The 56,678-nt window shown below is 63.3% G+C and carries 51 protein-coding genes and 1 tRNA gene (1 of these 52 cut by a window edge); 25 read left to right on the top strand and 27 right to left on the bottom strand.

Features of this window, described 5'->3' with window-relative positions; translation table 11 throughout:
* Positions 1-264 precede the first annotated feature (264 nt).
* The gene (locus tag BGP85_RS14565; protein ID WP_027917624.1) at positions 265-903 is read right to left on the bottom strand and encodes a peroxiredoxin; all 639 of its coding nucleotides are present in this window, start codon (positions 901-903) and stop codon (positions 265-267) included.
* 163 nt (positions 904-1,066) lie between these two features.
* Entirely contained in the window at positions 1,067-2,398 is a 1,332-nt protein-coding gene (locus BGP85_RS14560; RefSeq protein ID WP_103448581.1) for an OprD family porin, read from the bottom strand.
* A 500-nt stretch (positions 2,399-2,898) separates the two neighbouring features.
* Between BGP85_RS14560 and tauA the strand changes: the two genes are divergently transcribed.
* From tauA to tauD, 4 genes are read left to right on the top strand one after another with little or no spacing between them, the layout of a single operon-like run.
* A complete protein-coding gene (gene tauA / locus BGP85_RS14555; RefSeq protein WP_103448580.1) occupies positions 2,899-3,870 on the top strand; it encodes a taurine ABC transporter substrate-binding protein in 972 nt (323 codons plus the stop codon).
* Between the two features lie 24 nt (positions 3,871-3,894).
* Positions 3,895-4,683 carry a taurine ABC transporter ATP-binding subunit gene (gene tauB / locus BGP85_RS14550; RefSeq protein ID WP_103448579.1) on the top strand — a complete coding sequence of 263 codons (789 nt, stop codon included), beginning with the start codon at positions 3,895-3,897 and terminating at the stop codon, positions 4,681-4,683.
* On the top strand, positions 4,680-5,519 hold the full coding sequence (gene tauC / locus BGP85_RS14545; protein ID WP_103448578.1) for a taurine ABC transporter permease TauC: 840 nt from the start codon (positions 4,680-4,682) through the stop codon (positions 5,517-5,519). The genes tauB and tauC overlap by 4 nt, the downstream gene beginning before the upstream one ends.
* A gap of 49 nt (positions 5,520-5,568) precedes the next feature.
* On the top strand, positions 5,569-6,402 hold the full coding sequence (gene tauD, locus BGP85_RS14540) for a taurine dioxygenase (protein ID WP_103449861.1): 834 nt from the start codon (positions 5,569-5,571) through the stop codon (positions 6,400-6,402).
* Positions 6,403-6,507: 105 nt separating this feature from the next.
* Here the strand turns inward: tauD and betT are convergent, their stop codons facing one another.
* The gene (betT, locus tag BGP85_RS14535; protein WP_181004555.1) at positions 6,508-8,469 is read right to left on the bottom strand and encodes a choline transporter BetT; all 1,962 of its coding nucleotides are present in this window, start codon (positions 8,467-8,469) and stop codon (positions 6,508-6,510) included.
* A gap of 213 nt (positions 8,470-8,682) precedes the next feature.
* Positions 8,683-9,615, bottom strand: a complete 933-nt coding sequence (gene epsC / locus BGP85_RS14530) for a serine O-acetyltransferase EpsC (protein WP_103448576.1) — start codon at positions 9,613-9,615, stop codon at positions 8,683-8,685.
* 273 nt (positions 9,616-9,888) lie between these two features.
* Between epsC and tcyJ the strand changes: the two genes are divergently transcribed.
* From tcyJ to BGP85_RS14485, 9 genes are all read left to right on the top strand, one after another.
* Entirely contained in the window at positions 9,889-10,683 is a 795-nt protein-coding gene (gene tcyJ, locus BGP85_RS14525; protein WP_103448575.1) for a cystine ABC transporter substrate-binding protein, read from the top strand.
* Positions 10,680-11,348 (top strand): cystine ABC transporter permease, encoded by a 669-nt coding sequence (gene tcyL / locus BGP85_RS14520; protein WP_027917633.1) that lies wholly within the window; start codon positions 10,680-10,682, stop codon positions 11,346-11,348. The genes tcyJ and tcyL overlap by 4 nt, the downstream gene beginning before the upstream one ends.
* 1 nt (position 11,349) lies before the next feature.
* Positions 11,350-12,108: an L-cystine ABC transporter ATP-binding protein TcyN gene (gene tcyN, locus BGP85_RS14515; protein WP_103448574.1), complete on the top strand. Its 759-nt coding sequence runs from the start codon at positions 11,350-11,352 to the stop codon at positions 12,106-12,108.
* A 244-nt stretch (positions 12,109-12,352) separates the two neighbouring features.
* Positions 12,353-13,594, top strand: a complete 1,242-nt coding sequence (locus tag BGP85_RS14510; protein WP_103448573.1) for an SfnB family sulfur acquisition oxidoreductase — start codon at positions 12,353-12,355, stop codon at positions 13,592-13,594.
* Positions 13,595-13,645: 51 nt separating this feature from the next.
* A complete protein-coding gene (locus BGP85_RS14505) occupies positions 13,646-14,827 on the top strand; it encodes an SfnB family sulfur acquisition oxidoreductase (RefSeq protein WP_103449860.1) in 1,182 nt (393 codons plus the stop codon).
* Complete coding sequence (locus BGP85_RS14500; RefSeq protein ID WP_103448572.1) at positions 14,827-16,218, top strand: LLM class flavin-dependent oxidoreductase; 1,392 nt, start codon at positions 14,827-14,829, stop codon at positions 16,216-16,218. The genes BGP85_RS14505 and BGP85_RS14500 overlap by 1 nt, the downstream gene beginning before the upstream one ends.
* Positions 16,211-17,011 carry a MetQ/NlpA family ABC transporter substrate-binding protein gene (locus BGP85_RS14495; RefSeq protein ID WP_103448571.1) on the top strand — a complete coding sequence of 267 codons (801 nt, stop codon included), beginning with the start codon at positions 16,211-16,213 and terminating at the stop codon, positions 17,009-17,011. The genes BGP85_RS14500 and BGP85_RS14495 overlap by 8 nt, the downstream gene beginning before the upstream one ends.
* 1 nt (position 17,012) lies before the next feature.
* Positions 17,013-18,122, top strand: a complete 1,110-nt coding sequence (locus BGP85_RS14490) for a methionine ABC transporter ATP-binding protein (RefSeq protein WP_103448570.1) — start codon at positions 17,013-17,015, stop codon at positions 18,120-18,122.
* The gene (locus tag BGP85_RS14485; protein WP_103448569.1) at positions 18,112-18,756 is read left to right on the top strand and encodes a methionine ABC transporter permease; all 645 of its coding nucleotides are present in this window, start codon (positions 18,112-18,114) and stop codon (positions 18,754-18,756) included. Before BGP85_RS14490 ends, BGP85_RS14485 begins: the two co-directional genes overlap by 11 nt.
* Positions 18,757-19,044: 288 nt before the next feature.
* Here BGP85_RS14485 and dibA read toward each other — a convergent pair whose 3' ends face one another.
* Positions 19,045-20,940 (bottom strand): phosphodiesterase DibA, encoded by a 1,896-nt coding sequence (gene dibA, locus BGP85_RS14480; RefSeq protein WP_103448568.1) that lies wholly within the window; start codon positions 20,938-20,940, stop codon positions 19,045-19,047.
* Between the two features lie 147 nt (positions 20,941-21,087).
* On the opposite strand from dibA, the gene desA reads away from it, so the two are divergent.
* Together desA and BGP85_RS14470 are read left to right on the top strand one after the other, a co-directional pair.
* Positions 21,088-22,269: a delta-9 fatty acid desaturase DesA gene (gene desA, locus BGP85_RS14475; RefSeq protein WP_103448567.1), complete on the top strand. Its 1,182-nt coding sequence runs from the start codon at positions 21,088-21,090 to the stop codon at positions 22,267-22,269.
* A 141-nt stretch (positions 22,270-22,410) separates the two neighbouring features.
* Entirely contained in the window at positions 22,411-23,397 is a 987-nt protein-coding gene (locus BGP85_RS14470; protein WP_103448566.1) for a GGDEF domain-containing protein, read from the top strand.
* 43 nt (positions 23,398-23,440) lie between these two features.
* Here the strand turns inward: BGP85_RS14470 and BGP85_RS14465 are convergent, their stop codons facing one another.
* From BGP85_RS14465 to BGP85_RS14445, 5 genes are all read right to left on the bottom strand, one after another.
* Positions 23,441-24,736: a response regulator gene (locus BGP85_RS14465; protein ID WP_103448565.1), complete on the bottom strand. Its 1,296-nt coding sequence runs from the start codon at positions 24,734-24,736 to the stop codon at positions 23,441-23,443.
* A 136-nt stretch (positions 24,737-24,872) separates the two neighbouring features.
* Positions 24,873-26,150, bottom strand: coding sequence for a 4-aminobutyrate--2-oxoglutarate transaminase (gabT, locus tag BGP85_RS14460; protein ID WP_054887246.1), 1,278 nt, complete (start codon positions 26,148-26,150; stop codon positions 24,873-24,875).
* A gap of 182 nt (positions 26,151-26,332) precedes the next feature.
* Complete coding sequence (gene gabD, locus BGP85_RS14455) at positions 26,333-27,775, bottom strand: NADP-dependent succinate-semialdehyde dehydrogenase (RefSeq protein WP_103448564.1); 1,443 nt, start codon at positions 27,773-27,775, stop codon at positions 26,333-26,335.
* Between the two features lie 297 nt (positions 27,776-28,072).
* Complete coding sequence (locus tag BGP85_RS14450; protein WP_103448563.1) at positions 28,073-29,749, bottom strand: aryl-sulfate sulfotransferase; 1,677 nt, start codon at positions 29,747-29,749, stop codon at positions 28,073-28,075.
* Positions 29,750-29,767: 18 nt separating this feature from the next.
* Entirely contained in the window at positions 29,768-32,104 is a 2,337-nt protein-coding gene (locus tag BGP85_RS14445) for a TonB-dependent receptor (RefSeq protein ID WP_103448562.1), read from the bottom strand.
* A 193-nt stretch (positions 32,105-32,297) separates the two neighbouring features.
* Here BGP85_RS14445 and BGP85_RS14440 point away from each other — a divergent pair, with 193 nt between their 5' ends.
* A complete protein-coding gene (locus tag BGP85_RS14440) occupies positions 32,298-33,212 on the top strand; it encodes a LysR family transcriptional regulator (protein WP_103448561.1) in 915 nt (304 codons plus the stop codon).
* 63 nt (positions 33,213-33,275) lie between these two features.
* On the opposite strand, the gene BGP85_RS14435 is transcribed toward BGP85_RS14440, so the two are convergent.
* Together BGP85_RS14435 and BGP85_RS14430 are read right to left on the bottom strand one after the other, a co-directional pair.
* Positions 33,276-34,181 carry a TauD/TfdA dioxygenase family protein gene (locus BGP85_RS14435; RefSeq protein ID WP_103448560.1) on the bottom strand — a complete coding sequence of 302 codons (906 nt, stop codon included), beginning with the start codon at positions 34,179-34,181 and terminating at the stop codon, positions 33,276-33,278.
* A gap of 35 nt (positions 34,182-34,216) precedes the next feature.
* Positions 34,217-35,254, bottom strand: coding sequence for an ABC transporter substrate-binding protein (locus tag BGP85_RS14430; RefSeq protein ID WP_103448559.1), 1,038 nt, complete (start codon positions 35,252-35,254; stop codon positions 34,217-34,219).
* A gap of 295 nt (positions 35,255-35,549) precedes the next feature.
* Between BGP85_RS14430 and BGP85_RS14425 the strand changes: the two genes are divergently transcribed.
* Both BGP85_RS14425 and BGP85_RS14420 read left to right on the top strand, forming a co-directional pair.
* Positions 35,550-37,154, top strand: a complete 1,605-nt coding sequence (locus BGP85_RS14425; RefSeq protein WP_258035892.1) for an ABC transporter permease — start codon at positions 35,550-35,552, stop codon at positions 37,152-37,154.
* Positions 37,151-38,011: an ABC transporter ATP-binding protein gene (locus BGP85_RS14420; RefSeq protein WP_103448557.1), complete on the top strand. Its 861-nt coding sequence runs from the start codon at positions 37,151-37,153 to the stop codon at positions 38,009-38,011. The genes BGP85_RS14425 and BGP85_RS14420 overlap by 4 nt, the downstream gene beginning before the upstream one ends.
* Positions 38,012-38,049: 38 nt before the next feature.
* On the opposite strand, the gene BGP85_RS14415 is transcribed toward BGP85_RS14420, so the two are convergent.
* From BGP85_RS14415 to BGP85_RS14395, 5 genes are read right to left on the bottom strand one after another with little or no spacing between them, the layout of a single operon-like run.
* Positions 38,050-38,325, bottom strand: a complete 276-nt coding sequence (locus tag BGP85_RS14415; protein ID WP_103448556.1) for a DUF971 domain-containing protein — start codon at positions 38,323-38,325, stop codon at positions 38,050-38,052.
* Positions 38,325-39,290, bottom strand: coding sequence for a HEAT repeat domain-containing protein (locus tag BGP85_RS14410; RefSeq protein WP_103448555.1), 966 nt, complete (start codon positions 39,288-39,290; stop codon positions 38,325-38,327). The genes BGP85_RS14415 and BGP85_RS14410 overlap by 1 nt, the downstream gene beginning before the upstream one ends.
* Before the next feature lie 34 nt (positions 39,291-39,324).
* Complete coding sequence (locus tag BGP85_RS14405) at positions 39,325-39,570, bottom strand: 4Fe-4S dicluster domain-containing protein (RefSeq protein WP_008096634.1); 246 nt, start codon at positions 39,568-39,570, stop codon at positions 39,325-39,327.
* A gap of 38 nt (positions 39,571-39,608) precedes the next feature.
* Positions 39,609-41,333, bottom strand: a complete 1,725-nt coding sequence (locus BGP85_RS14400) for a fumarate reductase/succinate dehydrogenase flavoprotein subunit (protein WP_103448554.1) — start codon at positions 41,331-41,333, stop codon at positions 39,609-39,611.
* Positions 41,330-42,079 carry a GntR family transcriptional regulator gene (locus BGP85_RS14395; RefSeq protein ID WP_103448553.1) on the bottom strand — a complete coding sequence of 250 codons (750 nt, stop codon included), beginning with the start codon at positions 42,077-42,079 and terminating at the stop codon, positions 41,330-41,332. The genes BGP85_RS14400 and BGP85_RS14395 overlap by 4 nt, the downstream gene beginning before the upstream one ends.
* A 198-nt stretch (positions 42,080-42,277) precedes the next feature.
* Here BGP85_RS14395 and BGP85_RS14390 point away from each other — a divergent pair.
* The 3 genes from BGP85_RS14390 to BGP85_RS14380 all read left to right on the top strand — a co-directional run bounded on the left by BGP85_RS14390 (position 42,278) and on the right by BGP85_RS14380 (position 44,851).
* A tRNA-Arg gene (locus tag BGP85_RS14390) sits at positions 42,278-42,354 on the top strand.
* A gap of 158 nt (positions 42,355-42,512) precedes the next feature.
* A complete protein-coding gene (locus BGP85_RS14385; RefSeq protein ID WP_103448552.1) occupies positions 42,513-44,243 on the top strand; it encodes a dipeptidase in 1,731 nt (576 codons plus the stop codon).
* 170 nt (positions 44,244-44,413) lie between these two features.
* Complete coding sequence (locus tag BGP85_RS14380) at positions 44,414-44,851, top strand: CBS domain-containing protein (RefSeq protein WP_103448551.1); 438 nt, start codon at positions 44,414-44,416, stop codon at positions 44,849-44,851.
* A gap of 7 nt (positions 44,852-44,858) precedes the next feature.
* Here BGP85_RS14380 and BGP85_RS14375 read toward each other — a convergent pair whose 3' ends face one another.
* From BGP85_RS14375 to BGP85_RS14365, 3 genes are all read right to left on the bottom strand, one after another.
* Positions 44,859-45,497, bottom strand: a complete 639-nt coding sequence (locus BGP85_RS14375; RefSeq protein ID WP_103448550.1) for an NADH:ubiquinone oxidoreductase subunit N — start codon at positions 45,495-45,497, stop codon at positions 44,859-44,861.
* Positions 45,498-45,565: 68 nt separating this feature from the next.
* Complete coding sequence (locus BGP85_RS14370; protein WP_103448549.1) at positions 45,566-45,808, bottom strand: DUF2789 domain-containing protein; 243 nt, start codon at positions 45,806-45,808, stop codon at positions 45,566-45,568.
* A gap of 61 nt (positions 45,809-45,869) precedes the next feature.
* The gene (locus tag BGP85_RS14365) at positions 45,870-46,328 is read right to left on the bottom strand and encodes an aminoacyl-tRNA deacylase (RefSeq protein WP_027916942.1); all 459 of its coding nucleotides are present in this window, start codon (positions 46,326-46,328) and stop codon (positions 45,870-45,872) included.
* A 98-nt stretch (positions 46,329-46,426) separates the two neighbouring features.
* Here BGP85_RS14365 and BGP85_RS14360 point away from each other — a divergent pair, with 98 nt between their 5' ends.
* On the top strand, positions 46,427-47,776 hold the full coding sequence (locus tag BGP85_RS14360; protein ID WP_103448548.1) for an NfeD family protein: 1,350 nt from the start codon (positions 46,427-46,429) through the stop codon (positions 47,774-47,776).
* A gap of 2 nt (positions 47,777-47,778) precedes the next feature.
* A complete protein-coding gene (locus BGP85_RS14355; RefSeq protein ID WP_060507606.1) occupies positions 47,779-48,531 on the top strand; it encodes a slipin family protein in 753 nt (250 codons plus the stop codon).
* 30 nt (positions 48,532-48,561) lie between these two features.
* Here the strand turns inward: BGP85_RS14355 and BGP85_RS14350 are convergent, their stop codons facing one another.
* Positions 48,562-49,194 carry a LysE family transporter gene (locus BGP85_RS14350; RefSeq protein ID WP_103448547.1) on the bottom strand — a complete coding sequence of 211 codons (633 nt, stop codon included), beginning with the start codon at positions 49,192-49,194 and terminating at the stop codon, positions 48,562-48,564.
* A 126-nt stretch (positions 49,195-49,320) separates the two neighbouring features.
* Positions 49,321-51,231, bottom strand: coding sequence for an ATP-binding cassette domain-containing protein (locus tag BGP85_RS14345; protein ID WP_103448546.1), 1,911 nt, complete (start codon positions 51,229-51,231; stop codon positions 49,321-49,323).
* Between the two features lie 50 nt (positions 51,232-51,281).
* On the opposite strand from BGP85_RS14345, the gene BGP85_RS14340 reads away from it, so the two are divergent.
* Positions 51,282-51,764 carry a TIGR02444 family protein gene (locus BGP85_RS14340; RefSeq protein ID WP_103448545.1) on the top strand — a complete coding sequence of 161 codons (483 nt, stop codon included), beginning with the start codon at positions 51,282-51,284 and terminating at the stop codon, positions 51,762-51,764.
* Here BGP85_RS14340 and BGP85_RS14335 read toward each other — a convergent pair.
* Positions 51,740-52,759, bottom strand: a complete 1,020-nt coding sequence (locus BGP85_RS14335; RefSeq protein ID WP_103448544.1) for an AlgP family protein — start codon at positions 52,757-52,759, stop codon at positions 51,740-51,742. The two genes, BGP85_RS14340 and BGP85_RS14335, sit on opposite strands and share 25 nt — an antisense overlap.
* 224 nt (positions 52,760-52,983) lie before the next feature.
* Between BGP85_RS14335 and BGP85_RS14330 the strand changes: the two genes are divergently transcribed.
* Positions 52,984-53,649: an FKBP-type peptidyl-prolyl cis-trans isomerase gene (locus tag BGP85_RS14330; RefSeq protein ID WP_103448543.1), complete on the top strand. Its 666-nt coding sequence runs from the start codon at positions 52,984-52,986 to the stop codon at positions 53,647-53,649.
* A gap of 9 nt (positions 53,650-53,658) precedes the next feature.
* Here BGP85_RS14330 and rsd read toward each other — a convergent pair whose 3' ends face one another.
* The 4 genes from rsd to BGP85_RS14310 all read right to left on the bottom strand — a co-directional run.
* On the bottom strand, positions 53,659-54,129 hold the full coding sequence (gene rsd, locus BGP85_RS14325; RefSeq protein ID WP_103448542.1) for a sigma D regulator: 471 nt from the start codon (positions 54,127-54,129) through the stop codon (positions 53,659-53,661).
* 232 nt (positions 54,130-54,361) lie between these two features.
* Positions 54,362-54,868, bottom strand: coding sequence for a disulfide bond formation protein B (locus BGP85_RS14320; protein ID WP_103448541.1), 507 nt, complete (start codon positions 54,866-54,868; stop codon positions 54,362-54,364).
* A 219-nt stretch (positions 54,869-55,087) separates the two neighbouring features.
* Positions 55,088-56,326 carry a heme biosynthesis HemY N-terminal domain-containing protein gene (locus BGP85_RS14315; protein ID WP_103448540.1) on the bottom strand — a complete coding sequence of 413 codons (1,239 nt, stop codon included), beginning with the start codon at positions 56,324-56,326 and terminating at the stop codon, positions 55,088-55,090.
* Positions 56,323-56,678, bottom strand: the 3' end of a protein-coding gene (locus BGP85_RS14310; protein WP_103448539.1) for a uroporphyrinogen-III C-methyltransferase. 745 nt of this gene lie beyond the right edge of the window; the window shows 356 of its 1,101 coding nt (coding positions 746-1,101); the start codon falls outside the window, past its right edge; its stop codon occupies positions 56,323-56,325. Before BGP85_RS14310 ends, BGP85_RS14315 begins: the two co-directional genes overlap by 4 nt.

Genomic DNA, 56,678 nt, shown 5'->3' with positions numbered 1-56,678 from the left:
TGAGGTTCGGGTTGCACCTGCTTGCCTCGTTGGCGGGCGAGTAAGGTGGTGGAGCAATGGCTCGGCCGGTCAGTAGTTTCGGCGTTGCCTGGTGTTCTGTTGGAGTGACATTACCAGCCCGTTCATATATCTAGAAATCATATTTTTTCATTTGTTTATTCCATTTTAATTTGAGTCATTCAGGTTTTTACAGCCATAAAAAAGGGCCGTCGAAACGGCCCGAAAATCCCTGCTATGGCTAAGAGCAATGCAACGAGAAATTCATCAGCGATTAGGCTGCGGGGTCAGCCGCAGATAGGGTTTCACCGCCCGATAACCTTTCGGGAAGCGCTGCTTGATCTCGTCTTCGTCCTTCAGCGAAGGCACGATCACAACCTCGTCGCCGTCCTGCCAGTTACCTGGCGTGGCGACCTTGTGGTTGTCGGTGAGCTGCAGCGAGTCGATCACCCGCAGGATTTCGTTGAAGTTGCGCCCGGTACTGGCCGGATAGGTAATGGTCAGGCGCACCTTCTTGTTCGGGTCGATGACGAACAGCGAACGCACGGTGAGGGTGTCGCTGGCATTGGGGTGAATCAAGTCGTACAGGTCGGACACCTTGCGGTCGGCGTCGGCGATGATCGGGAAGTTGACCACGGTGTTCTGGGTCTCATTGATATCCTCGATCCACTTGTGGTGCGAATCGACCGGGTCGACCGACAGAGCGATGGCCTTCACGCCGCGCTTGGCGAAGTCTTCCTTGAGCTTTGCAGTCAGGCCCAGTTCGGTGGTGCATACCGGGGTAAAGTCTGCCGGGTGGGAAAACAGCACACCCCAGCTGCTGCCCAGCCATTCGTGGAAGCGGATCTTGCCTTCACTGGATTCCTGCTCGAAGTCCGGGGCGATGTCGCCGAGTTTGAGGCTCATGGGGTGCGGCTCCTGTGCTGTGTTCTGGCGTGTGGGTTCAATGTGCCTGCATTCGATGAGAAACAAAAAGAATAAATAACGATTTATTTATAACTTTTACGCATACGAAATCGCGGCCATAAAAAAGCCTCGCACTAGGCGAGGCTTTTGGTGTGGCTACGACTTACAGGAAGCTGTAAGTGTAGTTCACGATGAAGCGAGTCTGATCCTGGTCGGCGCTGGCTTCGTTGCTGCCACCACGGTAGACGCCCTGACGCAGGCTGAAGCCCAAGCCTTTGAGGGTGCCTTGCTGAATGGTGTAGTCGACGCGTGCGTCACGTTCCCATTCGTTGTAGGTGCCGTGGCCGCTCTTGTAGCGAATGTCGTCACCACGCAGGTAGGCAACCGAAGCCTTCAGGCCTGGAACGCCCAGCGAGGCGAAGTCATAGGAGTACTGACCGAAGTTGGTGTTCTCGCCAGCACGGGCGAACTGGTTGATCATGCTGTCGGTGAACAGGTAGAAGCTGGAACCACCAGCACCTTCGTTGCGGCCGTTGCCGTCAACCACACTGCCTTGGTTCAGCCAGACGAAACCGCCGTCATCGCTGACTTGCTGACGACCGAGCATCAGCGCATGGCCACCGAGGGTGTAGGTGAACATGGCAGACCAGGTCTTGTTGTCGACCTTGCCAGTGTTCTTGGCATAGCCACCGTTGTTGTTGAAGTTGTAGCCGCCGCCGTGACCGTTGTTGCCGTCGCTGCTGCTGTCGAAGTAGCGCAGGTCGGTTTTGAACGACTGGTCGTCAGCGATCTTGAAGACGTGGGTCGCGCCCAGGAAGTGCTGCTTGTAGAAGTCTTCCAGGTTCGAGTAGTAGTACTGCAGGGTCAGGTCTGGAGTGAGCTTGTAGTCCAGGCCGCCGAAGCGGAACTTGTTGCTGTCGGCAGTGGCGCCGGCGACCGACAGGCCGGTGCGGTTGCTCGAAGCACGACCCATGGCGTGGGTCAGCTGACCGGCGTTGACGGTCAGGTTATCGATTTCCTTCGACTGGATGGTGCCACCCTCGAAGGTCTGCGGCAGCAGACGACCGTCGTTGGACACCAGGATCGGCAGGTTTGGCGCCAGGGCGCTACCGAAGTGAACCTCGGTCTTCGAGAAGCGGGCCTTGGCGTTGGCGCCGAAGCGTGCCCACTGGTCTACAGCCGAACCGTCGCTGTCGCTTGGGAAGAAGCTGCTGTTATCCGGGTGCTTGCCGCGACCGCCATCCAGGTGAATCCCCCACAGGGCCTGGGCGTCGACACCGAAACCAACGGTGCCTGGGGTGAAACCGGAGATGTAGTCGAGCTTGAAGCCCTGACCTGATTCACGGTTGTCGTTACCGCCATCGCGGTTATCGTTGTTGAAGTACATGGTGCGCGAGCTCAGCGACAGTTTGCTGTCTTCAACGAAACCGGCAGCGCCTGCTGTTTGGGCGAAAACCCCCAGTGCCACGGCCACGGCCAGGCTGGACTTGTACATGTTTTGCTCCTCTACGTTCTAATTCTTGTGTATCTCTGGCGGCAGGATCTGTTGCCCCGCTCAACCGTGGATGGGCGATTAGCCCCAAAGCGTGACCATTAAGTCAATAGTTTCTAAACGTTTCTCGACTTTGGTCTAAGACGCCCCCTGCGCTACAGGATAATGACAATCCTATAAATCCAAAATGACCGTTTTATGAATTAGTAAGATTTTTACGGAATATCGTAGGAACCTTTACTACGAAAAGTTGTATCGGCGCTGTCAATCATACCTTTAGGTTATTTGCAAACGTTTGCCGACCAGCAACCGGTCACACCCCCTTACGAAGGGAAAAAAGATTAGCAGCGGATCGCCGTTGCGCCAGGTGCCTTTTCCGGTTATGGCGAGCGTTAAAGCGTTTGGCTCCTAAGCTAATTCTAAAAAGTTATTTATTTTCTATTTCTTAGATCATTTAGCCTTCTCGTCATCCAATACATCCATTGCCTGACGAGAGGTTCACCATGATCCCGCATGCTCCGCTGCGCCTGTTCGCCGCCCTGACCCTCGCCAGCGCCAGCTGGTTGGCCCAGGCCGCCGACCTCACCGTTGCCTACCAGACCACCGTCGACCCGGCCAAGGTGGCCCAGGTCGATGGCAACTACGAAAAAGCCAGCAAGGCCAGCATCGACTGGCGCAAGTTCGATAACGGCGCGGACGTGATCACCGCCGTGGCCAGCGGCGACGTGCAGATCGGTTACCTCGGCTCCAGCCCGCTGGCTGCCGCAGCGACCCGCAAGCTGCCGGTCGAGACCTTCCTCATCGCCACCCAGATCGGTGCCGGCGAGGCCCTGGTCGCCCGCGACAGCATCAAGACCCCGCAGGACCTGATCGGCAAGAAAGTCGCCGTGCCGTTCGTTTCCACTGGCCACTACAGCCTGCTGGCCGCGCTGAAGAGCTGGAACATCGACCCATCCAAAGTACAGATCCTCAACCTCGCGCCACCGGCGATCATTGCCGCCTGGAAGCGCGGAGACATCGACGCCACCTACGTCTGGGACCCGGCCCTGGGCGTGGCCAAGGAAAACGGCAAGGTGCTGATCACCTCGGGCGAACTGGCCGAAAAAGGCGCACCGACCTTCGATGCCTGGATCGTGCGTAAGGACTTCGCCGCCAAGCACCCAGAGGTGGTCAAGGCTTTCGCCAAGGTCACCCTCGACGCCTACGCCGACTACCGCAAGGACCCTCAAGCCTGGCTGGCCAACCCGGACAACGTCGCCAAGCTGGCCAAGCTGTCCGGCGCCAAACTGGCTGATATCCCGGTGCTGCTGCAGGGCAACGTCTACCCGCTGGCCGCCGACCAAACCAGGGAACTAGGCGCACCCACCACCCAGGCGCTGACCGACACGGCCACCTTCCTCAAGCAGCAAGGCAAGGTCGACGCGGTGCTGCCGGACTACTCGCCGTACGTCAGCGCCCAGTACATCCCCAACTAAGACTGCAACCGCACGGAGCCTGCCATGGCCTTGCTCGAACTGGAGCGCATCAGCGCACAGTACCCCGGCGCCACCGCCCCGGTGCTGGCCGACATCAACCTGAGCCTGGGGCCGCGCCAACTGCTGGTGGCCCTCGGGCCATCCGGCAGTGGCAAGACCTCGCTGCTGAACCTGATCGCCGGCTTCGTCGCCCCGAGCAGCGGGCGCATCACCCTCGACGGCATGCCGGTACAGGGCCCGGGGGCCGAGCGTGGCGTGGTGTTCCAGGATGATGCCCTGCTGCCTTGGCAGAACGTGCTGGGCAATGTCGCCTTTGGCCTGGAGCTGGCCGGAGTGCCACGCGAACAGCGTGAGGCCAAGGCCCGCGAGATGCTGGCCCTGGTCGACCTCGACGGCTTCGGCGAGCGGCGCATCTGGCAACTGTCCGGTGGCCAGAAGCAGCGCGTGGGGCTGGCCCGGGCACTGGCCGCCGACCCGCGGGTGCTGCTGATGGACGAACCGTTCGGCGCCCTCGATGCCTTCACCCGTGAGCAGATGCAGGAGCTGCTGCTGCAGGTCTGGCAGCGCACCGCCAAACCGGTATTCCTGATTACCCACGACATCGAGGAAGCGGTGTTCCTCGCCAGCGAGCTGGTGCTGCTGGCCCCAAACCCCGGCCGCGTGGTCGAGCGCCTGCAGCTGGACTTCGGCCAGCGCTATGCCGCTGGCGAGTCGGCCCGGGCGATCAAGTCCGATCCACGCTTCATCGAGACCCGCGAGCATGTACTGGCCCGCGTGTTCTCCCAACGCCAAAACCTGCAGGAGCGCGCATGAGCAGCCTGGATCTGCCGGTCGCCGGCAAACGCGACAATCAAACCCGGCCCGCCCCCCGGGCCCGCCGCCCATTGTCTACCCGCTGGATCAGCGCCCTGACCTTGGCCAGCCTGCTGCTCGCCTGGTGGCTGGTGACGGCCGCAGGCTGGATCGAGCCGCTGTTCCTGCCCTCGCCCAGCGACATCCTGGCCAAGGCCTGGACCCTGCTCACCCAGGGCTACATGGACGCCAGCCTGTGGCAGCACCTGGGCGCCAGCCTGGGCCGCATAGGCCTGGCCCTGGTCGCCGCGACCTTGACTGCCATCCCGGTCGGCATCGCCATCGGCTACAACCGTGTGGCCCGTGGCATCCTCGACCCGCTGATCGAGTTCTACCGGCCGATCCCGCCGCTGGCCTACCTGCCGCTGATCGTCATCTGGTGCGGCATCGGCGAGCTGTCCAAGGTGCTGCTGATCTACCTGGCGATCTTCGCCCCGATTGCCATCGCCACCGCCACCGGCGTGCGCACCGTCGACCCGGCCAAGCTGCGCGCGGCGCAGTCGCTGGGCGCAACCAAGGTGCAGCTGATCCGCCACGTGATCCTGCCCAGCGCTCTGCCCGACATTCTGACCGGCATCCGCATCGGCCTCGGGGTCGGTTGGTCGACCCTGGTCGCCGCCGAGCTGATCGCTGCCACCAGCGGCCTGGGTTTCATGGTGCAGTCGGCGGCGCAGTTCCTGGTCACCGACGTGGTGGTGCTGGGCATCCTGCTGATCGCCTTGATCGCCTTCGCCCTGGAAATGGGCCTGCGCGCCCTGCAACGCAAGCTGGTGCCCTGGCACGGGCAGAGCCACTGAATTCCTGTTGACCACGCCAGCAGCCTGGCGCCTGATTGAAGAGACCGACATGAGCCTGACCATCACTCCCCTCAGCCCGGCGCTCGGCGCACAGATCAGCGGCGTGGACATCAGCCGCGACATCACCGCCGAACAGCGCGATGCCATCGAGCAGGCGCTGCTTCAGCACCAGGTGCTGTTCTTCCGCGACCAGCCGATCAACCCGGAGCAACAGGCGCGCTTCGCCGCCCGTTTCGGCGACCTGCACATCCACCCGATCTACCCCAACGTGCCAGAGACGCCGCAGGTGCTGATCCTCGACACGGCAGTCACCGATGTGCGCGACAACGCCGTGTGGCACACCGACGTGACGTTCCTGCCGACCCCGGCGCTGGGCGCGGTGCTCAGCGCCAAGCAGTTGCCGGCCTACGGCGGCGACACCTTGTGGGCCAGCGGTATCGCTGCGTTCGAAGCCTTGTCGGCGCCGCTGCGCGAGATGCTCGATGGCCTGACCGCCACCCACGACTTCACCAAGTCGTTCCCGCTGGAGCGCTTTGGTACCACCGCCGAGGACCTGGCGCGCTGGGAAGTGGCCCGGCGCAACAACCCGCCGTTGTCGCACCCGGTGGTGCGCACGCATCCGGTGAGCGGGCGCAAGGCGTTGTTTGTCAATGAAGGGTTCACCACGCGCATCAATGAGCTGAGCGAGCTGGAAAGCGAGGCGCTGCTGAAGCTGCTGTTCGCCCATGCGACGCGGCCGGAGTTCAGCATTCGCTGGCGTTGGCAGGAGAATGACGTGGCGTTCTGGGACAACCGCGTGACCCAGCATTTTGCGGTGGATGATTACCGGCCCAATCGGCGGGTGATGCACCGGGCCACAATCCTCGGAGATGCGCCCTTCTGAATGGTTTCCCTGCTCTGGCCTCTTCGCGGGACAAGCCCGCTCTTACAGGAATCGTATTGCCCTTGTAGGAGCGGGCTTGTCCCGCGAAGAGGCCGGTACAGACTACTACCTGACCAGATGCAGGAACTGCATGTGCCGCTCGTACTGGTCGAGGATGTCGTTGATGATCTGCTCCTTGCTGTAGCCCACCAGGTCATAGTTCTGGCTGCCTTCGCTCAGGTGCACCTCGGCCCGGTAGTACCGGCGGTTCTTCAACTCCTGCGTGCCCAGCCCACCCAACGCGAACGACGGCGTGAAGTAGCCACGCATCTGCACCTGGTAGATGAACGGCTGTTCCTCGCCATGGCCAACCTTCAGGCTGACGTTGTCATGGCTCGGATCGTCCTGGGTCACCAGCACCAGGCCCTTCTGCTCGAACACCTCACGCACTTCGGCTATCGCCGGGCGTACCACGTCGTCCATGAAGCGGTACACCTCGTCCCGCGACGGGAAATGCACGGCCTGGCTCAGGCGTTGACGCCAGCCACCACGACCACGGCGTGACTGGGCGAACGGTGCCAGCGAGTGCATCTGCGCGATCTGCCGCTGGCTCTCCAGGTAGAAGGCCTTGTGCAACCCCCACATCATGCACAGCAAGATCAGCGAGAACGGCAGCGAGGTCAGCACCACCGCGGACTTCAGCGAATCGATACTGCCCGCGAACAACAGGCCGCTGGTGATCAGCGCAGTCATCGCGCCCCGGAAGATGCGCAACCAGTTCGGCCCGTCTTCATCAGCACCGCCGCCCTTGGCGGACAGGGTCGACAGCACCACGGTGCCGGAGTCGGCCGAGGTGACGAAGAACACGAAGCTGATGAACACCGTCACGGCAATCACCGTCTTGCTCCACGGGTAAGTTTCCAGCAGCAGGTACAGGCTCATCGACGGGTTGTCCAACGCCGACTGGCCGAGCGCGGTCATGCCGTGGTTGATCACCTGGTCCAGCGCGCTGTTGCCGAAGATCGACATCCACGCCAGGGTGAAGCCCAACGGGATCAGCAGCACGCCGAAAACGAACTCACGGATGGTGCGGCCACGCGAGATGCGCGCGATGAACAAGCCCACGAACGGCGCCCAGGCAATCCACCAGGCCCAGTAGAACACCGTCCAGCCACCCAGCCAGTCACGTTGCTCGCCATAGGCGTACACGTCGAAGCTCTTGCGCGGCAAGGCACCGAGGTAATCGCCGAGGTTCTGGATCAGGGTATTGAACAGGTGCTGGGTGGGCCCGGCGAACAGCACGAACAGCAGCAATGCACAGGCCAGGAACAGGTTGATGTCGCTCATCACCCGCACGCCCTTTTCCACACCCGCCACGGCTACCGCCACCGCCGCGCCCATCATCAGCGCGATGAGGATCACCTGCACCCACTGGCTGTGGCTGATGCCGAACAGGTAGTCGAGGCCGGCGTTCAGGTGCAGCACACCAAAGCCCATGTCGGCGCCCAGGCCGAACACCGTGGCAATGATGCCGAAGCCGTCGACGGCATAGCCGATCGGGCCATTGATACGTTTGCCGATCAGCGGATACAGCGCCGAACGGAGGGCCAGCGGCAGGTTGTGCCGGTAGGCGAAGTAGGCCAGCGCCATGCCGACGAAGGCGAACACGCCCCAGCCATGCAGGCCCCAGTGCAGGAACAGGATCTCCATTGCCTGGCGCCCGGCCTCGGCCGTGCCCCCTTCACCCTGGGGCGGGGTGAGCATGTGGGTCAGCGGTTCGGACACGCAGAAGAAGAACAGCGTGATGCTGATACCGGCGGCGAACAACATGCCGGCCCAGGACAAATAGCTGAACTCGGGCTCGTCATGGTCGGCCCCGAGCTTGATCTTGCCGTAGCCAGACAAGGCCGTGACCACCACGAACACCAGATACAGGGTCATGGCCAGCATGTAGTACCAGCCGACCGTGTTGGCCGCCCAGTTCTGCGCCGCCAGCAACCACTCACCGGATGCCTGCGGGAAGGCGACGACCACCAGGCCGAAGATAAGAATGAAACTAGCCGCGAAGTAGAACACCGGCGGGTTCATGCGGATCTTGCCATTGGCAAGGGATGGGGACGGTGCACTCATGAAACAGGCACCTCGTCGATCGACGTGAGGTTCGGAATGAACGGGTTCAGCAAAGGAATCCTCCTGTTGAACACCGGCAGCGGACCAGCGTTTTTCATTGAACAAGCGTTCAAGTTAAACATGGATCGGCTTTCAAAGCGAACCGGGGCGCCGATTGGCGCCCCTTGTGAATCAGTTCTTGTCCTGGCAATCCAGTTGCAGGTTGGCCTGGGTGATGTTGCTATCGGCCGGCACACTGCGGGTCAGCCAGACGTTACCGCCAATGGTCGAGCCCTTGCCGATGGTAATGCGCCCCAGGATCGTCGCCCCGGCATAGATCACCACATCGTCCTCGACGATTGGGTGGCGTGGCAGCCCTTTGTGCAGCGTCCCAGACTCATCGCTTGGGAAGCGCTTGGCGCCCAGGGTAACCGCCTGATAGATGCGCACCCGCTCACCGATGATCGCGGTCTCGCCAATCACTACGCCGGTACCGTGGTCGATGAAGAAGCTCTGGCCGATCTGCGCGCCGGGATGAATGTCGATACCGGTGGCCGAATGCGCCAGCTCCGAGCTGATCCGCGCCAGCAGCGGCAGCCCTGCCTTGTAAAGGTGGTGAGCCAGACGGTGATGGATGATCGCCAGGATCCCCGGATAGCACAGCAGTACCTCGTCAACGCTACGCGCCGCCGGGTCGCCGTGATAGGCCGCAAGCACATCGGTATCGAGCAGCACACGCAGGCCCGGCAAGGCCGCCGCGAAGTCCTGGATCAGGCGCAAGGCCTGGGCGTCGATACCCTGCAGTTCCGTCCTGCTCTGGCGGGCGGCGTAGCGCAGTTCCAGCCGCGCCTGCGCGAGCAAGGCCGTCAGCGCCGCGTCGAGGGTATGGCCAACATAGAAGTCCTCGCTCTCTTCACGCAGGTCTACCGGGCCCAGGCGCATCGGGAACAGCGCCCCGCACAGCTGTTCGAGAATCTGCCGCATGGCCTCGCGCGAAGGCAGCTCGCGCCCGCCCTGTTCGCCACTGCTGCGGCCATTGCGGCTGCGCCATTGCTCGCGGGCACCGCGCAGGCCACTGACGATGCTGTGCAGTTGCCAGTGCCCAGATGAAGGTTGTTCGCTCACGATGTTCTCCTGCCGAAGGTGGCCAATCTGTCGTTATGCGTTCCACTCTACGGCAAATCTGTCCCTTGGAAAAAACAACGCTTTATTCCATCCTGCGCTAAGTCGGGCATAAGCCGCGATGACGGCGGCACTATCCTGGCCTACCCTCAAAGCAGCCAAAACCTGGCATAGATCAAAATGGAAATAACAAAATAAGTTTTTATTATTTCCTGGCCTATCAAGCCAACTCTATAGTCGCCACCCACTACTTCAACAACAAGCGCGGGGCCTGACATGTCGAAATTTGCCAAACCGCTTCTCAACGCCAGCCTGGCCATCCTGCTGGGTGCCGGCCTGCTCGGCCAGGCCTTCGCCGGCGAGCAACTGAAGACCATCGAGGAAAAAGGCGTGATCAACGTCGGCCTTGAGGGTACGTACCCGCCGTTCAGCTTCCAGGATGAAAACGGCAAGCTGACCGGCTTCGAGGTGGAGCTGTCCGAATTGCTGGCCAAGGAGCTGGGGGTCAAGGCCAAGATCCAGCCGACCAAATGGGACGGCATCCTCGCCGCGCTGGAATCCAAGCGCCTGGACGTGGTGGTCAACCAGGTGACCATCTCCGAGGAGCGCAAGAAGAAGTACGACTTCTCCGAGCCCTACACCATCTCCGGCATCCAGGCGCTGGTCCTGAAGAAGAAGGCCGAGCAGCTGAACATCAAGAGTGCGCAGGACCTGGCCGGCAAGAAGGTTGGCGTGGGCCTTGGCACCAACTACGAGCAATGGGTGAAGCAGGACGTGCCGAAGGCTGACGTGCGCACCTATGAGGACGACCCGAGCAAATTCGCCGACCTGCGCAACGGCCGCATCGACGCCATCCTGATCGACCGCCTGGCTGCGCTGGAATACGCCCAGAAGGCCAAGGACACCGAGCTGGCTGGCGACGCCTTCTCGCGCCTTGAAAGCGGCGTGGCCCTGCGCAAAGGTGAGCCTGAGCTGCTGGCCGCGATCAACAAGGCCATCGACAAGCTCAAGGCCGACGGCACGCTGGCCAAGCTGTCGGAGAAATACTTCGGTGCCGATGTCACCAAATGATCGCTGAAAGCCTGCAACTCGTTGCCGACTCCACGCCCTTCCTGCTGAAGGGCGCGGGCTATACGGTGCTGCTCAGTGTTGGCGGCATGTTCTTCGGCCTGGTACTGGGCTTTGCCCTGGCACTGATGCGGCTGTCGAAGATCCTGCCGCTGAACTGGCTGGCCCGGGTCTACGTGTCGTTCTTCCGCGGCACGCCGCTGCTGGTGCAGCTGTTCGTGATCTACTTCGGCATGCCGCAGATCGGTATCGAGCTCGACCCGATTCCGGCCTCGCTGATCGGCCTGTCTTTGAACATGGCGGCCTACATCTGCGAAATCCTGCGTGCGGCGATCTCCTCGATCGACCGCGGCCAGTGGGAAGCCGCAGCCAGCATCGGCATGACCCGCACCCAGGCCATGCGCCGGGCGATCCTGCCCCAGGCACTGCGCACCGCGCTGCCACCGCTGGGCAACAGCTTCATCTCGCTGGTCAAGGACACCGCCCTGGCAGCGACCATCCAGGTGCCCGAGCTGTTCCGCCAGGCGCAGCTGATTACCGCGCGCACCTTCGAAGTGTTCACCATGTACCTGGCCGTTGCCGTGATCTACTGGATCCTCTGCAGCATCCTCGCGCACTTCCAGAACCGCATGGAAGCGCGGGTCAACCAGCACGACCAGGAGCAATGAGATGATCGTCGCCAAAGGCCTGACCAAGCAGTTCAAGGGCCAGACCGTGCTCAACGGTATCGACCTGACCGTGCAACCCGGTGAAGTGGTGGCCATCATCGGCCCCAGCGGCTCGGGCAAGACCACCTTCCTGCGGTGCCTCAACCTGCTGGAAACCCCGGATGCCGGGCAGATCCAGATCGGTGACATCAGCATCGATGCCAACCGCCCGCTCGCCGGCCAACAAAGTGCGATCCGCCGCCTGCGCCAGCAGGCTGGCTTCGTGTTCCAGAACTTCAACCTGTTCCCCCACCGCACCGCGTTGGAAAACGTCATCGAAGGCCCGGTGATCGTCAAGAAGACGCCTCGCGAACAGGCCATCGACCTGGGCCGGCGGTTGCTGGCCAAGGTCGGCCTGGCCGGCAAGGAAGACGCCTACCCGCGGCGTCTTTCCGGCGGCCAGCAGCAGCGCGTGGCGATTGCCCGTGCGCTGGCCATGGAACCTGAAGTGATCCTGTTCGACGAACCCACCTCGGCCCTCGACCCGGAGCTGGTCGGCGAGGTGCTGGCGACCATCCGCGGCCTGGCCGAGGAGAAGCGCACCATGATCATCGTTACCCACGAGATGAGCTTTGCCAGGGACGTGGCCAATCGGGTGATCTTCTTCGACAAGGGTGTGATCGTGGAACAGGGCGAGGCCAAGGCGCTGTTCGCCAATCCGAAGGAGGAGCGTACCCGGCAGTTCCTGCGCAAGTTCCTCGGGACTGCTGCCTCCGAATAAACCTTCGCTGGCCCTTTCGCGGGACAAGCCTGCTCCTACAGGCGGCACGATCACCTGTAGGAGCGGGCTTGTTCCGCGAAGAGGCCGGCACATCCAATGCAAATCCCTCTTCTATAAATATTCCAAAAAGTTAGTTCATAAACCTTTAATAAGCCTTTAGGGTATATGAACCGGACCACCGGACCAGCAAATGTCTGTCGCCATCAGCTGAAGCGACGCATCCACTTTGTGAGGTTCGGTTCTGATGACCACCCAGCCAAATACCCAATTCCACAGTGACCTCGACAGCTCGCCCCTGCTGCTGCCGGCCAAGGTCCTGCGCAACGATGCCGAGGCCCTGCAAGCCGCCCGCGAACTGGCCGAAAGTGCCCGCGAGCAGGCCGCCCGTCGTGACCAGCAACGCAAGCTGCCCTGGGCAGAAATCGAACAGTTCACCCGCAGTGGCCTTGGCAGCATCAGCGTGCCCAAGGCCCATGGCGGCCCGGACGTCTCGTTTGAAACTGTCGCCGAGGTGTTCCGCCTGATCAGCGCCGCCGACCCGGCCCTGGGGCAGATCCCGCAGAACCAGTTCGGCATGCTGCAACTGCTGCGCCTGACCGCTACCGAGGCCCAGCAGGCGCTGATCTTCCGCAACGTGCTGGACGGCTGGCGCATCGGCAATGCCGGCCCCGAGCGCGGCACCAAGGACACCCTGACGCTCAAGGCCAGGATCACCCGCAGCGGTGACGGCTATCGCATCAGCGGTGAAAAGTTCTATTCCACCGGCGCGCTGTTCGCCCATTGGGTGGCGGTCAAGGCGCTGGACGACGAAGGCCGCCAGCGCCTGGCCTTCGTCCGCCGCGGCAGCCCGGGGCTACGTATCGTCGACGACTGGTCCGGCTTCGGCCAGCGCACCACTGCCAGCGGTACCGTGCTGCTCGACCAGGTACCGGTCGATGCCGAGCTGGTCATCGACAATTGGCGCCAGCGCGATCTCCCCAATATCCAGGGCGCGGCCTCGCAGCTGATTCAGGCGGCGATCGATGCCGGCATCGCCGAGGCCGCCATCGACGACGCCATCACCTTCGTCCGCGAAAAGTCCCGGCCGTGGATCGAGGCCAAGGTCGAGCGCGCCAGCGATGACCCTTACGTGATTGCCGACATCGGCCGCCTGAAGCTTGAGCTGCATGCCGCCGAGGCGCTGCTGCGCAAGGCCGCGCGCGTGCTCGACGAGGTCAATGCCGGGCCGGTCGATGCCGCTGCCGCAGCGCGGGCGTCGATTGCCGTGGCCGAGGCCAAGGTGCTGACCACCGAGATCTCGCTGCAGGCCAGCGAGAAGCTGTTCGAGCTGGCGGGCAGCCGCGCAAGCCTGGCCGAGTTCAACCTCGACCGGCACTGGCGCAATGCCCGGGTGCATACCCTGCACGACCCGGTACGCTGGAAGTACCACGCGATTGGCGCCTATCACCTCAACGGCACCCTGCCCGCCCGGCATTCCTGGATCTGACTTGAGGCCCTTGGGGGCTGCTTTGCAGCCCCAATGGCCCCGGAGAACACCATGACAACATCAGTTATAACCAGCGACGCCCAGGCACTTTCCGTCGCCGAGCACATCGCCCAGCAACTCAAACGCGACAGCGCCCTGCGCGACCGCGAACGCCGCCTGCCCCACGCCGAGCTGGAGCTGTTCACCCGCTCCGGCCTGTGGGCCATCAGCGTCCCCAAAACCTTCGGCGGCGCGGGCGTGTCCAATATCACTCTGGCCCAGGTCATCGCCCGCATCGCCCAGGCCGATGCCTCCCTCGGCCAGATTCCCCAGAATCACTTCTACGCCCTCGAAGTGCTGCGGGTAAACGGCAGTCCCGAGCAGCAGCGGCGCCTCTACGCCGAAGTGCTGGCCGGCCGCCGCTTCGGTAACGCCCTGGCCGAACTGGGCACGAAAACCGCCCACGATCGCACCACCCGCCTGACCCGCGACGGCGCCGGCTACCGCGTCAACGGCCGCAAGTTCTACGCCACCGGCGCGCTGTATGCCCAGCGCATCCCGACCTCGGTGATCGACGACCAGAGCCGCCAGCAGTTGGCTTTCGTCCCTGCCGACAGCCAGGGCCTGCTGGTGATCGACGACTGGAGCGGCTTCGGCCAGCGCACCACCGGCAGCGGCTCGGTGACCTTCGACAACGTCTGGGTCGATGCCAACGACGTGGTGCCGTTCCAGAGTGCCTTCGAGCGCCCGACACCGGTCGGCCCGTTGGCGCAGATTCTCCACGCGGCCATCGACACCGGTATCGCCCGCGCCGCGCTGGATGATGCCCTGCACTTCGTGCGCACACGCAGCCGACCGTGGGTCGACTCCGGCCTGGACAAGGCCAGCGACGACCCGCTGACCCTGAAAAGCTTCGGCCAGCTGGTGAGCCGCCTGCATGCCGCTGAAGCGTTGCTCGAACGCGCCGGCGAGTTCCTCGACCGCGCCCAGGCCTACAGCAATGCCGACACCGTCGCCGCTGCCTCCATTGCCGTTGCCGAAGCACGGGCAATCAGCACGGAAGTCTCCCTCGCCGCCGGCACCACGCTATTCGAACTGGCCGGTAGCCAGGCCACCCTGGCCGAGCACAACCTCGACCGCCACTGGCGCAACGCCCGTGTGCACACCCTGCACGACCCGGTGCGCTGGAAGTACCACGCCATCGGCAACTACTACCTGAACCAGGAAAACCCACCACGCCGGGGGACCATCTGATGGCCAGGCAGATCTTGCTCAATGCCTTCAACATGAACTGCATCGGGCACATCAACCACGGCCTGTGGACCCACCCACGGGACACCTCGACCCGGTACAAGACCCTGGAATACTGGACCGACCTGGCGCGCCTGCTCGAGCGCGGGCTGTTCGACGGCCTGTTCATCGCCGACATCGTCGGCACCTACGACATCTACGGCAACTCCGTGGACGTCACCCTGAAGGAGTCGATCCAGCTGCCGGTCAACGACCCGCTGCTGCTGGTCTCGGCCATGGCCGCCGCCACCCGCCACCTGGGCTTCGGCCTCACCGCCAACCTCACCTACGAGGCGCCATACCTATTCGCCCGGCGCCTCTCCACCCTCGACCACCTGAGCAACGGCCGGGTCGGCTGGAACATCGTCACCGGTTACCTCGATAGCGCCGCCCGCGCCATGGGCCTGGAGCAACAGCCCGAGCACGACCGCCGCTACGACCAGGCCGACGAATACCTGCAGGTGCTGTACAAGCTGCTGGAGGGCAGCTGGGCCGATGATGCCGTGGTCAACGACCGCCAACGCCGGGTGTACGCCGAGCCAAGCAAGGTGCGCAAGGTCCGCCACCAGGGCGAGTTCTACAAGGTCGAGGGCTACCACCTGTGCGAACCCTCGCCACAGCGTACGCCGGTGTTGTTCCAGGCGGGCAGTTCGCCGCGCGGCCTGGCCTTCGCTGGCAACCATGCCGAGTGCGTGTTCATCAGCGGCCAGGACAAGGCCGCCACCCGCGCCCAGGTCGACAAGGTCCGCGCGGCTGCCCGGGCCGCCGGCCGCGATCCGCAGGCGGTGAAGGTGTTCATGGGTATCACCGTGATCGTCGCCCCCACCGAGCAACAGGCCCAGGCCAAGCATGCCGAGTATCTGCAGCATGCCAGCGCGGAAGCCGGCGTGGCGCACTTCGCCGCCTCTACCGGCATCGACTTCGCCGCCTACGGGCTGGACGAGCCGATTGGCGCCAGTAAGGGCAACGCCATCCAGTCGGCCACCCGCCAGCTGCAGGAGAACGCCTGGACCCGCCGCCGTCTACTGGAGCAACACGCCCTTGGCGGGCGCTATGTAACCCTGGTCGGCGCGCCCGATCAGGTAGCCGAACAGCTGATCGCCTGGATCGACGAAACCGGCCTGGACGGCTTCAACCTGACCCGCACCGTCACCCCGGAAAGCTATGAGGACTTCATCGAGCTGGTGATCCCGCAACTGCAGCAACGTGGCCGCTACAAGACCGCCTACGCCGACGGCACCCTGCGCGAGAAGCTTTTTGCCAGCGACCACCCGCACCTGCCCGCCGACCACCCAGGTTCCACCTACCGCAACACCCCAACCCCTACCCCGACTGGATCCCTGCACCATGCTTGAAAAACTGTTCCGGCCCGTCGCGGCCATCGCCATCACCTTCGGCCTGTCCACCAGCGCCTTCGCTGCCGAGCCGCTGAAGATCGGCACCACCGCGGCCTTCGCCATCCCCCTGGAAGCGGCGGTGGAAGAAGCCCACAAGCAGGGTCTGGAGGTGAAGCTGATCGAGTTCAGCGACTGGATCGCGCCGAATGTCAGCCTCAACAGCGGCGACATCGACGTGAACTACTTCCAGCACATTCCCTTCCTGGAGAACGCCAAGGCTGCGGCCGGTTTCAATCTGGTGCCCTATGCCCCGGGCATCATCAACAACGTCGGCCTGTACTCGAAAAAGTACAAAAGCTTCGCCGACCTGCCCGAAGGCGCCAGCGTGGCCATCGCCAACGACCCGATCAACAGCGGCCGCGGCCTGCAGCTGCTGGCCAAGGCTGGCTTGATCACCCTCAAGCCGGGGGTAGGTTACAAGGCTACCGAAGATGACATCGTCGCCAACCCGAAGCAGCTGAAGATCCTTCAAGTCGAAGCCGTGCAACTGGTGCGTGCCTACGATGATGCCGACCTGGTCCAGGGCTACCCGGCCTACATCCGCCTGGCCAACAGCTTCGATGCCACTTCGGCTTTGCTGTTCGATGGCCTGGAAAACAAGGAGTACGTGATCCAGTTCGTCATCCGCCCGCAGAGCAAGGACGACCCGCGCCTGGCCAGGTTCGTCGACATCTACCAACACTCGCCTGCCGTGCGTTCGGCCTTGAACAAGGCCCATGGCAGCCTGTACCAGGCCGGTTGGGAGGGCTGACATGAGCCAGGCCAGCGCGCTCCGGGCGCTCACCACACAACCCTCTCCGACTACGGCCAGGGAGCAGGCCCTGCGCCCGGAGGCCAACGAAGCCCATGTGCGCTTCATCGGCCTGGGCAAGACCTACGCTGGCCAGCAACTGCCAGCGCTGCACGGCATCGACCTGAATATCCGCCGTGGCGAGATCTTCGGCATCATCGGCCGCAGTGGTGCGGGCAAGTCATCGCTGCTGCGCACCATCAACCGCCTCGAGCAGCCGAGCCAGGGCCGTGTACTGATCGACCAGGTGGACATCGCCCCCTTTGACGAGGATCGCCTGGTAGCCCTGCGCCGACGTATCGGCATGATCTTCCAGCACTTCAACCTCATGTCGGCCAAGACCGTGTGGCAGAACGTCGAGCTGCCGCTGAAGGTGGCCGGCGTGGCCAAGGCCGAGCGCCAGCGCAAGGTCCGAGAGCTACTGGAGCTGGTGGGTTTGCAGGAAAAATATCACGTCTACCCGGCGCAGCTGTCCGGCGGGCAGAAGCAGCGGGTCGGCATTGCCCGGGCGCTGGTGCATGACCCGGAAATTCTGCTGTGCGACGAAGCCACTTCGGCGCTGGACCCCGAAACTACTGCATCGATCCTCGAACTGCTGCGCGACATCAACCAGCGCCTGGGGCTGACCGTGGTGCTGATCACCCACGAGATGGCAGTGATCCGCGACATCTGTCACCGCGTGGTGGTGCTGGAGCGTGGCGCGATCGTCGAGCAGGGCGAAGTCTGGCGCGTGTTCGGCAGCCCACGCCATGAGGTTACCCGCACCCTGCTGGCACCGTTGCAGGCCAAGCTGCCCGCGGCTTTACAGGCAAACCTTCGCGCCAGCCCGGCGGGCCGTGACAGCGCAGTGGTGCTCAAACTCACACTGCTTGGCGAGCCGGCGCTATCCGACCTGTTCGCCGAACTGGGCGGGCGCGTGCGCCTGCTTCAGGGCGGTGTGGAGACCATCGGGGAACATGCGCTCGGGCAGCTGATCCTGTCGATTCAGGGCTCGCCGCATGACACCCATCAATTGCTCGAACGCGCCCGCCGCTGGGCCGAAGACGTAGAGGTACTGGGCCATGTGGTTTGATCGCTTGCTCGAAGGCCTGCTCGACACCCTGCTGATGGTAGGCGTGTCCTCGCTGGTCGCGCTGCTGCTGGGGGTGCCAATGGCGATACTGCTGGTCACCAGCGACAAGGGCGGGATCTTCGAGGCACCGCTGCTGAACCGGGTGCTGGGCGCCTTCGTCAACCTGTTCCGCTCGATCCCGTTCCTGATCCTGATGGTCGCGCTGATCCCCTTCACCCGGCTGGTGGTGGGCACCACCTATGGTGTGTGGGCCGCCGTGGTGCCACTGACCATCGCCGCGACGCCGTTCTTCGCACGGATTGCCGAGGTGAGCCTGCGCGAGGTCGACCACGGCTTGGTGGAGGCAGCGCAGGCCATGGGTTGCCGGCGTTGGCACATCGTCTGGCATGTGCTGCTGCCAGAAGCACTGTCGGGGATTGTGGGCGGGTTCACCATTACCCTGGTGACGCTGATCAATTCTTCGGCGATGGCCGGGGCGATTGGCGCGGGTGGGCTGGGGGATATTGCCTATCGGTACGGGTATCAGCGCTTCGACAGCCAGATCATGTTGACCGTGATTGCCATGCTGGTGGCTTTGGTCGCGCTGATCCAGCTGGGGGGGGACCGGTTGGCGAAAGGGTTGAATAAACGCTGAAGTGCCTGACAGGGGGGGGTGTGGCGCCTGTGAGATCGAGCGCCGCCCGCGCGGCGCATCGCGAGCTTTGCTCGCTCCTACGTTTATTTCGGGCCAATGCCTCCAGTGGGATTTGCGCGCGGACGCCTTGGCGCATGACGCGATATCGCGTCGTACCAACAAGGCGGTCGCGCGCACCTGCCACAGGCGTTACTGGCCAAAAACAAACGTAGGAGCGAGCAAAGCTCGCGATGCGCCGCGCGGGCGGCGCTCGGTTTCACAGGCGCACAAAATCTCTCGCCGTACCCCTCAGCCCCAGCGCAGATCCGCAGCCGGCACCGGCCGCCCGAACCAATACCCCTGCCCCAGCTGGCATTGCTGCTCCAGCAGGAAACGCGCCTGCTCTGCCTGTTCGATCCCCTCGGCATGTACCTGCATGCCCATGCTCCGTGCCAGCGCGACAATCACCCGCACGATGGCGATGTCATCGTCATCCTGCGGCAAGCCGGCCACGAAGCCTTGGTCGATCTTCAGTTTCTGCACCGGCAAGCGCTTGAGGCGCAGCAACGACGAGTACCCCGTGCCGAAGTCATCGATGGCCAGGTTCAGGCCCAGCTCGCGCAGGCGGTGCAGCTGCTCCAGCGCCACCTCCGGGTCTTCCATGACCGCGCTCTCGGTCACTTCCAGCTCCAGCAGCGACGGCTCCAACCCTGTCTGATGCAGCACATCGGCCACCTGCCGGTACAACTCGCGCTGGCCGAACAAGCGGCTGGAAATATTGACGGCAACGAACGCCAGCATGCGCCCATCCTCCCGCCACTGGACCATCTGCCGGCAGGCTTCGCGCAACACCCAGGCATCGATCTCGGCAATCAGGCCGGTGCGCTCGGCGATGGGGATGAAATCGCTCGGCGGCACCAATCCTCGCTGCGGGTGCTGCCAGCGGACCAGTGCCTCGACCCCGACCATCTTCGCTGTAGCCAGATCATGCACCGGCTGGAAGAACACCCGCAGCTCATCTTGGGCCAGCGCCCGGCGCAGCTCGCCCGCGGTTTCCACCCGGTGCTGGGCGTGGGCGGTCAGCTCCTCGGTGTACAGCGCATAGCAGGCACGGCCATTGCCCTTGGCCTTGAACAGCGCCGAATCGGCATTGCGCAACAATTGCTCGGCGCTCAGGGCGTCATTGGGGAACAGGCTGATACCTACGCTGGCACTGATGAACAGCCGGTGGCCATCAAACTCGAAGGGCTCACGCATGCGCTCGATGATGCCCTGCGCCAACTTGCCGGCCTGACCAACCTGCTGGCAGTTCTCGGCCAGCACGCCAAACTCGTCCCCGCCCAGACGCGCCAGGGTCACGTTGCTGCCCACGGTCTCACGCAGGCGTTCGCCCACCAGCTTGAGCAGCTGGTCGCCGATGGTATGGCCAAGGCCGTCGTTGATGCTCTGAAAGTGATCCAGGTCGAGCAACAGCAAAGCGCAGCCGCGCTTGTTGGCCTGTGCCGAAGCCAGCGCCTGCTCGGCGCGATCGTTGAACAGCAGGCGGTTGGGCAGGCCGGTGAGCGGGTCATGGTGCGCCAGGTAGGCCAGTTCCTGCTCGGAATGCTTGATTGCACTGATGTCGCTGAACACCGCCACGTAATGGCTCAGCTCGCCACTGTCGTCGTGGATGGCGCAGATCGTCTGCCACTGTGGGTAGATTTCACCGCTTTTACGGCGGTTCCAGATCTCGCCGCTCCACTCCCCCTTCTCGGCCAGGGCCGCAAAGATCTGCTGGTAGAACGGCGCGCCGTGGCGGCCCGACTTGAACTTGCTGGGGCGATGGCCCAGCACCTCGTCCTGTTGGTAGCCGGTGATGCGCATGAAGGCCCGATTGACATGCACGATCAGGCCTTGGCGGTCCGTGACCAACACCCCCTCCAGGGTGCTGTCGAACACCGCCGCGGCCATGCGCAGGCGCTCGCGGTCCTCGCTGCGCAAGCGCGCGCCGATACCGATGAAGTTGAGCAGACGGGCACGGGACACAAAGATCAGCAAGGCACTGACCAGTACCCACATCACCACGTTGATCTGCCGGCCCACGGTCAATGCCAGAGGGTCGTCAGACATACTGCGCAGGACCACCTCGGCCAGCACCAGCCAGAGGAACGAGAGCACCACATACAGCGCGGCCATGCGCAAGGCGTCGCGAACGGAAACAGACATGTCGGGGGGGAAAGCCCATGGAAAAGGATGGGGCATTATAAAGGCTGAAACATGCCGTGACTTCCTATCTGAAAGGGTGACTGGTTTTATTTCCCCGCCAAGGGATAATCACCCCTTTCCCCTGCATTCCCGAGGGCTTCTACACCTATGTGGTACAACGGTCTGCTCGACTTGTCGGCCTGGCAACTGGTTGGCGTCACCCTGCTGATGACCCACGTGACCATCGTCAGCGTCACCATCTACCTGCATCGCTACTCCGCCCATCGCGCTCTGGACCTCAATGGCGCGCTCAAGCACTTCTTCCGTTTCTGGCTGTGGCTGACCACGGCACAGAACACCCGCGAATGGACGGCCGTGCACCGCAAGCACCACGCCAAGTGCGAAACCCCGGACGACCCGCACAGCCCGGTGTACAAGGGCCTGGGCACGGTGCTGCGCAAGGGCGCCGAGCTCTACCGCGAAGAGGCACGCAACCCCGAGACCCTGCGCATCTACGGCAAGAACTGCCCGGAAGACTGGATCGAACGCAACCTCTATTCACGCTACAAGCTCGGCGGCATCGTGCTGATGGCGGTCATCGACCTACTGCTGTTCGGCACCATTGGCATCACCATCTGGGCGGTCCAGATGATGTGGATTCCGTTCTGGGCCGCCGGCGTGGTCAACGGCCTGGGCCATGCGGTCGGCTACCGCAATTTCGAATGCCGCGACGCTGCCACAAACCTGGTGCCGTGGGGTATCGTCATCGGTGGCGAAGAGCTGCACAACAACCACCACACCTACCCCAACTCGGCCAAGCTGTCGGTCAGGCGCTGGGAGTTCGACATGGGCTGGGCGTGGATCCGCCTGTTCTGCCTGCTGCGCCTGGCCAAGGTGCAGCGTGTTGCGCCCATCGCCCACCGCGTCGAGGGCAAGGCCAGCCTGGACATGGACACAGCCATGGCCATCCTCAACAACCGTTTCCAGATCATGGCCCAGTACCGCAAGCTGGTGATCGGCCCGCTGGTCAAGCAGGAGCTGGCCAAGGTCGACGCTTCGGTACGCCACCGCTTCCGTCGTGCCAAGCGGCTGCTGTCGCGTGAAACCAGCCTGCTGGAAGACCGCCACCACGTGCGCATCGAGAGCCTGCTGGCCCACAGCCAGGCACTGAAGACCATCTATGAGAAGCGCCTGGCCCTGCAACAGATCTGGGCCCGCACCAGCGCCAATGGCCACGATATGCTGGCGGCCATGAAGGACTGGGTACACGAGGCCGAGGCCAGCGGCATCCATGCCCTGCACGACTTCGCAGCACAGCTGAAAACCTACTCCCTGCGCCCCACCGCCTGATAGCCGCTGATCGGCACGCCCTGCAACGGGGCGTGCCTGCTGGAACTTCCCCCCTGAAAATCCACTCAAACCCGGCACATCGCCCGCGCGGCGGGCCGGTTCGTGGCCGCGCGCCTTATCAATGAGAACTGCTCCGTGCTCATGGCCAAGAACCTCCCTCCGTCGTTGTCAGGCACCTCGCCTCCCGAAGCTGCGCAAACCTTGCTGGCCCTGCTCCACGCCCAGGGCGAGGTCGCCCGCCTGAGTGAACGCGAACAGCTCTACAGCTCGTTGCTCGACAGCGTCAACGCCGTGCTCTGGGCCTTCGACTGGGAAACCCGCCAGGTGCTCTACGTCAGCCCCGCCTACGAACGCATCTTCGGTCGCCCGGCCAGCCTAGTGCTGGCCGACTACAACGAATGGCGCGACAGCATCTACCCCGATGACCTGGAATTCGCCGAACGCAGCCTGGCCCAGGTGCTGCTCAAGGGCGCAGTGGAAGACCGCGAATACCGCATCCTCAACGCCAGCGGCCAGGTGCGCTGGCTCAGCGACAAGTGCTACATCAACCAGCAGAACGACGGCGACCGAGTGATCATCGTCGGCATCGCCGAAGACATCACCGAAAAGAAGCAGCTCGAAGGCGAATTGCAGCGCCTGGCCACCACCGACGTGCTGACCCAGAGCAGCAACCGCCGGCACTTCTTCGAATGCGCCCAACAGGCCTTTGATAGTGCCCGCGAAGACGGCACGCCACTGGCCTTCCTGTTACTGGACATCGACGACTTCAAGCGCATCAACGATAGCTACGGGCACCAGGAAGGCGACCAGGTGCTACAACGCATCGCCGACAGCGGGAAGGCCGTGCTACGCCGTGGCGACCTGTTCGGGCGTATCGGCGGGGAGGAGTTCGCAGCGGTATTCCCGGGTTGCAATGCACAGGTAGCCGAGCAGATTGCCGAGCGGTTGCAACGGGAAATTCAGCGGCAGGGCTTCAGCCATGGCGATGAGGCGTACAGCGTTACGGTGAGCCAGGGGCTGACCGGGCTGACGGATGAGGACGAGTCGCTGGACAGCTTGTTCGCCCGTGCCGATGCGGCGATGTATCGGGCCAAGCGGCAGGGCAAGAACCAGATAGTCCGAGGCTGACTGGGGCCGCTTCGCGAAAAGGCTGCGAAGCGGCCCCAGTGTCTCAAGTCGAAGTTTGGTCTTCTGGGGCAGACGGTTCCTCAGCCTTGGCATCCACCACTGGTTCTTTCACTTCCTCCTGCGGCTTCACCTCAGGATTCTCCACCTTGCGCAACCGGCTCAGCTCCGGCAACCCAACCTTCAGCAAGCGCGCGGTCTTGTTGTTGGCGATCTTCTCCAGCCCCTGATCCGCCGGCAAGCGTGCCAGCTGCCCGGCCAGGTTCAAGGCCAGGATCTCTCGCGAATACACCCCGCCCCCCAGCTGGTAGATCGCCGCAATCAGCTCGCGCAGGCTCAGCGGCAAACGCCAGCGGGTACGCAGCGCCGAGCCGAACGCTGCACCGAACTCATTGAGCGATAGCTGCACCCGGTCCTCGTCCAGCTCACCACCGGCCAGCCGCCACTCCTGCAGGCAGCGCAGCACCGCCAGGTCGCCCAGGCAATGCAGCAGGCCGGCGCAATAGCAGCGCTCCTGATCCAGTTCGAGCATGCGCGCCAGCGTGCGGGCGTACTCGGCCGTGTGCAGCGAAAGATTCCAGTAACGCGTGGCATGTTGCGTCAGCAGCGGGTCGCTCAGCCGTGCACTGCGCTTGAGGGTGAGGCCGAGAATCAGGTTCATGCTCTGGGTGCTGCCGAGCTTGTTCAGCGCCTGCATCAGCGTTTGCACAGGTGCGTCACGGTGCAGGCTAGCGCTGTTGGCAGCGGCGATGAGCACCGCAGTGATCTGCGGGTCGTCGCGCACTTCCTCTTCGAGCACCCTGAAGTTCAGGCCCTGCGGGTTCAGTGCACGCTTGATCGCCACCTGCACATCGGCGAACAGCGGCCCGCCGTCGGCGGTGGCGCGGCGTTGCTCGAGATAGGCCGGCAGGTTGGCGCCAGGCTGCAACGGCGGCACCGGGCAGGCGATCTGCTCGCCCACGGCCAGCAGCAGTTCTTCCAGGCTCTTGCGCAGCTTGTCCAGGTTCAGCGGTTTGCTCAGGTAAGCCGTGGGGTGCAGCGGCAATGCTTCGCGCACGCTGGCGCTATCGCTGCGGTCGCTCATGAGGATGAACGGCAGCCCCGGACCTTTGGCGCGCACCTTGCGCAGCAGGTCGAGACCATCGAGCCCCGCCAGTTCACGGGCCGCGATGATCAGGTCAGGTTTGCTGGCCAGCGCCGTGAGCGCCTGCGAGCCATCGGCGCAGACTTGCAAGCGGGCGTCGCAACGCACGCTGAGCAGCATTTCGCTCAGCATTTCGCGCACCCAAGGGTCGCCTTCGGCGATCAATACGCAAGGTGGGGTGGGGTCTGCAGCACTCATGGTCAACTCCTGGTTATCCCTGACACACAGTCCTTCGCAGCTTCCGAGGCGAATCCTGTCACCACCATAGCTTCACCCGGCTTTTCTGGGCACAAAAAAACCCGCCTAGGCGGGTTTTTTCATGAAGCGCGTCACATCAGGCGAGTTCAGCGAAGCACTCTTCGATGATGGCCAGGCCTTTGTCCAGCAGCGCGTCTTCGGCGGTCAGCGGAACCAGGATACGCAGGACGTTGCCGTAGGTGCCGCAGGACAGCAGGATCAGACCCTTGTCGCGTGCCTTGGCTACAACTTGGGCAACGGCAGCAGCGTTCGGGGTGTGGGTGCCTTTTTCGAAGACTTCCACAGCGATCATCGAGCCCAGACCACGGACGTCGCCGATGATCGGGTGCTTTTCCTGGATCTTGCGCAGGCCAGTGGTCAGGTGCTCACCAACGGCCTTGCTGCGGTCCAGCAGTTTCTCTTCCTCGAACACCTGGATAACGGCCAGGGCCGCGGCGCAGGCGATCGGCGAACCGGCGTAGGTGCCGCCCAGGCCGCCCGGAGCGATGGCGTCCATGATTTCGGCCTTGCCGCACACACCGGCCAGCGGGAAACCGCCAGCGATGGACTTGGCGAAGGTGGTCAGGTCAGGCGCAACGCCCATCTGTTCCATGGCGAAGAAGGTGCCGGTACGGCCAGCGCCGGTCTGCACTTCGTCGGCGATCAGCAGGATGCCGTGCTTGTCGCACAGCTCGCGCAGGCGCTTCATCAGCTCTTTGGGCGCTGGCAGGAAGCCGCCTTCGCCTTGTACTGGCTCGAGGATGATTGCGGCGATGTCGCGCGGCTCGGCGTCGTTCTTGAAGATGCGCTCGACCGAAGCGATGGCGTCGTCAACGCTGACACCGTGCAGTTCGCTCGGGAACAGGGCGCGGAAGATGCCACCTGGCATCAGGCCCATGCCAGCGGAGTACGGCACTACCTTGCCGGTCAGGCCCAGGGTCATCATGGTACGGCCGTGGTAGCCGCCGGTGAAGGCGATCACGCCAGCACGGCCAGTGGCGGCGCGGGCGATCTTGACGGCGTTTTCAACGGCTTCGGAGCCGGTGGAAACCAGCAGGGTCTTCTTGTCGAAGTCGCCTGGGACCAGCTTGTTGATTTTTTCGCACAGCTCGACGTAAGGCTCGTAGGCCAGCACCTGGAAGCAGGTGTGGCTGACCTTGGTCAGCTGCTCTTGCACGGCTGCAACCACTTTCGGGTGCAGGTGACCGGTGTTCAGTACTGCGATGCCGCCAGCGAAGTCGATCAGTTCGCGGCCTTCAACGTCGATCACGGTCGAGTTCTTCGCGGATTCGACGAAGATCGGGTGGATCTGGCCAACGCCACGTGGGACGGCGGCGACACGACGTTGCATCAGGGATTCGTTGGTCTTGCTCATAATGCCCTCATTTGCGCCGATCAGCGGCGCTTTTATTCGGGGGTGGCTGGGTGTGCTCGCGAACAGTATTCGTTGATCGACTGCCGTAAACGCCCTGGCCACCAGGTACTGCGATGTCAAAAAGGCCAGCGAGACGTCGCTCTCGCGCCCCGCTGGCAGAGGTAAAACCTTTTACCCGGCGATCAGACGCTGATGCACAGGTATTTGATTTCGAGGTAGTCCTCGATACCGTATTTGGAACCTTCGCGGCCCAGGCCCGAAGCCTTGATGCCACCGAATGGCGCGACTTCGTTGGAGATCAGGCCGGTGTTGATACCCACCATGCCGTATTCCAGGGCCTCGGCGACACGGAACACACGGCTCATGTCACGGGCGTAGAAGTACGAGGCCAGGCCGAATTCGGTGTCGTTGGACATGGCGATGACTTCGGCTTCGTCTTTGAAGCGGAACAGCGGCGCCAGTGGGCCGAAGGTCTCTTCCTTGGCGACAGCAGCGGTGTTCGGCACGTCGACCAGGATGGTCGGCTCGAAGAAGTTGCCTTCGATCAGCTTGCCACCGGACAGCACCTTGGCGCCTTTGCCAACGGCGTCGTCGATGTGCTCCTGGACCTTGGCGACAGCCTTGCCGTCGATCAGCGGGCCAGTGGTGGTGCCTTCTTCCAGGCCGTTACCGATCTTCAGCTTGGCAACAGCTGCGGCCAACTTCTGGGCGAAGGCGTCGTAGACGCCGTCCTGCACGTAGATACGGTTGGCGCAGACGCAGGTCTGGCCGTTGTTGCGGTACTTGGAGATGATCGCGCCCTCGACCGCCTTGTCCAGGTCGGCGTCGTCGAACACGATGAACGGAGCGTTGCCGCCCAGCTCCAGGGAAACCTTCTTGATGTCCTTGGCGCATTCTTCCATCAGCTGGCGACCGATCTCGGTCGAGCCAGTGAAGGACAGCTTGCGTACCAGGGAGTTGCCGGTCAGCTCGCCGCCGACTTCGCCAGCGCTGCCGGTAACGACGCTCAGCACGCCAGCCGGGATACCGGCACGGTTGGCCAGCTCGACCAGGGCCAGGGCGGAGTACGGGGTCTGCGACGCAGGCTTGAGCACCATGGTGCAGCCAGCGGCAAGGGCCGGGCCGGCTTTACGGGTGATCATGGCGGCCGGGAAGTTCCACGGGGTGATGGCCGCGGTAACGCCGATCGGCTGCTTGATGACGATCAGACGCTTGTCGGGCTGGTGGCCCGGGATGGTGTCGCCGTAGACGCGCTTGGCTTCTTCGGCGAACCACTCGATGAACGAGGCTGCGTAGGCGATTTCGCCCTTGGCTTCGGCCAGTGGCTTGCCTTGTTCGGTGGTCATCAGGCGAGCCAGGTCGTCCTGGTTCTCGATCATCAGTTCGAACCAGCGACGCAGCTTGGCCGAACGCTCCTTGGCGGTCAGTGCACGCCAGGCCGGCAGGGCCTTGTCGGCGGCTTCGATGGCGCGGCGGGTTTCCGCAGTGCCCATCTTCGGCACGGTACCGATGACTTCACCAGTGGCCGGGTTGGTCACATTGATGGTCTGGCCGCTGTCCGCATCCAGCCACTCACCGTTGATGAAGGCTTGCTGGCGGAACAACTGAGCGTCTTTGAGCTGCATGTCGGCTTCCCGAATTGTTGATTGTTTGAAAAGCGCCCAAGGCAGGGCATCGAGCGTTTGAAATCTCAAACGAATGCTAAGCGGCTGCTGGGGTGTTGGACAATAGGCTGTTCGAAAAAAAGAACGAATGGTCGAACAGTCCATCGAAAATTTCATAACCCTGCACAACGGCAACCGGCCCTTTCGCGGGGCAAGCCCGCTCCTACAATGACCGCGCAAACGCAGATCTTGTAGGAGCGGGCTTGCTCCGCGAAAAGGCCAGTACAGGTTAGACGAACGAGCTGAAAATAATGTGAATCAGAACGCCTTGGCCAGGTCGATCACCAGCGCCCGGTAACCAACGGAACCCGGCTGGCGGCTGTGCACCTTGAGCTCCACCAACACCTCCTGGGTCCCACGGCGCACCTCATTGAGCACCGTGGTGGTCAGTTTCTCGGGCGTGAGGAAGTTGACCGAAGCCGAATAGATGAACTGGGTATCGGTCTCTGGCCGGTAGGCAACCACCGAGGTCACCGGGCTGTACCACTCGTCGCCACGCTCTTTGCCGTACTCCCACACCTGCTCGACCGTGCCCTGGGCTTCATCGATCTTGTACTCCACCGCCCGGCTGTAGTTACCGCTGAGCTTGGTGGCCGCAAAGTCGCGGCCCCAGCCGTTGTCGAACACGGTCAGCGTGCCTTTGCCGGTGAGCCAGGCGGTGTGCTGGGTCCAGGACCAGTCGAAGCCTTCGCGTGCAACGGGGGTCAGGACCTTCTCGCGCAGGTGCTGCGGCCAGCCTCGTGGAGAAGCGAGAATCCACTTCACCTGCTTGTCACGGCCGATCTTGGCCACACCCTGATGGCGAGCTGAAACGATAATGCTGTCGTCATCGGCATCGTAGTCAATGGCATTGACGTGCGCCCAGTTACGCCCGGTGCCCACGCCCGGGGAATCACCGAACGGCAAGTCGCCTTCTGCCAGTTCGTTGGCCAGCCGATCATCCTGCTTCTGTACACCTTCAGGCAGTTGAATCGCCGCCTTGCCCAGGGTTTCCAGCAAGTCGCCACGATAGGGGTCGAGAATCTGGTTCAGGTCCCAGAAGTCCAACACGTCGCCTGCTTCATTGACCTCGATGATGTGGTCACGGATCGAGCGCACCCGCTTGCCATCCGGGCGCCGGTAATCGCTGGTGCCGACGCGCAGCAGGTAGGTGCCATTGACGGTTTCGCGAATCTCGTGGGAGAAGTCGGCGAACTTGTCTGGGAGGTTGCGCTGCCAGATGCGCCGGCCCAGCAGGTCGAACTTGGAGTAGGTCTGGCCCTGCCCCCAAATCAGCTTGCCGTCGCGGGTCTGCTGGAAGCCCATGGTCCCGCCCAGGCCGTCGCGGCGGTTGGAATCGTGGATCTGCTCGATGTCCAGGTACCAGCGCACGTCGCCATTGCTGTCGGCGATCCAGTTGTTGCCGACCTGGTCCCACTCGGCGGCGCCGCCCAGGCCGTTCCACTTGAAGGCGCGGCCACCGGGGATGTCACCTTGCAGATGGTTGAACAAGTACAGACGCTGTTCGAAGCCTGGTGCCACCTTGACCGGCTCCACCTCCGGCAGCGCGGCGGTCTGTTTCGCCACCACCGGCAGGCGCACGGCCGGGGCGTAGATCTGGTACTGCTCGCGGATGCGCTCGCCGTCGAGCTTGTAGGTCACCTCTACCTGGTTGACGTGATCTGGGTACAGGCCAAATACCGGGATGCCGCCGTAAGTCCACAGCGAGCGATCCGAAACCTCATAGGCGATGTCCACACCGCGCTCGCCGCGGCCGCGCACCCGCACATGGGCGTCACTCAGGCTGCGCCCACCGTCGCGGATGATCGCGGTCAGCGGCGCCAGGCGGTACGGGTTGACCACCACGTCGCCGAGCAGCGCCTCGGCGCGTTCGGGGACCTTGGCCGTGAGGCAGGCACCTTCGGGCAGTACGGGAGTTTCAGTCTGGGCATTCATGGCAAAGCTCCTTTTTACTCAGAAGTCGTAACGGGCGGTGGCGCCGAAGGTGCGCGGGGTACCGAGCACGCCGGCATAACCACCGTTGGCGGAGTTCCACAGGCTGGTGAAATAGGTCTTGTCGCCGGCGTTCTTCACCCACAGCGACAGGTCGACCACGCCGTCACCCTGGTCCAGGCGCACTCCGGCGGAGAGGTTGACCAGCGCGTAGCTGGGGATCTGGCCGAAGTCGGAATCGTCGATGGTGCCCACCGCCCTGGAGCGGAACGCGTAGCTGGCGGTGACGTAGGGCTCGACGTGCTGGCTGGCCTGCCACTTGTATTCGCCGTTGAGGTTGGCGATGTACTTGGAGGCGCCGACCACCTGGTGACCGGACAGGTCGCAGGTGGCCGTGGCATTGGCCAGGCTCACCTCTGGCGGGCACGGAGCGTCGTCGTACTTCAGGTAGCGGACGTCGTTCCATGAACCGTTGAAGTTCACTGTCAGGCCTTTGATCGGCAGCGCCGTGGCTTCGAATTCCAGGCCGCGCGAGCGCACGCTGCCGGCGTTGGCCAGGTATTGCACACGGTTGATCTGGTCGTAGACGTTGGCCTGGTAGCCATGCACCTCGGTCCAGAACAGGTTGGTGTTGAGTTGCAGGCGGTTGTCGAACAGTGTGCTCTTGAGGCCCAACTCGGCGTTGTTGGCCCGCTCGGTGCCTACCAGCAGTGAGTCGGTGCCCAGGCGTGGCGCGGCACCGACGGTGAGGTTCACGCCACCAGACTTCTCGCCGTGGGTCAGGGTCGCGTAACCCAGCAATTGCTCGTTGAAGCGGTAGCTCAAACCGAGCAGGCCGGAGGGGCTGAAGCTGTACTGGTTGAGGTCACCCGAGTCGTACGCCCCGACCCTGCCCTGGCGCGCAGCAGCCGCAGCCCCGGTCACGGCAGCACCGCCGGTTGGCGCATCGCGGGTCACCCAGGCGCTTTTTTCCTCGTAGGTGCCGCGGATGCCGGCGGTGAAGTCCAGGCGCTCAGTGACATGCCAGGTGCCCTGGGCGAACAGCGCGTAGCTGTCGGTATCGATATGGCCGTTGCCGATGGTGTCGACGTTGGCCAGGGCGCCGGCCGGGGTGAGGTTCCAGATGTCGGCCTGGGGGCCGTAATAAGTGAACGACTTGTTGTCCAGGTCCTGCTTGAAGTAGTACGCACCCAGCACATAGTCGAAGAGGCCACCGGTAGGCGACGCCAGGCGGATTTCCTGCGAATACTGCTTGTCGCGCACCGATACCCCGGCGCTGTAGAACACCGGTACATTGAGGCCGTCGTCGTTGCGCGGGGTGAAGTCCCACCAGCGGTAGGCGCTGATCGAGGTCAGGGTGAAATCATTGGGCAGAGTCCAGTTGGCCTCGACCGAAGTACCGCCCTGGAACACCGTCACCTGCTGGTCGGCATCGAAGTTGACCTTGCGATCCTTGCCCGACACCAGCGTCGCGCCGGCCTGGGCCGCCAGGCTCTCGTAACGGTTGACGCCATTGATGGTCGGCCCGGTGCTGTACAGGCTGAGGATGCCGTTGTTGGAGTCTTCCTCGTTGTACTCGCCGATCCAGCGCAGATTGAAGCTTTCGCTCGGTTGGTACAGCAACTGGGTTCGAAAGCCCTGGCGCTTGCCGCCATTAAGCTCATCGCCGTTGTAGATGTTCTTCACATAGCCGTCGTCTTCGGTGTGGTAGGCGCTGATGCGCCCGGCCAATGTCTCGGTAATCGGCCCGGAGTAGCTGCCTTGGGTCTGCAGGTAGCCGTCCTCGCCAATCGACTGCTGGATGCTCCCTTCCGGGTGAAAGGTCGGCTTGCGCGTGGTGATGTTCAGCACCCCCGCCGTGGTGTTCTTGCCGAACAGCGTGCCCTGCGGGCCACGCAGCACTTCCAGCTGCTCGACATCGAGCAGGTCGAACACCGCCATGCCCGGGCGGCCGAGGTAGACGTTGTCCAGGTAGATACCAACGCTGCCTTCCAGGCCATCGCTGGCCGGGTTGTTGCCCAGGCCACGAATCGAGATGCTCGACTGCCGTGCATGCACATAGGCGACGTTGGTGCTGGGCACCAGCTGTTGCAGATCCTGCACACGGTAGATGCGCTGGGTTTCCAGGGTTTCGCTGCTGAGCACACTGATTGGCGTGGGCACACTCTGCGCGGTTTCTTCGCGGCGACGGGCATTGACCGTGACAGTGCCAAGCTTGGCTTCCTGTTCAACAGCCAGGGTAACGCTGACGGGGTCTTCGGCAAAGCTGCCGTTGGATGCCGCCAGCAACACGCCGGCGGCCAAGGGTTGCAAGGTGAAACGCGACGCGCGCGCAGGCCAACGGGAAAGTCCGGACATGCAAATGCTCCTTGAGGCGTGGGCCCTGGGCGAGCATTTCCGTTGGCGGAACCGAATCGCGGTCAGTTGGGCTTATATTCTTTTAAGAAATATAAATATTTGTAATTCATATTTTGTGGAATAAGTGACTCCCTTTATAAGGGGACTCGCCCTTGTCAGCAATTGCATTTGACCGAAGGTTTTAATGTAGAAAATGCATATCGATCTGCGTCAGCTGCGCCACTACATTGCCCTTGTCGAGCACCGCAGTTTTGTCGCCGCAGCTGCGGCAGTAAACCTGTCGCAATCGGCCTTCAGCCGCAGCATCCAGACCCTGGAACACAACATCGGCTGCCGCCTGGTCGACCGTGCCAGCAAGGAACTTTCACCCACCCGCCAGGGCCTGCTGGTGCTGGAGCACTCGCGGCGCCTGGTGCATGGCGCGCATAATCTGGTCAATGAGATCCACCAGTTCAATGGAGCCACCACTGGCGTGGTGCGCTTCGGCTCCGGCCCGGCACCCGCAGGCGGCTTGGTGCCGCGGGCAGTGGCGCGCTTCGTGGCCGAGTACCCGGCGGCGCGCACCTGCTTCCAGGTGGATAACTGGCAGGTGCTGAACCGCAAGCTGATTGCCGAAGAGATCGAGTTCTTCGTGGCCGATACGCGCCAGTTCGAGTCCGACCCGGATTACCGCGTGCACAAGCTGGCACCGCAGCGCTGGCACTTCTGCTGCCGGGCCGGGCACCCGCTGACCGAGCAGGCCGAGGTACGCGCACGGGATGTGTTCGACTACCCGCTGGCAACCACATTCCGCCCGCCGAACATTCGCAAGATCCTCAGTGATCTCAGCGGCCGCCAGGACTTTCTGCCGACGGTGGAGTGCGAGCATGGTTATGCGCTGCTGAATGTGGTGATGCATTCGGACACCATTGGCATCGCCTGCAATGCCAACTTGCGGCCTTACCAGATGGAGCGGGGGCTGGTGGCATTGAAACTGGTGGACCTGGCAGCGGAGCAGGAAGAGGCGTTCTATACCCGCTATGGGGTGGTGAGCCGGGTGGGGTATGGCTTGTCGCCGTTGGCTCAGGGGTTGGTCAGGCAACTGATTGCCTGTGATACCGAGACATGAGGCATTCGGTGGAATCTCTGTAGGAGCGGGCTTGTCCCGCTCCTACAAGACTCACTGCAAGGCTTAGCCTTTGCGGGTTGTGAGGCTCAACTGCCCATCCACCCCGACCGGCACTTCCCCGGCCAGGGTCACTCGACGAACGATCCGCGGCTGGGTGCCGTAGTCATCTACCGCATAATGCTGCGTGGCGCGGTTATCCCATATCGCCACATCCCCCGCCTGCCAACGCCAGCGCACGGTGTTCTCCAGCCGCGTCACATGCCCCTGCAGCACCGCAAACAGGTGCTGCGAGTCGGCCAGCGAGTAGCCCTTGATGCGCTTCACGAAGTGCCCCAGCTGCAACACCCGTTCTCCACTGATCGGGTGCACCCGCACCACCGGGTGCTCAGTCTCGTACACGGTCGAGGTGAACACCTTGCGATAACGCTCAAGCTTGGCCGGGTCGACATCGGGCTTGATGCTCGCGTAGTCATATTCATTGCTGTGCACCGCCCACAACTTGTCAGCCAGCTCGCGCAGTGGCTCGGGCAGTTCCTCGTAGGCCGCCGCCGTGTTGGCCCAGACGGTATCGCCGCCGGAAGCCGGCGCCACCACGCTGCGCAGGATCGAGGCCTTGGGGTAGGCATCGACGAAGGTCACGTCGGTGTGCCAGGAGTTGGCACGCTGGCCTTCAGCACCGTCCAGTTGCAGCAGGTAGCTGGTGCCGTCCACCACAGGCACGGTGGGGTGGGCAACCGGCTCGCCGAGCAGCTTGGCGAAGCCTTCCTGGCTAAGGTCGTCCAGGTGAGCCTGGCCACGGAAGAAGATCACCTTGTGCTTCACCAGGGCAGCCTGGATGGCATCGATGGTAGCGGCGTCGAGGTCGGCGGACAGCTTCAATCCACGGATTTCGGCGCCGATGCGGCCGGCAACCGGGTGGATGTCGAGTTCGAGGGCGTGTGGCGCGGAGGCCAGTGCGGCATTGCTCATGGTCGTGGTCCTTGCGGTCATGGTCGGGTTTGGGTTCAGCGGGCGGCCTGCACGGCCTGTTGGTGTTGCAGTGCGGCATCGAGGAATCGCGGTTCGATCCACTCGGAAACCTGAAAGCCACGGCGGATCAGGCGCTCACGGGCGGCCAGGTCGACGCCCTGCTGCAGCTGGGCAACGAAATCGGCGTCCAGCCGTGGGTCGAAGTAATGGGCGAGGTCTTCCTTGGCCAGGTCATCGCTGAGGATGCTGCGAGGCCAATTGGCGTTGCTCGCCACCAGGTCGACATAGGCCTCGCGGTTATGCTCGTCGCGCAGCCAACTGGCGGCTTGCTCCTGGGCGTTGACCAGGCGCTGCACCAGCTCGGGGTATTTGCGGATGAAATCGCCGGTGCCAAGCAAAACCGCCTGGGTGCTGCCGGCGCCGGCCAGGTCACGGGAATTGACAGGCAGCTCGACCAGCCCGCGTTCACGCAGCGACAGCAGGCTGGAGAGGCCCCAGGTGGCGTCGATCTGTTTGGCGGCCAACGCGGCGTTGGCGGCGTTGAAGTCGAGGTTGATCACTTTCAGGTCACGCTCGGTCAGCCCCTGGCTGGCCAGGGCACTGGCGAACGACAGCTGGTTGGCGGTGCCGCGGAACACCGCTACGCGCTTGCCCTTGAGGTCGTGCAGGGTCTTGATGCCGGAACCCGGCACCACCCCCAGGTAGCTCTTCACTCCACGCACCCCTGCCGTCAGCACACGGGTATCGAGGCCGTTGGCCTTGCCGACGATCGCCGCCAGGTCGCCCAGGTAGGCGAAGTCTGCCTGGCCATTGGCCAAGGCTTCGTTGACCACAGGACCTGCGCCCTTGAAGAAATGCCAGTCGATGCGTATGCCGTCTTTGGCGAATTCCTTCTCCAGCAGTTGCTGGTCACGCAGTACATCGACCACGCCGCCAGCACTGTGCTTGCTGCCGGCGCTCAGGTCGGGCACGGCGATGCGGATGCTTTCCGGCTTGGCCGGCTCGGCTGCGTGGGCGCTCAGGGTGAAGGCCAGACCCAGGGTGGTGATCAGGTGGCGCAGAGGGGTTTTCATGGCAAGGCTCCTTGGCAGGCTGCCACCGGCGATGGCCGGCGCTGGCCAGAAGCTAGGCAGGTCTGGTTAGAACCTACAAAGACCAAAACTTCATTTTTTAGTAACTGAAAGACATAAATGAGCATTCATGCGGGGCGCGGGACTGCTTGCGCGAAACGCATCGAAAATATGAGGAAAACGCAATGACGAGAGGGTTCCGCATGCAGGGACTCCATGCTCTTATCTCTTGAAAGCCGCTTCTGTGAACTTTTAATTCCATAAGCGAATAACATTGGAACGCTTCGAGAGATGGCCGATGAATGGAGTTCTGAGCAGGAATCGAGGGGGGCCGCAACGCGACCCATTCGCGGCGCAAGGCCGCTCTCACAGAGAGCGCGCCCTTTCTGGAGAGCGGGTACTACCTTGGTTACTGCCAGTCTTCATTGCGCTGCTGTGGGTCGTGGCGAGCCGGCAGCACTGGATGAGCGAGCAGATCCTGCCGCCACCCTCGCTGGTGTGGCAAAGCGCGCTGGAGTTTGGCTCCGGCGAGCTTTGGGGGCACTTGTGGATAAGTTTGCAGCGGCTGTTCTGGGGGCTGTTGGCGGGTGTCAGCAGTGGCTTGCTGTTCGGCGCCTGGCTGGGCACTTCACGCCATGCACGGACCTTGGTGCTGCCGACCTTCGTGGCCCTGGCGCAGATCCCTACCCTGGCCTGGATTCCGCTGTTCATGCTGTTCTTCGGTATCGGCGAACTGCTCAAGCTGGTGGTGCTGGTGAAGGCCGTGGTGGTGCCGGTCACCCTGCACACCCTGGTCGGCGTGCGCGATGCCCAGCCCAAGCTGCGCGAAGCCGCCGCCGCGCTGCGCCTGCCACGTCACCTACTGTTGCTGCGTCTGCTGCTGCCGGCCGCTCTGCCCGCTTTCCTCACCGGCGTGCGCCTGGCCCTGGCTACGGGCTGGACCTCGTTGCTGGCCGTCGAATTGCTGGCCTCCAGTGAAGGCATCGGCTACCTGATGGTCTGGGGCCGCCAGTTGTTCATGCTCGACCTGGTGCTGTTGTGCATCCTGGTGATCGGCCTTGTCGGTGGGTTGCTGGAGCGTGGTTTCTCAACTCTGGAAAAGCGCCTGCTGTACTGGCCGCAACCGGCCACCGGCGAACAACAGCGCGGGCCCATTCCACGGGGCTGGCAAAGCCTGCTGCTCCCGGCGGCACTGGTTGCGCTGTGGCAGGCCAGCAACAGCTTCGGCTGGATCGACCCGAACATCCTCACGTCCCCACTGGACGTTTTGCGCACCCTGTTCAGCGGCCTGGCCGATGGCTCGCTGCCTGAAGCCATGCTGCTGAGCCTGCAGCGCACCCTGACCGGCCTGTTCCTGGGTGGCGGCGCCGGCTTGCTGAGCGGGCTGCTGCTGGGGCTTTCGCATAACGCCGAACGACTCTTCGGGCCAAGCCTTTCGGCCCTGCGGCAAGTGGCGCTGTTTGCCTGGGTACCTTTGCTCACGGCCTGGTTCGGCCTCGGCGAAGGGGCCAAGAATGTGTTCGTCGGCCTGGCGGCGTTCTTTCCACTGCTGATCGCCACCCAACGCGGCATCGCCGGCCTCTCACCGCAGCTGGGCGAAGCGGCGCGCACACTGCGCCTGAACCTGTGGCAACAACTGCGCCTGCTGGTGCTGCCCGGCGCTGCACCGGCGATATTCGCCGGCCTGCGTCTGTCATTGATCTACGCCTGGCTGGGCACTATCGGTGCCGAGTACTTCATGCCCTCGGACGGCGGCATCGCCAGCCTGATGATCGGCGCCCAGCAACTGTTCCGCATGGACCAGGTCATGGCCGCAATGGTCCTGATCGGCCTGGTCGGCGCCCTGCTCGGCGCCCTCGGCCAACGCCTCGAATCGCGCGCCACGCGCTGGAGAACCGCATGAATGCCTTCAATGCTTCACACCTGCTCGCGGCCAATCAGGCCGACACCACACCGCCGCTGGTCAGCTTCGAAGGCGTCGGCAAAGTCTTCAGTGTCGATGGCCAGCCCCTGGAGGCCATCCGCAACTTCAACCTGGCCATCAACGAAGGCGAGTTCATCGCCATCGTTGGCGCCTCGGGTTGCGGCAAGTCGACCCTGCTGCGCCTGCTGGTCGGGCTGGACACCGACTACAGCGGCAGCATCCGCGTAGACGGCCAGGCGGTCCGCGGCATCGGCGGCGAGCGTGGCATCGTGTTCCAGGAGCATCGCCTGTTCCCCTGGCTGACGGTTGAGCAGAACATCGCCCTGGGCCTGGTCAACGAGCACCTTACCCAGGGTGAGCGCGCCCGCCGAGTGCACGAGTTCGTGCAACTGGTCGGCCTGGTCGGTTTCGAATCGGCCTACCCACACCAGCTTTCCGGCGGCATGGCCCAGCGCGTGGCCATCGCCCGAGGCCTGGTGGCCAGCCCGCGTATCCTGTTGCTCGACGAGCCGTTCGGCGCGCTCGATGCCCTGACCCGCCAGCAGCTGCAGGACGAACTGCTGGCCATCCGTGAACGCGCCGGCATCACCACCTTGCTGGTAACCCACGATGCTGAGGAAGCCACGTACCTCGCCGACCGGGTGGTGGTGCTGGAGCCGCGTCCCGGGCGGATCAAATCGGTGGTGGAAATCGACCTGCCCCACCCGCGCCTGCGTACCGGTGTAGCCCTGCACGCTTTGCGCGAGCGGGTTCTGCACCAGATCACCGGTGACGGCGGCTACCTTCCGCCGCCCCGCCGTGTAGAAGGCCTGAGGCCTGAGTTGATCGCGCTATAGCCTCTGGCGGCAACTAGATTGCGCCGGCAATGCCAGGGTCAGCCAAGTTCACGAAGGTATTGCCAGGGATATATGCCACGTTCATGCCCATCGCTGAACACCAACTGCACTCCATAGCCCTGCGCCACAATTCGCTCGATGCGTATGTCGGCCCTGACCATCGGGACCCGTCCCTGCAAGCCTGCCGCCCGGCATTGCGAACAGGGGCAGGCGCCGCGAAGCCGGGCATGGCTGATGACTGCTTCGGTATCGACCCACTGCAAAGTCAGCAATCCATTCTCGCGCTGATTGCGTATTGCGCTAGGGCTATCCATCAAGCGGCTCCGCGAAGCTGAGCCAAGGCAATGCGCACAGCCTTGCGCACTTCCGGATCGCTGTCCGCTTCAGCGACCTGCAACGCCGGCAAGGCGCGGGCCAGGCCCAGTTCACCGAGCGCCAGCGCAGCTTCCTTGCGCAAGTTGGCGATGCCATGACCAAGCAGATCGGCCAGGGCATCCAGCGCTTCGGCGTGGCGCAGGCGACCCAGCGAGCGGGCTGCGCGCAGGCGCACTTGCCAGAATCCATCGCCCAATGCCTCCACCAGTGCCGGCCCCGCCTGAACATGGCCAACCTTGCCCAACGTCGTCGCGGCTTCTTCACGTACCTGCCAGGCGGGATCGCGCAAGGCGCCAATCAGTGCTGGCAAAACGGCGAGGTCACGCGCCATCCCCAAGGCACCCATGGCGGCGCGACGTACCTCGGTGTCGGCCTCGTGCTCGGCCAGCTTCGCCAAAGCAGGCAGCGCGGGGTGGTGCTTGAGCCAACCCAGAATACCCACGGCTTCACGCCGCACCGCTGCGTCCTGATCCTCCAGCGCCCGCAGCGCAGGCCGGGCGGCGTCCTCCAGGCGCAGCTCACGCAGGGCACGCAAGGCACTGGCACGGACGAAGGCATCGGCATGGCTCGTCCATGGCAAGATCAGCTGGCCGGCTTCCGGGCTCTTCAACTCGCTGAGGCTCTGCGCGGCAGCCAGGCGTACCGAGTCTGCACCATCCGCCAGGGCGGCGCACAAGGCCTGTACCACTTCTGGTTCCTCCCAAGCTTCCAGCAGGCGCGCGGCCTCGGCGCGCACTTCGTCGGCTCCATCGACCAACAGCGCGTCGGTCAGCCATGGCAAGGCATCAGGGTCTTCCAGATCAGCCAGTTCGATCAAGGCAATGCGCCGCACGCCTGCATCATCGGCTTCGAGCCGTGGCAGCAGTTCGAGAATCTCGGGGTTGTCGGTGCTTCGTTCAGTCATGACGCGATCCTTAGCGGCGGATGACGGGGATGAATCAGCGCAGCAGGTACGGGATGTCGACCTTGACGGCGCCGGTGGGGCAGTCTTTCTCGCAGGGCATGCAGTACCAGCACTCGTCAAAGGCCATGTAAGCCTTTTGCGTGGCCGGGTTGATCGCCAGCAGGTCCATGGGGCAGACCTCGACGCAGACGGTGCAGCCTTTTTCGGCGATGCACTTGTCTTCGTCGATGGTCACCGGGGCGCTGCTGCGAAAGAATATTTCCTGGGGCTGGTAGGCCATTTCACGGGGTCCTTGGGGCCTTCGGCCCTCTGTTTCATTCAGGCAGCGTCGGCTTTCACCCGCAGCCGGTCATAGGCAGTCTGCTCTTCGGCATCCAGAGCGATCAGGTAGGGCTCGACCGCCTTCTTGAAGCTGGTCATCTCACCGTTTTCGCCCTTTTTCAGATGGCAGTGGCAGAACCATTCGCCATCGTTGCGCTCGGGGAAGTCCACCCGGCGGTGATAAAGACCCCAGCGGCTTTCCTCGCGGAACAACGATGCCCGCGCCGCCATCTCGGCACAGTCGCGAATCACCGAAACCTCCATTGCACGCATCAGTTCGTGAGGGTTACTGGCCTTCATCTGCGCAAGGTCACGCTCGATCTCGGCAAAGCGAGCCAGACCGATTTCCATCTTCTTGGTCACCTTGGGCGGTTGCAGGTAGTCGTTGACCATGCGTCGCAATTTGTATTCCACCTGTGCCGGCGGCAGGCCATGCTCACGTTGCAGCGGGGCGAACACCCGCGCGCGCTCGCGCTCGACCTGCACGGCATCAACCTCGGCAAGTTCGCGCCCGGCCACGTACCGCGCGGCGTTGACACCGGCAAACCAACCGTAGGTGAACGCGCCGAGCATGTAGTTGTGCGGCACCGCAGCCATGTCACCGGCGGCATACAAGCCCTTGACGCTGGTCTCGGCCTTCTCGTTGACCCACACCCCCGAGGCCGAATGCCCCGAGCAGAAGCCGATTTCCGAGATATGCATCTCGACCATGTGCTGGCGGTAGTCGGTGCCACGCCCGGCATGGAACTGGCCACGGCTGGGGCGCTCGTTGCTGTGCAGGATCTCTTCGATGTTCTGGATGGTTTCCTCGGCCAGGTGGTCGAGCTTGAGGAACACCGGGCCGTTGCCACCTTCGAGCTCCTGGTGGAACTCCCACATCATCTGCCCGCTCCAGTAGTCGCACTCGATGAAGCGCTCACCCTTGCTGTTGGCGGTGTAGCCGCCCAGCGGGCCGGTGACGTAGGCGCAGGCCGGGCCGTTGTAGTCCTTGATCAGCGGGTTGATCTGGAAGCACTCGAGGTTGGCCAGTTCAGCGCCGGCATGGTAGGCCATGGCATAGCCATCGCCGGCATTGGTCGGGTTCTCGTAGGTGCCCATCAGGTAACCCGACGACGGCAGGCCCAAGCGCCCGGCGGCGCCGCAGGCGAGGATCACCGCCTTGGCCCGCACCACGCGAAACTCGCCGCTACGGCAGTCGAAGCCCAATACACCGGCAGCGGCACCTTCGCCATCGAGCAGCACGCGGGTGCAGACCATGCGATTGCTGATCTCGACCCGGGCGCGCTTGAGCTGGCGGTACAGCACCTTCTTGATGTCGTGGCCTTCGGGCATGGGCAGCACGTAGGCGCCCATGTGGTGGACCTTCTTCACCGCGTAGTCGCCGGTTTCATCCTTTTCGAACTTCACCCCCCAGCGGTCGAGCTGCTCGATGGTTTCGAAACTGTGGGTGGCATAGGCATGCACGGCGGCCTGGTTGACGATGCCGTCGTTGGCCACAGTGATTTCCTTGGTGTACTGCTCGGGCGTGGCATGGCCGGGGATGATGGCGTTGTTCAGGCCGTCCATGCCCATGCTGATGGCACCGCTGCGCTTGACGTTAGCCTTGTCCAGCAGCAGCACGCGCAGGTGCTTGTCGTGCTCCTTGGCCTTGATCGCCGCCATCGGCCCGGCGGTGCCTCCACCGATGACGATGATGTCGTAGTCCTGGGTCTCGATGCTCATGCCTTGCCCCCCTTCTGGCGGTCGATGCGCAGGCGGTACTGGAAGGCATCGCCACGGTAGTACAGGTGTTCGAAGTCCAGCGGCGTGCCGTCGGCAGCGTGGGTCAGGCGTTCGATGCGCATGATCGGCGCTCCTTCTTCCACCTCCAGCGCCTGGGTCAGGTCGCTGTCGGCCAGCACTGCGTCAATGGCCAGGTCAGCGTGCCCCAGGGCGATGCCGCAGTCGTTTTCCAGCAGCAGGAAGATGTCGCGGGTGACCAGGTCGGCCTTTTCCAGCTTTTCGCCAACGGCCCTGGGCAGCCACGTCAGCTCCAGCGACACCGGCTCGCGGTTGATCAGCCGTACCCGGCGGATCTCGGTAACCAGGCTGCCCTCCTCGACCTGCAGCCGCGCGGCGACCAGCGCATTGGCCGGCACATGGCGGAAGCTGCGCAGGCGGTTGATCACTTCGTAGCCCATCTGCGTCAGCGACTCGCCCAGGCCCTGCAGGGTGCTGACGTTCTGGAACGCCTTGGGTTTGGCGACGAAGGTGCCTTTGCCGTGGATCTTGAAGATCAGCCCTTCTTTCTGCAGATCACCCAGCGCCTGGCGCACGGTGATGCGGCTGACCTCGAAAGCCTTGCCCAGTTCGCTTTCCGAGGGCATGCGGCTGTGTGGTGGGTAAGTACCGTCGAGGATGCGCTCGCGCAGCAATTCCTTGAGCTGGGTGTAGAGCGGTACCGGGGACAAGGGGAGCAGTTCGGCCATGGGATCTCTTCGCTGATCGATGACTTGTTATAACAAGTTGTGACCAGAGCATAGAGGGCATAAGCACTCCTAAGGAAATACTGATATCGCATATGGATAGATGGATTTTCGCTCGCCTGAGCCGGCCACAGTGGAAAAACAGCCATAGATCAAGGCGATGGACGCCGCCGAATCAGATGGGTATCATGCGTGCGCGTTGCACTCGTAGCTCAGCTGGATAGAGTACTGCCCTCCGAAGGCAGGGGTCGTGGGTTCGAATCCCGCCGAGTGCGCCATATCAGAAAGCCCTGGGATAACTCCCGGGGCTTTTTCATTTGTGCGACATGTCGCGTTCCTGGCACTCCCGTGCCATGGGTCATTGATGTTAGCGTGGGTCCCCCTCCCGTTTGCGACGGGCACCCCATCACAATGATTCGCCAAGGAATGCGCGCTCATGCACCTGAAAAAGCTCACCGCCACTGCCCTGCTGCTGGCCAGCATCGGCCTGTTCACCCAACCGGCCCAGGCCAACCTGACACAGCAACAGTCTGCCGCCATCGTCAAAGCCTTTGACGGCAGCAACCCGGCCGACTTCAAGCAGTTCCTCGGCAAACTCAAAGGTAGCGACCTGGCCAAGGCCGACAACCTTGCTGCCACCCTCGACGCCTACCTGGCCGGCAAGCCGCTCGCCGCCGAGCAGCAGAACGAGATCAACCGCCTGCTCGGCCTGTACACCCGCATCAAGTACGCCAAGGCCGCCACGGAAAACCTGCGTGAACTGGTGGCCATCCCTACCTTCAGTGTCGACGGTGTTCCTCAACACGAGAACCCCGAGTTCCTGAAGATCGCCGACAAAATCAAGGCCCTGGCCGAAAGCTTCGGCCTGGCCTTCCGCAACGTCGACAACCGCGTCTACGAGATTACGCTGGGCGAAGGCAAGGAAGTGGTCGGCATCCACGCCCACGCTGACGTGGTGCCGGTCAACCCGGACAACTGGAAGCTGGCCGACGGCACCCGCCTCGACCCGTTCAAGGTCACCCTGGTCGGCGACCGCATGTACGGCCGTGGCACCGAGGACGACAAGAACGGCATCATCGTCGCGCTGTATGCGTTGAAAGTGGCCAAGGACGAAAACCTGCCCCTGGCCCGCCAGTTCAAGCTGCTGATCGATACCACCGAAGAAACCAGCGGCGACGCCATCGCCTACTACTTTGAGCGCAACCCTACCCCCGACTACAACCTGGCGCTCGATGGCGGCTACCCGGTGGTGATTGCCGAAAAAGGCTACGGCACGGTGATGGCCAGCTTCAGCAAACGCCCGGCCACGGGCAAGGGCGCGGAAATCGTCAACCTGACCGGCGGCCTGGCGACCAACCAGATTCCGACCACGTCGGTAGCGACGCTGGTGGCAGACAACCCGCAGGATCTGGCCAAGCGTCTGGAGAAAGCCGGCGCCGACTACGTGAAACGCAATGGCAATGACTTCAGCATCGACGCCAAGGTCGACGGCAAGAACGTGCTGCTCACCGTGACCGGCGTTTCGGCCCACTCCTCGGAACCAGAGTCCGGCGTCAACCCGGTGGCCCGCATGCTCGACTTCCTAAATGGCCTGGGCCCGCAGGTGCCGCTCAAGCACAACCACTTCACCGATGCCGCCCGATACGCCGCCGACAACTGGGGCCTGGACTACCTGGGCAAAAAGCTCGGCATCGGCTTTGAAGATGCGTTCATGGGCCCACTGACCACCTCGCTGACCTTCGTCGGCGTGGATGCCAAGGGCCTGAAGCTGGCCGTGAACCTGCGCATTCCCAAAGGCAAGCCACTGGCCACGCTCAAGGACCAGCTGGCCGACAAACTGGGCAAATGGACTCGCCAGAGCCACACCTCGGTGGCCTTCGACTACAGCCTCGACGAGCCGATGTTCCGCAACCCCGAAGGCGAATGGGTCAAGGCGCTGCTCGATGTGGCCAGCGAGAACCTGGGCATGAAACACGAGTTCGGCACCTCGGCCGGCGCCACCTCGGTGCATGACCTGCCCAACGGCGTGCAGTTCGGCCTGGCCATGCCGGATGTGAAGTACACCGGGCACAACGACAACGAGTTCAAGACCGTGGAACAGTTCATGCTCGACCTGCAGGTGGTGAGCGAAATGGTGGCGCGGATCGGGCAGATGCCGAAGCTCTGAGATAGCTGTACCGGCCTCTTCGCGGCTAAATCCGCGAAGAGGCCGGTACAGGAAACACCCATGACGTTTTTCAATCGACTCCATGCCGTTTCCTGCATTGCCGTGCAGGCCGGCGTGCCGGATGCTTTATTTACTCCAAGCGCTCGTCTTTTTCACCCGCAGAGGCCCGTATGAAGACCGTCGAACAAATCCTCAAGAGCAAGTCCCAGCACCAGACCGTGTACACCATCGGCCCGGATGACTCGGTGCTCGACGCCCTGAGATTGCTGGCGGAGAAAAACGTCGGTGCCTTGCCGGTCGTCGAGAACGATCAGGTGGTGGGGATCGTCAGTGAACGGGACTATGCGCGCAAGCTGGTGCTCAAGGGCCGCTCCTCGGCCGCCACGCCGGTGCGCGAGATCATGAGTAAGCCAGTAATCACGGTGGAGCCGAAGAACAACCTGGATTACTGCATGCAGCAAATGACCGACCGCCACCTGCGTCACCTGCCCGTCGTCGAGAACGGCAAGCTGCTCGGGCTGCTGTCGATTGGTGACCTGGTGAAGGAAACCATCGCCGAGCAGGCCAGCCTGATCAAGCAACTGGAGCAGTACATCCGCGGCGAATGATGGCGCCTCAGTGGTAGGCGCGCTCCAGTTCGTCCAGCTGATGGTCGAAACTGCGCAGGCGCGCCGACCAGGTGTACACCAGTACCTCCAGGTCACGGTTGAGCACGGCGGTATTGCCATGGCCGTTGCTCGACGGTTCGCACAGATCCAGCTGGTAACGCTCGCGGGCCATGGCCGTGGCCACGCTGGACAGGTCGCGGGCATTGGCCAGCCAGTGATGGTGATGGTCGTGGATTTCCCGGTCGAGCGCCCGGCACTGGCGTTTCAATGCATCCAGACTCTGCTCCAATGGGGTGCCCTTGAGCTCACCCATCACCTCCTCGAAGGTGCGCCCGGAATGCCAGTAGCTGCCCCAGAAATAACGGTCGAACACGGTCTCGACGCGGCGTAGCGCGACCTTGGTGTTCCAGATGGTCAGCAAGGTTCGCCCCTGAATCACTTCGCGCTTGTTCAGACGCAACTGCTGCCAGGCAATCCAGGTCAGCGCCACCAGCACGACCGCGCCCGTGACGGCGGCGGCAGCATAGAGAAACTGTATCGCCTGGTTCATCTGCTGGGTGTGGCGGATGCCGTAGAAGTAACCGGCCGTCAGGGTGCCCAGGATCGTCACGGAGCACCAGAAACCTGGTGCGTAGGGATCTTTCATCGCGCTATCCCCTATTGTTTTTCCTGAGCATAGCAACGGCCGATCACTCGTCAGGTGCCGCTCGGCACTTATTTTTTCTTCGGATGCAGTGCCTCGTTCAACTGGTCGATCATGGGTATCCAGTCAGCATCGGCGGTATAGCTTTCCTTGAGAAATGCGCGCTGCCCTTCGCTCCAGAAGGGCGCATCCACCAGCTTCACACCGTCATCCAACGGCGAGTGCGTGGTGATGAAGCGCTCGATTTCAACAGGGTCGTCAGGCAGCCCCAGTTGCTTGAAGATTTCCGAGAAGTGGTGGTTCGGTTTTTCCATGTTGCCTCCTTAGCACCGGACCGCTCAGCAATGCCTGCGGCCCGGCATGGGTTGGTTATCATCAGCACAGTTCTCGTACTTCGGCTTGCGGTACCAGTTTCAGGTACTGCTCCATGCTCATGTGGATCAGGTGATCGTGGTCACCCGCCTCAAGGTAGACATCGCCCTGGCGGGTAAGACTCGAATCGAGCAGCATCTTTATCTGATAGGCGTCACCCATTGCCGGGATGGCGCCCCTTTCGCAATCGCCGAACAGCATCGGCAAGGCGCTTTCGCGGGTCAGTTGCCAGGCGCCGGACATGCGCACCTTGCTCATGTCCATGTGCCGGTTGGCCGGTAGCACGGCCATGATGTAGTTGCCATGACGGTCGTCGAGCATGACCGACTTGGCCACCCGCTCGGCAGGTACGCCAGCCGTACGCGCCGACTCAAGGCTGGTGGCCGAGTGTGGGTGGGGAATGATGTCGTAATCGCAGTTGGCCTGGTCCAGGCGCTGCTGCAGGGTCTTGGCCATACGCATGATGCACCTCCGGTTTCGCCCCCCAACTTCCAATTTTAGGCCTTGGGCTGGCAGGCATGGCTAAACTTCAAACAGAGAGGTCAACGAGGTGACGACAGGTGTTCACTCGATGTTGCCGCTGCTTGCTGCTGTTGCTGCTGCTTGGCCTTGCCCCGGCCAGCCAGGCAGCGCCCGGCAGTGTCTGGGTGCTAGGCATCGATGACGCCATCGGCCCGGCCAGCGCCGACTATCTGGTGCGCAACCTCGAACAGGCCAAGGCCCAGGGAGCTCAGTTGGTGGTGCTGCGCCTGGACACCCCCGGCGGGCTGGACAGCGCCATGCGCCAGATGATCAAGGCGATTCTCGCAAGCCCGGTGCCAGTGGCCAGCTACGTTGCCCCCAGCGGCGCCCGTGCCGCCAGCGCCGGCACCTACATCCTCTATGCCAGCCACGTCGCCGCCATGGCCCCGGGGACCAACCTCGGCGCCGCCACGCCCGAGCAGATCGGTGGCCCGCCCGGGGTGCCGAAGGATGACAAGGCCAAGCCCAGCGACGATGAACAGACCCTGGCCCGCAAACAGGTCAATGATGCCGCTGCCTATATCCGTGGCCTGGCCCAACTGCGCGGACGCAACGCCGACTGGGCGGAACAGGCGGTGCGCGAGGCCGTCAGCCTGTCAGCCAGCGAGGCGCTGCGCCTGAGGGTGATCGACCAGGTGGCCAACGACCTGCCCGACCTGATGCGCCAGCTCGACGGCAAGACGCTGATTGCCGCTGGCCAGCCGCAACTCCTGCAAACCCGGACTGCCGCCTTGATCGAGCATCTGCCGGACTGGCGCACACGCCTGCTGGCCGTCATCACCAACCCCAGCGTGGCGCTGATCCTGATCATGATCGGGGTCTACGGCCTGCTGTTCGAGTTCATGAACCCCGGCTCGACACTGGGCGGCGTGGTCGGTGGCATTTGCCTGCTGCTGGCGCTGTATGCCCTACAGCTGCTACCGGTGAGCTTCGCCGGCGTGGCGCTGATCCTGCTCGGCATCGCCTTCATGATCGCCGAGGCGTTCCTGCCCAGCTTCGGCGTGGTTGGTTTCGGTGGCATCGTCGCCTTCGTGGTCGGTGCGGTCATCCTGATCGACACCGATGCTCCAGGTTTCGGTATCCCGCTGGCGCTGATCGCCACCCTCGCCGTGCTCTCGGCGCTGCTGATAGGCGGTGTACTGGGCATGGCCATCAAGGCGCGACGACGGGCGCTGGTCAGCGGCGACGCCGGCCTGGTCGGCAGCCTGGTGATGGTCACCCAGGTGAGGACCGACAACCCGTTCTGTGGCTCGGTCCAGGCCCAGGGCGAACAATGGCAAGTCCAGTGCGACACGCCGCTGCAGGCCGGGCAGAACGTCCGGGTCCTGGCACGCCATGGCGTGATGCTGGAAGTGAGCGCCGCCACGCCCGCGGCGCAAGGAGGCTGACGATGTTCATGCAAGTGGGTTTCGGTGCCGTGCTGATCGTGCTGGCCATGCTGTTGCTGTCGGCATTCCGCATCCTGCGCGAGTACGAGCGTGGCGTGGTGTTCCAGTTGGGGCGCTTCTGGCAGGTCAAGGGGCCGGGGCTGATCCTGCTGATTCCGGTCATCCAGCAGATGGTCCGGGTCGACCTGCGTACCGTGGTGCTGGATGTGCCGCCACAGGATGTGATCACCCGCGACAACGTGTCGGTAAAGGTCAATGCGGTGCTGTATTTCCGCGTGCTCGACCCGCAGAAGGCGATCATCCAGGTCGAGGATTTCCTCGTCGCCACCAGCCAGCTGGCGCAGACCACCTTGCGTGCGGTGCTGGGCAAACACGAGTTGGACGAACTGCTGGCCGAGCGCGAGCAGCTGAATCTGGACATCCGCCAGGTACTGGACGCACAGACCGATGCCTGGGGCATCAAAGTCGCCAACGTCGAGATCAAGCACGTCGACCTCAACGAATCGATGGTCCGCGCCATCGCCCGTCAGGCGGAGGCCGAACGGGAACGGCGGGCCAAGGTGATCCATGCCGAGGGCGAGCTGCAGGCGTCGGAAAAGCTGATGCAGGCCGCGCAGATGCTCAGCAAGGAGCCAGGAGCGATGCAGCTGCGCTACATGCAGACGCTGGGGACGATCGCAGGGGACAAGAGCTCGACCATCGTCTTTCCGCTGCCAGTCGATTTGCTCAAGGGATTGGTGGACAAGCAGAAATGACCGAGGCTGCAAGGCAGCCCCGGTATTCGATCAGATCGGCGCCCGGCGCAGCGTGGCGAGGAAGGTCGCCGCGCCGATGAACAATCCGGCAAAGGTACGGTTCAGGCGCTTCTGCTGCTTGGGCGTGCGCAGCAGGCGCAATACCCGCGAAGCCAGCCCGGTGTAACCCGCCATCACCAGCATGTCGACGCAGATCATGGTCACGGTGATCGCGATGTACTGTGGCAGCAGCGGCGCGTGCGGGTTGATGAACTGCGGCAGCACCGCCAGCATGAATACCAGCGCCTTGGGGTTGCTGACGTTGACCAGGAAGCCACGGAACACCAGGCTCAGCGGCCTGCCGATCGGGCGCACGCCCGATTCGTCGGTCATGTCCATGGGCAGGGCACGCCATTGCTTATAGGCCAGGTAGACCAGGTAGCCCACACCGAACCACTTGATGACCTGGAAGGCGGTGGCAGAAGCCGCGAGGATGGCGCCGACGCCGGCGGCAATGATGGCGATCTGCACGATCAGACCCAGTTGCAGGCCCAGGGCATTCCAGTATCCACGCCAGAAACCGTATTGAAGCCCGCTGGACATCGAGGCAATCGCCCCGGCACCCGGCGACAGGCTGATCACCCAGCACGCGGCAAAGAAGCCCAACCACACTTCCATCGACATCACACACCTCGCTCAACCATTGTTGCAAAACGTTAAGCTAAGGCGTTGGCGAAAAAATAACCAGCAAATTCTGCGGGATTACTGTTGCCTGCACCGCGAGGGGGCAGTACAGGCGACATCAATGGATCAGGACAAAGTCTCAAGCTCAGCCTGCATGGTCTCGAGCGTTTCCAGCGCTTCCATCCAGGCTTCCTCAAGCTCACCCTCACGCTGCTTCAACTTGGTCTGCCGAGCCAGCAGATCGCGCAACTCATCCTTGCGCGCCGCCTCGTACACCCCTCCGTCACCCAGTGCAGTCTCGATCTCGGCCAGCTGCGCATGCACCTGGTTGAGTTCGGTCTCCAGCTTGTCGGCCGCCTTCTTGTGCGGTGCCAACTGCTGACGCAAGGCCGCCGCCGCCTGACGCTGGGCCTTCTTGTCGGTCTTGTCCGGATTGACCGGAGCGTTGCTGGCCGGCGCACTGCGCTGGCGGTACTCGACCAGCCAGCGGCTGTAGTCGTCGAGGTCGCCATCGAAGGTCTCGACCTTGCCATCGGCCACCAGCAGGAAGTCGTCAGTGGTGCTCTTGAGCAGGTGACGGTCGTGGGAAACCACCACCACGGCACCGGCAAATTCCTGCAGGGCCATGGTCAGCGCCAGGCGCATTTCCAGGTCGAGGTGGTTGGTCGGTTCGTCGAGCAGCAGCAGGTTAGGCCGCTCCCAGGCGATCAGCGCCAGGGCCAGGCGGGCCTTCTCGCCACCGGAGAAGTTCACCACCGGCTCGTCGACGCGGTCGCCATGGAAGTCGAAGCCGCCGAGGAAGTCGCGCAGGGTCTGCTCGCGTTCGGTCGGCGCAATGCGCTGCAGGTGCAAGAGCGGGCTGGCCTTGTCGTCCAGCGAGTCGAGCTGGTGCTGGGCAAAGTAGCCGACGGCGAGGTTCTCGCCACGCACCAGGCGGCCCGAGAGCGGCTCGAGTTCACCGGCGAGGTTCTTGATCAGGGTCGACTTGCCGGCGCCGTTGGGGCCGAGCAGGCCGATGCGTGCACCCGGGACCAGCTGCAGCTTGACCTTGTCGAGGATCGCCTTGTCGCCATAGCCCAGGCGGCCTTCGGACAGGCTCAGCAGCGGGCTGGAGATTTTCTGCGATTCGCGGAAGACGAAATCGAACGGCGAATCCACATGCGCCGCCGACAGTTCTTCCATGCGCTCCAGGGCCTTGATCCGGCTCTGCGCCTGGCGGGCCTTGGTGGCCTGGGCCTTGAAGCGGGCGATGTACTTTTCCATGTGCGCGCGCTGCGCCTGCTGCTTCTCGTAGGCCTGTTGCTGCTGCGCCAGGCGTTCGGCACGGGTGCGCTCGAAGGCGGTGTAACCACCTTTGTACAGGTTGAGCTTGCGCTGCTCGACGTGCAGCACATGGTCGACCACGGCATCGAGGAAATCGCGGTCGTGGGAGATCAGCAACAGCGTGCCCGGGTAACCCTTGAGCCAGTCTTCCAGCCACAGGATTGCATCGAGGTCGAGGTGGTTGGTCGGCTCGTCGAGCAGCAGCAGGTCGGACGGGCACATCAACGCCTGGGCCAGGTTCAGGCGCATCCGCCAGCCACCGGAGAAGTCACCGACGCGGCGATCCATCTGCTCGTTGGTGAAGCCCAGCCCAGCCAGCAATTTACGGGCGCGGGCATCGGCGGTGTAGCCGTCGGCAACTTCCAGCTCACTGTGCAGGCGCGCCAGGGCGGTGCCGTCGTGGGCCTGTTCGGCCACGGCCAGCTCGGCCTGGACCTTGCGCAGGCGGGCGTCACCGTCGAGCACATAGTCCACGGCCAGGCGGTCGAGGGTATCGACCTCCTGACGCATGTGGGCAATGCGCCAGTCGCCGGGCAGCTGGCAATCACCGGCATCGGGCGACAGTTCGCCGCGCAGCAGGGCGAACAGGCTGGATTTTCCGGCGCCGTTGGCGCCGATCAGGCCGGCCTTGTGACCGGCGTGCAGGGTCATCTCGGCGCCTTCTAGCAAGCGCTGCGGACCACGCTGTAAAGTGAGGTTGGATAGTCTGATCATAGTGGTCGCGGAGTCTACCAGCTTCCTCGGCCCGCAGCGTGAGTGGAATCATGTACACCGACCTGTGGAATCATGCCCTGGCGCTATATGCCCGCCCAGGCGTCGAAACGGCTTGCTTGGACGTTCAGGCGATAGGGGGCGACGTCTGTCTGCTGCTGTGTGCGACCTGGTTGCAGGCGCGCGCGGTCACCTTCAGTGAAGAACGTGCCCAGGCTCTGCGTGCGATTGCCGGGCCGTGGCAACACGATGTGGTTGCGCCGTTACGCAGTCTGCGCCAGCAATGGCGCACGCCCGCGCAGCACGATCCACACCTGGCGGCGTTGCGTGAGCAAGTAAAGGGGCTGGAGTTACAGGCGGAGAAGCAGTTGTTGCAACGACTGGAAGCCTGTGCAAAACAATGGCCCACGGGCTCGCATGAGCCCACGGGCGATTGGCTGGACCGGATGGCACCGGACCAGGCCCGTGGCCACGACGCGCTGGTTGGCTTGCGCGTCGCGGCCGCAGCGCTTCAGGAGACCGAAGACGGCGTCTGAGCTGGGGTGCTGACGGGTGCCGAGGGAGCGGCTGGAGCTGCCGAGTTGGTTGCTGGCGCACTGGCGGCTGGAGTAGCCGGTTTGGCTGCGACAGGTTTTGCTGGAGCCTTCGCTGCAGGTCTCGCTGTTGGCTTGGCGGCTGCAGGTTTGGCTGCAGGTTTGGCTGCAGGTTTGGCCGCAGCTTTGACAGCAGCAGGTTTGGCTGCTGGTTTAGTGGCTGCTGGCTTGGCTGGAACCTTGGCGGCTGCAGGTTTGGCAGCTGGCTTGGCGGCAGCGGTTCTGCCCGGGGCCTTGGCTGCTGCAGGCTTGGCGGCTACTGGCTTGGCAGGAGCCTTGGCAGCGGCAGGTTTAGCGGCTGGCTTGGCGGCGGCAGTTCTGGCCGGTGCTTTGGCTGCTGCAGGCTTGGCGGCCGCTGGTTTGGCTGCAGGCTTGGCAGCAGCAGCTTTCGTGGCTGGCTTGGCGGCAGGTTTGGCAGCGGCGGCGCGGGCTGGGGCCTTGGTTGCAGCCGACTTGGCCGGGGCCTTGGCGGCAGGCTTGGCAGCGCTACGGGCCGGAGCCTTGGCAGCAGCGGGCTTCGCGGTCTTGGCAGCCACTGCACGCTGATCGAGTGCCTTGCCAGCGGCCTCACGGACCTTGCCGACACCTTGAGCCAGTTTCAGGCTTTCCTGGGCATCGCGCTTGAGTTGCTGAATATAAGTACGCGTCTGGGTCTGACGTTCCTTGAGCGAGTCGAGCAGTGCTTCAAGTTCACCAATTACCTTTTGTGCCTTGTTCTGCGCCTTGGCTTTGCCTGCCTTGGCCGAATCCTGCAACTTCAGGCGACCGTTGTGCAGTTTTTCCTGGGCTTTGCCGCGCTGCTTTTCCAACTTGGCCAGCAATTTCTCCGCATCAGCCAGCGCTTGCGAGCAGGCCTCTTCCAAGTGTTCGAGCAGGCTGCCCGAAAGTTGCTGGAGCAGGTGTAACGGCGTACTTACTGGCTTCTTTTTGGCCGACATGGTTTACCTCCTGGCTGACGAGATTGCGGCTCATACTATGCTTCTGCTGCTACCGCCGCTAGGGCATGTTGACAGTATTGATGGCGCCGCGTTGCATGCCTGGGCAAAGTTGTTGTCTTGCAGCTCCGTGCAAGTGTAGTTGCTTAACAAAACGTTGCTGATATTTACACATGTCGAGACAACAACGCTGGCATACTTCCCCGCTCATCGAGCTGGAGTTAGACATGCCGCGTTATCTTGCTTTCGGCCTGTGCCTGATGGCGCCATTCGCCCTGGCCGCCAACGATACCGCCCCTGCCAACGATCAAGACCTGGCCTATAGCCTCGGCGCCAGCCTGGGTGAGCGCTTGCGTCAGGAAGTGCCCGGCCTGCAACTGGATGCGCTGGTCGAAGGCCTGCGCCAGTCCTATCAGGGCCAGCCATTGAAACTCGACAAGGCGCGGATGGAGGCCATTCTCCAGCAGCACGAAGAGCAGGCCGGCGCCGCCGCCGAGCAAGCCGAAGTGACCAAGCTGCAGGCCGTGGAAACGCGCTTCATGGCCAACGAGCGGGCCCGTGCCGGCGTGCACGAGCTGCCGGAGGGCATTCTGTACAGTGAGCTGAAAGCGGGTAATGGCGCGCACCCCAAAGCTGGCGGCAAGGTGCAGGTGCGCTATGTCGGCAGGCTGCCGGATGGTTCGGTGTTCGACCAGAACCAGCAACCGCAATGGTTCAACCTGGACTCGGTGATCGAGGGCTGGCAGGCGGCGCTGCCACACATGAAAGCGGGTTCGACCTGGCGCCTGGTGATCCCCTCGGTACAGGCCTATGGTGCCGAGGGCGCAGGTGACCTGATCGCGCCCTACACGCCGCTGGTGTTTGAAATCGAGTTACTGGCGGTCGGCGACTGACGCCGACCTTCAGGCTTCGACCGCGCCCTCTTCCTTGTGCGCGTTATGCAGCACCTCGATCAGGCAGTCTTCGAGCTCGAAGCGTTCGTGCAGAAGGCCGCCCAGCTTGCCGAGCTTTTCGGCGAAGCGCGCAGGGTCCTTGCACTCACCCTTGTCACAATGGTCGTTGAAGGCCAAGGCAAACTGAGTGCTTTCATCAATGCGCGGATTGATCTGCGTGGCCAGTTCCAGGCCTCGTGTATCGCCGAACGCTTTCGCTTCACTGACCAGTTGCTCGCTGACTTCGAAATGCCACGCCGAAACGTAGTCGACAAGCAGCGTGCAAAAGTCGCCGTTCGTGTCCTTGTCGGCAAAGGCCGGCTTGGCGTCGCGCAAGGTGCGGAAAGCCTGAACCAGCTCCTCGCGTTCCTCGAGCCAACGGTCGATCAGCTTGTGAACCCCACCCCAGCGTTCCTGGGCGTTCTGACAACTATCGAGCATGGCGATCTCTTCCCTTCTGGGTAGATGCCGCTGCACCTCGCACTACGACCGTGCAGCACAAAGGTGTCATCAGCAGGACGGCATCGAGCAGTTGTGTTTTCGGTATGCGTGCTGGGAGATTATTCCCGCGCGTGCTTAGCATCAAGGTACGCAGCGGACAAAGTTCATACAAGTGTTTAATACCCCGATGCACCACCATTGGTCGCGCTATCGACCGCCAGCATGCGCCAGGTCAAGGATTGCCAAGTGAGCGGAAACGATACGCCAGCAGGCAGCTCAAGGGCAGCGCCGTCAGCAGCAGAAACGCCAGCAGGCTCCACTCCGGCAAGGTCAGGTCGAGGAAACTCCAGGTCAGCGAGCTGCAATCGGGGCCGCCCAGCAACAGTTGCCGCGCAGCTTCACGCCATGACTGTTCGAACATGTGACCGATGGGTAACGGGCACAGATGGCTTGCATCACTCGCGCCCTGCAACCACACATGCCGTGCCGCCAGCAAAGCACCACTGGCCGCGCACAGCAACGTCGTTCGCGCGTAACGCCGTGCCCCGGCAATACCAGGCGCATGCAGCGCCGCACAAAGGCACACCAGTGCATACACGGCTAGCATTAGCCGCTGACTGAAACACAGCAGGCAAGGCACAAGCCCAACGGCACTTTCGAGATAGAAGGACGCACCCAGCACTGCCAGCGAAGCAAGGCATGCCGGAATGAAAAGCGTGCGCAGACTGGCCATCGGCATGGGAAGAACAGCCCCGGGAAGTTGAAGTGGCTTGGAACGGTAGAGGAAAGGCCAGGCTTGTTTCAAGGCACTACTGGAGTGACAAGTCGCTGTATTGCAGGGGAAGTCTCCATCCAAGCTGTAGGAAACTTCCGAAGAAGAGATTGCAGATATAACTTTTAACGCAGAACTAGTTACCAAGCCCATGAGCCCGCGCCCCTGCGCGGGCTCATGGAAGGCTCAAGCACGTACGCCCTCTGGCAGCGGCAGCGCCAGAAGACGCTCATCGAGCAGGCCAAGGCCTTCCTCGAACAGCTGATTACTGCGCTCGGTTTCACCCAGGCTGGCCAACAAGCGCGCGAGCTCGGCGCAGGCTTCCGGATTACGCTCCATGCGCAGGCTGCTTTCGAAATAGTCGCGCGCCTTGCCCCACAGGCGGTTCTGCAGGCTCAGGCGGCCGAGTGTCAGCAACAGGCTCGGGTCTTCTGGATGGGCCTTCAGCCAACCTTCGGCGGTTTGTAGCTGGCGCGCCGGGTCATCACCGCGCACGAGGCCGTACAGGCGAGCCAGGTGGCTCTCGTACTCACGCTTGAGCGCGCTGCGCAATACCTGCTCGGCCTCGCCCTGAGCGCCCACCTGGCGCAGCTGTTCGGCATAGGCCAGCACCAGTTGCGGCTCCTGGCGCTGAGCTGCGGTCAGCTGCTGCCAGGCGCGCTCCAGCGCCTGCCGGGCACTTTGCACATCCTCGCCACGGGTGGTCGCCAGGCCAAGGTTCTGGCCCCAGGCGCGCTTCTCCAGCGCCGCCAGCTCATCGGCCGGCAACACCTTGCCCTTACGCAGGTCCGGCAACAGGCGGATCAGCGCCGACCAGTCGCCGCGCTCCAGATGCAGACGCTGCAACAAGCGAAGGACCTGGGTGTTATGGGGATGCCGTTCCTGCATGGCCAACAGCGTCTCCAGCGCACCATCACGCTCGCCGCGGTCCATCTGCAATTGCGCATGGGTCAGGGCAATGGCCAGCTCGGCCTGCGGCTGACGCTCCAGCGCACGCTCCAGCAGGTTGTCGCTGTCTTCCGTGCGCCCCTGTTCATTGGCGGCGCGGGCGGCGCCGAGGTAATACAACAGCGGCTGGCGCTCGGCCTCGGCAGCACGATGCAGGTGGCGCTGGGCACTGGCCCAGCGGCCCTCGGCCAGGTCCAGCTGGCCCTGTTCGATGGCGATCCGCACACGCCGGCTACGGTTGCGCCGCGACCACGGGTTGACCACGCCACTGGAGGTCAGCACCAGGCCTACCAGGTAACGCAGCAGCAACAGCAACCCGACCACGGCAGCCAGCGCTGCGAGCGCGGCCCACAATCCGGACTGGTAACGGAAACCACCGTAGGCGATCAGCACATAACCACTGTGCTTGGCCACCGCGATGCCCAGCGCTGCGGCAACCACGATCGCCAGTACGGCGAGCAGGTAGACACGCTTCATGGCTTGCCTCCTTCAGCCTCGGCTGGCAGATGGCGGCGCTGGATGTACGCCTGCACCGCCGCCAGGCTTTCGCTCAGGTCCGGGGTTACTACCGAGACGGGCTGCTCAGCCAGCGCATTGAGGCTGTCGAGCATCGCCTTGCTTTGTGGGTTGTCGGCATTGAAGTTGGCCAGCAGCACGCTGCGGGCATCATCCAGGGCCTGGCTGTAGACCTTGGCCTCACCATTGAGCGCAGCCCACTGCGCCTGTTCGATGGTCAGGCTCAGGGCCAGGCGCAGCTGGTTCAGCTGCTGGCCGGCCAGCAACGGCCGCACATTTTCGTCGGCGTTGAAGTCGATCTGGAAGTACTTGG

The sequence above is a fragment of the Pseudomonas putida genome, from assembly GCF_002906855.1.
Lineage (GTDB): Bacteria > Pseudomonadota > Gammaproteobacteria > Pseudomonadales > Pseudomonadaceae > Aquipseudomonas > Aquipseudomonas putida_N.
Note: the sequence above shows the minus strand (reverse complement) of the source record. Positions and strands in the feature narration are given on the sequence as shown.

Coding starts and splice junctions, on each gene's coding strand:
- BGP85_RS14565 (WP_027917624.1), bottom strand. CDS start 903: ATGAGCCTCAAACTCGGCGACATCGCCCCGGACTTCGAGCAGGAATCC.
- BGP85_RS14560 (WP_103448581.1), bottom strand. CDS start 2,398: ATGTACAAGTCCAGCCTGGCCGTGGCCGTGGCACTGGGGGTTTTCGCC.
- tauA (WP_103448580.1), top strand. CDS start 2,899: ATGATCCCGCATGCTCCGCTGCGCCTGTTCGCCGCCCTGACCCTCGCC.
- tauB (WP_103448579.1), top strand. CDS start 3,895: ATGGCCTTGCTCGAACTGGAGCGCATCAGCGCACAGTACCCCGGCGCC.
- tauC (WP_103448578.1), top strand. CDS start 4,680: ATGAGCAGCCTGGATCTGCCGGTCGCCGGCAAACGCGACAATCAAACC.
- tauD (WP_103449861.1), top strand. CDS start 5,569: ATGAGCCTGACCATCACTCCCCTCAGCCCGGCGCTCGGCGCACAGATC.
- betT (WP_181004555.1), bottom strand. CDS start 8,469: ATGAACCCGCCGGTGTTCTACTTCGCGGCTAGTTTCATTCTTATCTTC.
- tcyJ (WP_103448575.1), top strand. CDS start 9,889: ATGTCGAAATTTGCCAAACCGCTTCTCAACGCCAGCCTGGCCATCCTG.
- tcyL (WP_027917633.1), top strand. CDS start 10,680: ATGATCGCTGAAAGCCTGCAACTCGTTGCCGACTCCACGCCCTTCCTG.
- tcyN (WP_103448574.1), top strand. CDS start 11,350: ATGATCGTCGCCAAAGGCCTGACCAAGCAGTTCAAGGGCCAGACCGTG.
- BGP85_RS14510 (WP_103448573.1), top strand. CDS start 12,353: ATGACCACCCAGCCAAATACCCAATTCCACAGTGACCTCGACAGCTCG.
- BGP85_RS14505 (WP_103449860.1), top strand. CDS start 13,646: ATGACAACATCAGTTATAACCAGCGACGCCCAGGCACTTTCCGTCGCC.
- BGP85_RS14500 (WP_103448572.1), top strand. CDS start 14,827: ATGGCCAGGCAGATCTTGCTCAATGCCTTCAACATGAACTGCATCGGG.
- BGP85_RS14495 (WP_103448571.1), top strand. CDS start 16,211: ATGCTTGAAAAACTGTTCCGGCCCGTCGCGGCCATCGCCATCACCTTC.
- BGP85_RS14490 (WP_103448570.1), top strand. CDS start 17,013: ATGAGCCAGGCCAGCGCGCTCCGGGCGCTCACCACACAACCCTCTCCG.
- BGP85_RS14485 (WP_103448569.1), top strand. CDS start 18,112: ATGTGGTTTGATCGCTTGCTCGAAGGCCTGCTCGACACCCTGCTGATG.
- dibA (WP_103448568.1), bottom strand. CDS start 20,940: ATGTCTGTTTCCGTTCGCGACGCCTTGCGCATGGCCGCGCTGTATGTG.
- desA (WP_103448567.1), top strand. CDS start 21,088: ATGTGGTACAACGGTCTGCTCGACTTGTCGGCCTGGCAACTGGTTGGC.
- BGP85_RS14470 (WP_103448566.1), top strand. CDS start 22,411: ATGGCCAAGAACCTCCCTCCGTCGTTGTCAGGCACCTCGCCTCCCGAA.
- BGP85_RS14465 (WP_103448565.1), bottom strand. CDS start 24,736: ATGAGTGCTGCAGACCCCACCCCACCTTGCGTATTGATCGCCGAAGGC.
- gabT (WP_054887246.1), bottom strand. CDS start 26,150: ATGAGCAAGACCAACGAATCCCTGATGCAACGTCGTGTCGCCGCCGTC.
- gabD (WP_103448564.1), bottom strand. CDS start 27,775: ATGCAGCTCAAAGACGCTCAGTTGTTCCGCCAGCAAGCCTTCATCAAC.
- BGP85_RS14450 (WP_103448563.1), bottom strand. CDS start 29,749: ATGAATGCCCAGACTGAAACTCCCGTACTGCCCGAAGGTGCCTGCCTC.
- BGP85_RS14445 (WP_103448562.1), bottom strand. CDS start 32,104: ATGTCCGGACTTTCCCGTTGGCCTGCGCGCGCGTCGCGTTTCACCTTG.
- BGP85_RS14440 (WP_103448561.1), top strand. CDS start 32,298: ATGCATATCGATCTGCGTCAGCTGCGCCACTACATTGCCCTTGTCGAG.
- BGP85_RS14435 (WP_103448560.1), bottom strand. CDS start 34,181: ATGAGCAATGCCGCACTGGCCTCCGCGCCACACGCCCTCGAACTCGAC.
- BGP85_RS14430 (WP_103448559.1), bottom strand. CDS start 35,254: ATGAAAACCCCTCTGCGCCACCTGATCACCACCCTGGGTCTGGCCTTC.
- BGP85_RS14425 (WP_258035892.1), top strand. CDS start 35,550: ATGAATGGAGTTCTGAGCAGGAATCGAGGGGGGCCGCAACGCGACCCA.
- BGP85_RS14420 (WP_103448557.1), top strand. CDS start 37,151: ATGAATGCCTTCAATGCTTCACACCTGCTCGCGGCCAATCAGGCCGAC.
- BGP85_RS14415 (WP_103448556.1), bottom strand. CDS start 38,325: ATGGATAGCCCTAGCGCAATACGCAATCAGCGCGAGAATGGATTGCTG.
- BGP85_RS14410 (WP_103448555.1), bottom strand. CDS start 39,290: ATGACTGAACGAAGCACCGACAACCCCGAGATTCTCGAACTGCTGCCA.
- BGP85_RS14405 (WP_008096634.1), bottom strand. CDS start 39,570: ATGGCCTACCAGCCCCAGGAAATATTCTTTCGCAGCAGCGCCCCGGTG.
- BGP85_RS14400 (WP_103448554.1), bottom strand. CDS start 41,333: ATGAGCATCGAGACCCAGGACTACGACATCATCGTCATCGGTGGAGGC.
- BGP85_RS14395 (WP_103448553.1), bottom strand. CDS start 42,079: ATGGCCGAACTGCTCCCCTTGTCCCCGGTACCGCTCTACACCCAGCTC.
- BGP85_RS14385 (WP_103448552.1), top strand. CDS start 42,513: ATGCACCTGAAAAAGCTCACCGCCACTGCCCTGCTGCTGGCCAGCATC.
- BGP85_RS14380 (WP_103448551.1), top strand. CDS start 44,414: ATGAAGACCGTCGAACAAATCCTCAAGAGCAAGTCCCAGCACCAGACC.
- BGP85_RS14375 (WP_103448550.1), bottom strand. CDS start 45,497: ATGAAAGATCCCTACGCACCAGGTTTCTGGTGCTCCGTGACGATCCTG.
- BGP85_RS14370 (WP_103448549.1), bottom strand. CDS start 45,808: ATGGAAAAACCGAACCACCACTTCTCGGAAATCTTCAAGCAACTGGGG.
- BGP85_RS14365 (WP_027916942.1), bottom strand. CDS start 46,328: ATGCGTATGGCCAAGACCCTGCAGCAGCGCCTGGACCAGGCCAACTGC.
- BGP85_RS14355 (WP_060507606.1), top strand. CDS start 47,779: ATGTTCATGCAAGTGGGTTTCGGTGCCGTGCTGATCGTGCTGGCCATG.
- BGP85_RS14350 (WP_103448547.1), bottom strand. CDS start 49,194: ATGTCGATGGAAGTGTGGTTGGGCTTCTTTGCCGCGTGCTGGGTGATC.
- BGP85_RS14345 (WP_103448546.1), bottom strand. CDS start 51,231: ATGATCAGACTATCCAACCTCACTTTACAGCGTGGTCCGCAGCGCTTG.
- BGP85_RS14340 (WP_103448545.1), top strand. CDS start 51,282: ATGTACACCGACCTGTGGAATCATGCCCTGGCGCTATATGCCCGCCCA.
- BGP85_RS14335 (WP_103448544.1), bottom strand. CDS start 52,759: ATGTCGGCCAAAAAGAAGCCAGTAAGTACGCCGTTACACCTGCTCCAG.
- BGP85_RS14330 (WP_103448543.1), top strand. CDS start 52,984: ATGCCGCGTTATCTTGCTTTCGGCCTGTGCCTGATGGCGCCATTCGCC.
- rsd (WP_103448542.1), bottom strand. CDS start 54,129: ATGCTCGATAGTTGTCAGAACGCCCAGGAACGCTGGGGTGGGGTTCAC.
- BGP85_RS14320 (WP_103448541.1), bottom strand. CDS start 54,868: ATGCCGATGGCCAGTCTGCGCACGCTTTTCATTCCGGCATGCCTTGCT.
- BGP85_RS14315 (WP_103448540.1), bottom strand. CDS start 56,326: ATGAAGCGTGTCTACCTGCTCGCCGTACTGGCGATCGTGGTTGCCGCA.